Annotated in this window: 57 protein-coding genes (2 of these 57 only partly in view); 20 read left to right on the forward strand and 37 right to left on the reverse strand. The window is 49.3% G+C overall.

The features are described 5' to 3' along the window. Both glgB and malQ read right to left on the reverse strand, forming a co-directional pair. Positions 1-452: the start of a 1,4-alpha-glucan branching protein GlgB gene (glgB, locus tag EYB30_RS14445; protein ID WP_166839608.1), read on the reverse strand. 1741 nt of this gene lie to the left of the window's left edge; the window shows 452 of its 2193 coding nt (coding positions 1-452); it begins with the start codon at positions 450-452; the stop codon falls past the left edge of the window. A 117-nt stretch (positions 453-569) separates the two neighbouring features. Continuing rightward, complete coding sequence (gene malQ / locus EYB30_RS14450; RefSeq protein WP_166839609.1) at positions 570-2753, reverse strand: 4-alpha-glucanotransferase; 2184 nt, start codon at positions 2751-2753, stop codon at positions 570-572. Positions 2754-2950: 197 nt separating this feature from the next. Here malQ and gap point away from each other — a divergent pair, with 197 nt between their 5' ends. After that, positions 2951-3961 (forward strand): type I glyceraldehyde-3-phosphate dehydrogenase, encoded by a 1011-nt coding sequence (gap, locus tag EYB30_RS14455; RefSeq protein WP_166839610.1) that lies wholly within the window; start codon positions 2951-2953, stop codon positions 3959-3961. 212 nt (positions 3962-4173) lie between these two features. After that, positions 4174-5013 (forward strand): D-hexose-6-phosphate mutarotase, encoded by an 840-nt coding sequence (locus EYB30_RS14460; RefSeq protein WP_166839611.1) that lies wholly within the window; start codon positions 4174-4176, stop codon positions 5011-5013. Here EYB30_RS14460 and EYB30_RS14465 read toward each other — a convergent pair. Further along, positions 5010-5204: a hypothetical protein gene (locus EYB30_RS14465; RefSeq protein ID WP_166839612.1), complete on the reverse strand. Its 195-nt coding sequence runs from the start codon at positions 5202-5204 to the stop codon at positions 5010-5012. The two genes, EYB30_RS14460 and EYB30_RS14465, sit on opposite strands and share 4 nt — an antisense overlap. A gap of 74 nt (positions 5205-5278) precedes the next feature. Beyond that, positions 5279-5560: a hypothetical protein gene (locus tag EYB30_RS14470; protein ID WP_166839613.1), complete on the reverse strand. Its 282-nt coding sequence runs from the start codon at positions 5558-5560 to the stop codon at positions 5279-5281. A gap of 385 nt (positions 5561-5945) precedes the next feature. Here EYB30_RS14470 and ccoN point away from each other — a divergent pair, with 385 nt between their 5' ends. From ccoN to ttcA, 11 genes are all read left to right on the forward strand, one after another. Beyond that, complete coding sequence (ccoN, locus tag EYB30_RS14475; protein ID WP_166839614.1) at positions 5946-7373, forward strand: cytochrome-c oxidase, cbb3-type subunit I; 1428 nt, start codon at positions 5946-5948, stop codon at positions 7371-7373. Between the two features lie 10 nt (positions 7374-7383). Further along, complete coding sequence (gene ccoO / locus EYB30_RS14480) at positions 7384-7995, forward strand: cytochrome-c oxidase, cbb3-type subunit II (protein WP_166839615.1); 612 nt, start codon at positions 7384-7386, stop codon at positions 7993-7995. 5 nt (positions 7996-8000) lie between these two features. Beyond that, positions 8001-8180: a cbb3-type cytochrome oxidase subunit 3 gene (locus EYB30_RS14485; RefSeq protein ID WP_166839616.1), complete on the forward strand. Its 180-nt coding sequence runs from the start codon at positions 8001-8003 to the stop codon at positions 8178-8180. Beyond that, positions 8173-9150 carry a cytochrome-c oxidase, cbb3-type subunit III gene (ccoP, locus tag EYB30_RS14490; protein ID WP_166839617.1) on the forward strand — a complete coding sequence of 326 codons (978 nt, stop codon included), beginning with the start codon at positions 8173-8175 and terminating at the stop codon, positions 9148-9150. The genes EYB30_RS14485 and ccoP overlap by 8 nt, the downstream gene beginning before the upstream one ends. Before the next feature lie 87 nt (positions 9151-9237). Next, positions 9238-9723: a FixH family protein gene (locus EYB30_RS14495; protein ID WP_166839618.1), complete on the forward strand. Its 486-nt coding sequence runs from the start codon at positions 9238-9240 to the stop codon at positions 9721-9723. A gap of 11 nt (positions 9724-9734) precedes the next feature. Next, complete coding sequence (locus EYB30_RS14500) at positions 9735-12113, forward strand: heavy metal translocating P-type ATPase (RefSeq protein ID WP_166839619.1); 2379 nt, start codon at positions 9735-9737, stop codon at positions 12111-12113. After that, positions 12110-12301 carry a cbb3-type cytochrome oxidase assembly protein CcoS gene (ccoS, locus tag EYB30_RS14505; protein WP_166839620.1) on the forward strand — a complete coding sequence of 64 codons (192 nt, stop codon included), beginning with the start codon at positions 12110-12112 and terminating at the stop codon, positions 12299-12301. The genes EYB30_RS14500 and ccoS overlap by 4 nt, the downstream gene beginning before the upstream one ends. Further along, positions 12298-12981: a sulfite exporter TauE/SafE family protein gene (locus EYB30_RS14510; protein ID WP_166839621.1), complete on the forward strand. Its 684-nt coding sequence runs from the start codon at positions 12298-12300 to the stop codon at positions 12979-12981. The genes ccoS and EYB30_RS14510 overlap by 4 nt, the downstream gene beginning before the upstream one ends. 44 nt (positions 12982-13025) lie before the next feature. Further along, positions 13026-13739 carry a fumarate/nitrate reduction transcriptional regulator Fnr gene (gene fnr, locus EYB30_RS14515; RefSeq protein ID WP_166839622.1) on the forward strand — a complete coding sequence of 238 codons (714 nt, stop codon included), beginning with the start codon at positions 13026-13028 and terminating at the stop codon, positions 13737-13739. 110 nt (positions 13740-13849) lie between these two features. After that, the gene (gene uspE / locus EYB30_RS14520; RefSeq protein ID WP_166839623.1) at positions 13850-14782 is read left to right on the forward strand and encodes a universal stress protein UspE; all 933 of its coding nucleotides are present in this window, start codon (positions 13850-13852) and stop codon (positions 14780-14782) included. A 78-nt stretch (positions 14783-14860) separates the two neighbouring features. Further along, a complete protein-coding gene (gene ttcA, locus EYB30_RS14525; RefSeq protein ID WP_166839624.1) occupies positions 14861-15790 on the forward strand; it encodes a tRNA 2-thiocytidine(32) synthetase TtcA in 930 nt (309 codons plus the stop codon). 19 nt (positions 15791-15809) lie between these two features. On the opposite strand, the gene EYB30_RS14530 is transcribed toward ttcA, so the two are convergent. Both EYB30_RS14530 and EYB30_RS14535 read right to left on the reverse strand, forming a co-directional pair. After that, entirely contained in the window at positions 15810-16457 is a 648-nt protein-coding gene (locus EYB30_RS14530; protein WP_166839625.1) for a DUF2987 domain-containing protein, read from the reverse strand. Position 16458: 1 nt separating this feature from the next. Further along, positions 16459-17322: a glucosaminidase domain-containing protein gene (locus tag EYB30_RS14535; RefSeq protein ID WP_166839626.1), complete on the reverse strand. Its 864-nt coding sequence runs from the start codon at positions 17320-17322 to the stop codon at positions 16459-16461. Between the two features lie 245 nt (positions 17323-17567). Here EYB30_RS14535 and EYB30_RS14540 point away from each other — a divergent pair, with 245 nt between their 5' ends. After that, positions 17568-18782, forward strand: a complete 1215-nt coding sequence (locus EYB30_RS14540) for a pyridoxal phosphate-dependent aminotransferase (protein WP_166839627.1) — start codon at positions 17568-17570, stop codon at positions 18780-18782. 57 nt (positions 18783-18839) lie between these two features. On the opposite strand, the gene EYB30_RS14545 is transcribed toward EYB30_RS14540, so the two are convergent. Further along, the gene (locus EYB30_RS14545; RefSeq protein ID WP_166839628.1) at positions 18840-19412 is read right to left on the reverse strand and encodes a lipid-binding SYLF domain-containing protein; all 573 of its coding nucleotides are present in this window, start codon (positions 19410-19412) and stop codon (positions 18840-18842) included. Positions 19413-19497: 85 nt separating this feature from the next. Beyond that, entirely contained in the window at positions 19498-20433 is a 936-nt protein-coding gene (locus tag EYB30_RS14550) for a cation diffusion facilitator family transporter (protein WP_166839629.1), read from the reverse strand. Positions 20434-20586: 153 nt separating this feature from the next. Here EYB30_RS14550 and EYB30_RS14555 point away from each other — a divergent pair, with 153 nt between their 5' ends. After that, on the forward strand, positions 20587-21984 hold the full coding sequence (locus EYB30_RS14555) for an alanine/glycine:cation symporter family protein (RefSeq protein WP_166839630.1): 1398 nt from the start codon (positions 20587-20589) through the stop codon (positions 21982-21984). Here the strand turns inward: EYB30_RS14555 and EYB30_RS14560 are convergent. Next, positions 21981-22283, reverse strand: coding sequence for a YebG family protein (locus EYB30_RS14560; RefSeq protein WP_166839631.1), 303 nt, complete (start codon positions 22281-22283; stop codon positions 21981-21983). The two genes, EYB30_RS14555 and EYB30_RS14560, sit on opposite strands and share 4 nt — an antisense overlap. Before the next feature lie 173 nt (positions 22284-22456). On the opposite strand from EYB30_RS14560, the gene EYB30_RS14565 reads away from it, so the two are divergent. Together EYB30_RS14565 and EYB30_RS14570 are read left to right on the forward strand one after the other, a co-directional pair. Beyond that, positions 22457-23740, forward strand: coding sequence for an anti-phage deoxyguanosine triphosphatase (locus EYB30_RS14565; RefSeq protein ID WP_166839632.1), 1284 nt, complete (start codon positions 22457-22459; stop codon positions 23738-23740). 11 nt (positions 23741-23751) lie between these two features. Then, the gene (locus tag EYB30_RS14570) at positions 23752-24804 is read left to right on the forward strand and encodes a patatin-like phospholipase family protein (RefSeq protein WP_166839633.1); all 1053 of its coding nucleotides are present in this window, start codon (positions 23752-23754) and stop codon (positions 24802-24804) included. Positions 24805-24855: 51 nt separating this feature from the next. Here EYB30_RS14570 and EYB30_RS14575 read toward each other — a convergent pair whose 3' ends face one another. Beyond that, on the reverse strand, positions 24856-26142 hold the full coding sequence (locus tag EYB30_RS14575) for a cyanophycinase (protein ID WP_166839634.1): 1287 nt from the start codon (positions 26140-26142) through the stop codon (positions 24856-24858). A gap of 136 nt (positions 26143-26278) precedes the next feature. On the opposite strand from EYB30_RS14575, the gene EYB30_RS14580 reads away from it, so the two are divergent. Then, positions 26279-26671 (forward strand): MAPEG family protein, encoded by a 393-nt coding sequence (locus EYB30_RS14580; RefSeq protein ID WP_166839635.1) that lies wholly within the window; start codon positions 26279-26281, stop codon positions 26669-26671. A 19-nt stretch (positions 26672-26690) separates the two neighbouring features. On the opposite strand, the gene EYB30_RS14585 is transcribed toward EYB30_RS14580, so the two are convergent. The 3 genes from EYB30_RS14585 to prs form a co-directional block, all read right to left on the reverse strand. Next, positions 26691-26978: a hypothetical protein gene (locus EYB30_RS14585; RefSeq protein ID WP_166839636.1), complete on the reverse strand. Its 288-nt coding sequence runs from the start codon at positions 26976-26978 to the stop codon at positions 26691-26693. Between the two features lie 78 nt (positions 26979-27056). Further along, positions 27057-28529, reverse strand: a complete 1473-nt coding sequence (locus EYB30_RS14590) for a nicotinate phosphoribosyltransferase (protein ID WP_166839637.1) — start codon at positions 28527-28529, stop codon at positions 27057-27059. Next, the gene (gene prs, locus EYB30_RS14595; protein WP_166839638.1) at positions 28526-29380 is read right to left on the reverse strand and encodes a ribose-phosphate diphosphokinase; all 855 of its coding nucleotides are present in this window, start codon (positions 29378-29380) and stop codon (positions 28526-28528) included. The genes EYB30_RS14590 and prs overlap by 4 nt, the downstream gene beginning before the upstream one ends. A gap of 212 nt (positions 29381-29592) precedes the next feature. Between prs and EYB30_RS14600 the strand changes: the two genes are divergently transcribed. Continuing rightward, positions 29593-30279, forward strand: coding sequence for an NUDIX domain-containing protein (locus EYB30_RS14600; RefSeq protein WP_166839639.1), 687 nt, complete (start codon positions 29593-29595; stop codon positions 30277-30279). A gap of 7 nt (positions 30280-30286) precedes the next feature. Here EYB30_RS14600 and EYB30_RS14605 read toward each other — a convergent pair whose 3' ends face one another. Both EYB30_RS14605 and EYB30_RS14610 read right to left on the reverse strand, forming a co-directional pair. After that, positions 30287-30724, reverse strand: coding sequence for a hypothetical protein (locus EYB30_RS14605; RefSeq protein WP_166839640.1), 438 nt, complete (start codon positions 30722-30724; stop codon positions 30287-30289). A 66-nt stretch (positions 30725-30790) separates the two neighbouring features. Next, entirely contained in the window at positions 30791-31183 is a 393-nt protein-coding gene (locus EYB30_RS14610; protein WP_166839641.1) for a hypothetical protein, read from the reverse strand. 220 nt (positions 31184-31403) lie between these two features. Between EYB30_RS14610 and EYB30_RS14615 the strand changes: the two genes are divergently transcribed. Continuing rightward, entirely contained in the window at positions 31404-32705 is a 1302-nt protein-coding gene (locus EYB30_RS14615) for an MFS transporter (RefSeq protein ID WP_241698047.1), read from the forward strand. Here the strand turns inward: EYB30_RS14615 and EYB30_RS14620 are convergent. The 22 genes from EYB30_RS14620 to EYB30_RS14725 all read right to left on the reverse strand — a co-directional run. Next, positions 32698-33000 (reverse strand): SEL1-like repeat protein, encoded by a 303-nt coding sequence (locus EYB30_RS14620; RefSeq protein WP_166839642.1) that lies wholly within the window; start codon positions 32998-33000, stop codon positions 32698-32700. The genes EYB30_RS14615 and EYB30_RS14620 overlap by 8 nt on opposite strands. Positions 33001-33058: 58 nt before the next feature. Further along, positions 33059-33730, reverse strand: a complete 672-nt coding sequence (locus EYB30_RS14625) for a hypothetical protein (protein ID WP_166839643.1) — start codon at positions 33728-33730, stop codon at positions 33059-33061. Between the two features lie 206 nt (positions 33731-33936). After that, on the reverse strand, positions 33937-34257 hold the full coding sequence (locus tag EYB30_RS14630) for a hypothetical protein (protein WP_166839644.1): 321 nt from the start codon (positions 34255-34257) through the stop codon (positions 33937-33939). 5 nt (positions 34258-34262) lie between these two features. Beyond that, the gene (locus EYB30_RS14635; RefSeq protein WP_166839645.1) at positions 34263-34595 is read right to left on the reverse strand and encodes a hypothetical protein; all 333 of its coding nucleotides are present in this window, start codon (positions 34593-34595) and stop codon (positions 34263-34265) included. A gap of 318 nt (positions 34596-34913) precedes the next feature. Next, the gene (locus EYB30_RS14640; RefSeq protein ID WP_166839646.1) at positions 34914-36110 is read right to left on the reverse strand and encodes an ADP-ribosylglycohydrolase family protein; all 1197 of its coding nucleotides are present in this window, start codon (positions 36108-36110) and stop codon (positions 34914-34916) included. 258 nt (positions 36111-36368) lie between these two features. Next, entirely contained in the window at positions 36369-36773 is a 405-nt protein-coding gene (locus EYB30_RS14645; protein WP_166839647.1) for a hypothetical protein, read from the reverse strand. A 1-nt stretch (position 36774) separates the two neighbouring features. Continuing rightward, positions 36775-40713, reverse strand: coding sequence for an RHS repeat-associated core domain-containing protein (locus tag EYB30_RS14650; RefSeq protein ID WP_241698048.1), 3939 nt, complete (start codon positions 40711-40713; stop codon positions 36775-36777). A gap of 23 nt (positions 40714-40736) precedes the next feature. Further along, entirely contained in the window at positions 40737-41705 is a 969-nt protein-coding gene (locus EYB30_RS14655; RefSeq protein ID WP_166839649.1) for a hypothetical protein, read from the reverse strand. Further along, positions 41702-42769 (reverse strand): hypothetical protein, encoded by a 1068-nt coding sequence (locus tag EYB30_RS14660; protein ID WP_166839650.1) that lies wholly within the window; start codon positions 42767-42769, stop codon positions 41702-41704. The genes EYB30_RS14655 and EYB30_RS14660 overlap by 4 nt, the downstream gene beginning before the upstream one ends. A gap of 3 nt (positions 42770-42772) precedes the next feature. Further along, positions 42773-43063 (reverse strand): PAAR domain-containing protein, encoded by a 291-nt coding sequence (locus tag EYB30_RS14665; RefSeq protein ID WP_166839651.1) that lies wholly within the window; start codon positions 43061-43063, stop codon positions 42773-42775. A gap of 27 nt (positions 43064-43090) precedes the next feature. Next, positions 43091-44905 carry a type VI secretion system tip protein TssI/VgrG gene (gene tssI / locus EYB30_RS14670; RefSeq protein WP_166839652.1) on the reverse strand — a complete coding sequence of 605 codons (1815 nt, stop codon included), beginning with the start codon at positions 44903-44905 and terminating at the stop codon, positions 43091-43093. A gap of 87 nt (positions 44906-44992) precedes the next feature. Continuing rightward, positions 44993-45472: an Hcp family type VI secretion system effector gene (locus tag EYB30_RS14675; protein ID WP_008221300.1), complete on the reverse strand. Its 480-nt coding sequence runs from the start codon at positions 45470-45472 to the stop codon at positions 44993-44995. 296 nt (positions 45473-45768) lie between these two features. Beyond that, entirely contained in the window at positions 45769-48366 is a 2598-nt protein-coding gene (gene tssH / locus EYB30_RS14680; protein ID WP_166839653.1) for a type VI secretion system ATPase TssH, read from the reverse strand. 20 nt (positions 48367-48386) lie between these two features. After that, a complete protein-coding gene (gene tssG / locus EYB30_RS14685; protein WP_166839654.1) occupies positions 48387-49415 on the reverse strand; it encodes a type VI secretion system baseplate subunit TssG in 1029 nt (342 codons plus the stop codon). Further along, positions 49412-51244 carry a type VI secretion system baseplate subunit TssF gene (gene tssF, locus EYB30_RS14690; protein WP_166839655.1) on the reverse strand — a complete coding sequence of 611 codons (1833 nt, stop codon included), beginning with the start codon at positions 51242-51244 and terminating at the stop codon, positions 49412-49414. Before tssF ends, tssG begins: the two co-directional genes overlap by 4 nt. Further along, positions 51241-51732 (reverse strand): type VI secretion system baseplate subunit TssE, encoded by a 492-nt coding sequence (tssE, locus tag EYB30_RS14695; RefSeq protein ID WP_166839656.1) that lies wholly within the window; start codon positions 51730-51732, stop codon positions 51241-51243. The genes tssF and tssE overlap by 4 nt, the downstream gene beginning before the upstream one ends. Positions 51733-51752: 20 nt before the next feature. Then, on the reverse strand, positions 51753-52553 hold the full coding sequence (locus EYB30_RS14700) for a type VI secretion system accessory protein TagJ (protein ID WP_166839657.1): 801 nt from the start codon (positions 52551-52553) through the stop codon (positions 51753-51755). 8 nt (positions 52554-52561) lie between these two features. Continuing rightward, positions 52562-54115 carry a type VI secretion system contractile sheath large subunit gene (tssC, locus tag EYB30_RS14705; protein WP_166839658.1) on the reverse strand — a complete coding sequence of 518 codons (1554 nt, stop codon included), beginning with the start codon at positions 54113-54115 and terminating at the stop codon, positions 52562-52564. 85 nt (positions 54116-54200) lie between these two features. Next, on the reverse strand, positions 54201-55694 hold the full coding sequence (tssC, locus tag EYB30_RS14710; RefSeq protein WP_166839659.1) for a type VI secretion system contractile sheath large subunit: 1494 nt from the start codon (positions 55692-55694) through the stop codon (positions 54201-54203). 1 nt (position 55695) lies between these two features. After that, a complete protein-coding gene (gene tssB / locus EYB30_RS14715) occupies positions 55696-56196 on the reverse strand; it encodes a type VI secretion system contractile sheath small subunit (RefSeq protein ID WP_166839660.1) in 501 nt (166 codons plus the stop codon). Positions 56197-56248: 52 nt separating this feature from the next. Beyond that, on the reverse strand, positions 56249-57340 hold the full coding sequence (gene tssA, locus EYB30_RS14720; RefSeq protein ID WP_166839661.1) for a type VI secretion system protein TssA: 1092 nt from the start codon (positions 57338-57340) through the stop codon (positions 56249-56251). 82 nt (positions 57341-57422) lie between these two features. Continuing rightward, a protein-coding gene (locus EYB30_RS14725; RefSeq protein WP_166839693.1) for a PP2C family protein-serine/threonine phosphatase crosses the window boundary here: on the reverse strand, positions 57423-57671 show its 3' portion. 522 nt of this gene lie beyond the right edge of the window; 249 of the gene's 771 nt are visible here — the last part of the coding sequence; its start codon lies off the right edge, out of view; it ends in the stop codon at positions 57423-57425.

Consider the following 57671-nt stretch of genomic DNA (forward strand, 5'->3'; position numbering starts at 1 on the left):
CTGACGCTGCTGGCATTGGGTGCATAAACCGCAAACCGGGTAGCATTTATCGTGTTGCCGCCATGCTCAACGGCGATTAACTGCGCCCCCAGCTGCCGATACAGGTTTTCTGGCTGATTGGCCACATAGTGCACCGCATAATAGGCTTCATCCGTAAACTGATAAGGGTCCAGCAACGGGTACTGATAACTGCCCGCCGTGACGTTAAGGATATAGGCTTCTGCTTTGCGTTTTTTCGGTAATACCAGCTCAAATACGCCGGGGAAATCCGTATTGGCGTTAAGCTCGCCGAGCGTTTTGCCGGTTTTCGCGGCTACCGCGCTTACTGCAGTGGCATGGGGCAAATACACCCGCAGCACTAACCCCACTGTGCTGTCTGGCTTTAATGGTTGCCAGCCTAATACTGAAAATGGTTCGGCACACTGTACCTGTTGCAATAGCGCTAAACTCATTATGTGTCCCTTTAGGTTATGTACTACTGTGTCATCGTTGTACGTTATCTCAGACGTCAAGCCTTGGCGTCAGTCTGTATCAGCATCAGCCTGTTTGGCGATGGCGTATTGCGCCAATCATCCGGCCGCCTTGCTGCGCTGCTGACTAATATCAGTAAATAGCTGCTTTATCACCGGATCCTGACTCCACTGCTCCAGCGGCTGGCTAAGCTTGCGCCGCCAGTTAGGGTACTCGTCGCTGGTGCCGGGAATATTCACCGGCTGACTCATTTCCAACGCATCTTCCAGTTGTAAACACAGTAACTGGCTCTGCCCAGCAGCCAGATGACGTTGCATGGCAAAATTCAGTGTGCGGTCCATGCCAAGATGCTCTGCACTTCGGCTATACTCGCCCGGCAGCACCTGGTGGCCGTGCAACGAATCCAGAATACGTTGTTTGTTGCGATGACGCTGCTGATACAGCTGCTGCAACTGGGCATCGTCTTTATATAAACCAAGCGTTTGGCCCAGACGTAAATCTTCGCAATGCCAAAAACCGATTAACGTAGGCAAATCGTGTGTTGTCAGCGTTGCCATTGCCTGCATTGGGTAATGTGCAGGTGAGATATAACCACCATCAGCCGCGGTTTCAAAAAAGAACACCCGGTACGAATACACTCCGTAGTCGCTTAACAGCTCGCGAATGCCATCGGGCACGGTGCCTAAATCTTCACCGATAATCACCGCCTGCTGGCGTTGGCTTTCTAGTGCTAAAATACCGAGTAAATCCAAAATCGGGTAATACACATAGCCGCCACCCGCAGCATTTTCAGCCGTTTTCGGCACCCACCACAGCCGCAATAACGCCATTACATGGTCAATCCGCAGCGCGCCGGCATCTTGCATATTGGCGCGCAACAGCTCAATAAACGGCTGATAAGCTTGTTTGTACAGTTGATACGGATACATAGGTGGCAAGCCCCAATTCTGACCGGCCGGGCCCAGTGGGTCCGGCGGCGCACCTATGCTGGCATCGCGGCAGTATAAGTCGGGGTTAGCCCAAATTTCCGTTGACGCTTCACTTACGCCAACCGCCAGATCGCGATACAAGCCAAGTAACATTCCCTCATCCTTTGCCACCTGCTGTGCACTGGCTAACTGTTGCTGGGCAATAAACTGCAGATAACAGTAAAAATCCAGCTCTGCTTTATGCTGCTTCGCAAACTGCTTTACTGCTGTCGATGCCGGATCACGGTACTCGTCTGGCCACACCGGCCAGCCCCAATGCCTTTGGTCCTGCTGAGACAAATGCATATGCAAGGCGTCATACAGCGCCAGCTGTTGCAGACTGTCACCACCTTGCTGCTTAAATTCCTTAAACGCTTTATTTAGCGCCCCACCGCTGCGTTGTTCAGTAAACCATTGGTACAGGCTTCTCATTACCGGCAGCTTTAACTGCATCACACCGCTGTAATCAACATAGTCTTTCGAGCGCTGCGCTGCCAGTTGCTGCATAAAAGCCGGCGCGTTCACCAAACTTTGTGTGCGGCTGCAATCGTTAAACCCTGGCATGGCGGTTACATCAATATAACTGATATTCAGCCAGCGTCTGGAGGACGGACTGTAGGGGCTGGCACTGTCTGGCATCGCCGGATAAAGCGCATGAATAGGGTTTAAGCCGACAAAATCGGCGCCCACTGCCGCTAAATAACGCAGTGTATGGCTAAGATCAGTAAAATCGCCAATGCCCCAATTGCGTGCTGAACGCAGAGCATAAAGCTGTAGCGCTACCCCCCACTGCTTTTTTTGACTAAAAGCGTCAGGCTGATAACAGCGACCCGGTGTAATAATAAGCCGCTGACTACAACTGCCATCGGCCAGTTGCAGCTGATGATAACCGGCGGCTAAATGCACCGGCAGCGGATGCTGATACTGATGATATTCAACCTCATCAAGCTGTACCACCTGCACCAGCTCGCCGTCTACCGGGGTCAGATTAAACTGCTGCGCTGTGCCATCTTCGCTGATAAGTGTCAGTGCCAGCGTAGTATTCGCCTGCGCCAGAGGCACCTGTAACAGCAAATGTTGCGGTTGGGCCGCATCTTGTACCGACACCGTCGGCAACAGCTGTTGCCAGTACTCCAGTTGCCGTTGCAGTAACTGCCGCCTGGCGCTTTCATCATCGTTAATATCGAACCCCTGTGCTGCCAGCAACTGCAATTGATGTTGTTCACTGACATGGCCGGGCTTGCCCCAGGCATCATTAAATTCAGTTTCTATGCCACAAAATGCGATCAATTCGGCCCTTAAGCTGGCGTCCATCGGAAATCCTTAGTCTTGTCAGTTGGCTAACGCCCATTCTAGGCGGCATTGGCGCTAATGTCATTGTTCATTTATGTCATTTAATTACATTAAAAGTGGTTTTATGCCGTTTTTGACTTGAAAAAGCCGGCGAATAATGTAATTTTACTACATATATCTTGGTGCAGCTTCAATACAACAATTTTAACGGGGTAACTATGACAATTCGCGTTGCAATTAACGGTTTTGGCCGTATCGGCCGTAATGTGTTGCGGGCTTTATATGAAAGCAGTAAAAACTACGATATTCAGGTCGTTGCTATTAACGATTTGGGCGATGCTGCCATTAACGCCCACCTGTTAAAGTACGATACGGCGCATGGTATCTTTGCGGCGAATGTTGAACACAGTGACAAAGCCATTTTTGTTAACCAGGATGAAATTATCACCCTGAGCGAGCGTAATCCGGCAAACTTGCCCTGGCAGCAGCTGAAAATTGATGTGGTATTGGAATGTACCGGCCTGTTTACCGACCGCAAATCGGCTGGCGCGCATTTGGACGCCGGCGCGAAAAAAGTGATTATTTCGGCACCGGCTAAAGATGTTGATGCGACTATTGTTTACGGCGTAAACCATCAGATCTTAACCGGACAGATGAACATTATTTCTAACGCGTCTTGCACCACTAACTGCCTGGCACCAATTGCCAAACCGCTTAATGATGTGTTGGGTATTGAGTCTGGCCTGATGACCACTATTCATGCTTATACCAATGACCAGCGTTTAAGTGATGTATATCACACCGACGTGCGCCGCGCCCGTGCCGCTGCAATGTCGATGATCCCGACCAAAACCGGCGCAGCTGCCGCGGTTGGTCTAGTGGTACCTGAGCTGATGGGTAAATTTGATGGCCTGGCAGTACGCGTACCTACGCTGAACGTATCTCTGGTCGATTTAACCTTTATTGCTGGCCGTAACACTTCTATTGATGAAATAAACGACATTATCCGCAAAGCCGCCGGCTCGGATGTCATGGCAGATGTGTTGGCAGTAAACGATTTGCCACTGGTATCCGTCGACTTTAACCACAACCCGAAATCGTCTATTTTTGATGCCACCGAGACCCGCGTTAATGGGCGTTTGGTAAAAGTGATGAGCTGGTACGACAACGAATGGGGCTTTAGTAACCGCATGCTGGACAACACTGTCGAGCTTATGAAGCACGTTTAAGCCATTGCAACCTGAAACAGCCAGCTTTATGCTGGCTGTTTTGTTTTAGCATACTTTGGCTGTAACACTGCAGAGCAGGAAATTCTTTCTTCACCGCCTTCAACAGCACATCCCTGTGCTGTCTCAGCCTGCGCGGCATCCATGCCGCTGTTACGAAAGAACACCTGCTCCACAGTTATCGAGATCAGAGTTATCGCCCGGAGCACAACACATTGAAAACGGCAATTAATCAACTCACCGGCTTTGCCCATTTAACCGACCTGCCCTGTATTAGCCTGCAATATGGTGCGGCCACTGCAGTTATCTCATTGTACGGCGCTCAGCTGTTATCTTATAAGCCCAGCGCTGAGCGTGAGGTGCTGTGGTTATCCCCCAAAGCCGGCTGGCATAATGGCCAGGCTATTCGGGGCGGCATACCAATTTGCTGGCCCTGGTTTGGCCCTGCATCTACGCCGTTTAACCCGGATAATAAGGCTTTACCTAATCACGGACTGGTGCGAAATCGTTTATGGCAACTGGCCCAGCAACATAGCAGCCCGAACGGCGTCAGTGTCTGCCTGCAGTTGGAACTTAATGATGTGCCGCACTACCGTGGCACTGTGCTGGTAAAACTGGCGGTTAATTTAAGCGATAGCCTGAGTGTACAGCTAAGTTGCAACAGCCCGATGCCTCAGCAGGGCGCATTACACAGCTATTTTAACATTGGTGACATAGGCTCGGTATTGATCCGCCCGCTGCCGGCGCAATATCAGGATAAAGTGTCAGCTAAAACGGCGGTTGAACCACAGCTAAGTACAGGCGTTTGCACTGAGGTAGATCGCATCTACTCTAATAGTGCCGCCCAGTTACGACTGGATGCGCAAACCGGTGCTGTAGCGATACACCAGGCCGGGCATGATGCAACAATAGTATGGAACCCCTGGCAAGAAAAAAGCAGCCGCACGGCAGATCTGACGCCAGACGGCTACCAGCGTTTTGTCTGTGTTGAAAGCGCCAGACTGCATACCGACAGTGCTACGTTATCGTTGCAACAACAGCTTAAGGCAGTTTAAAACTCGTTACCTTTTAAAAACTGCTTTAAATCCTGCTGCGGGTAGCCGAGCTGCCCCAGCAGTTGTGGCACTTCATCCATTGGCATGAACACATTCTCAAAGTGTTCAACTATGCCATAGAGATCAACACCCTGCTCTTTCATGCGTTGCGCTGTCGCCAGATGAATATTACGTACAAACTCACTGGTCATCTGCTTTGCTCCACCTTAATTTCACCGCCCGATAGTGGCTACTTTTTAAGCAAACCTCAAGCAAAAAATAAGCTTTAACGCCAGCTCGAATAAAACTGTTGTTTTACCGTGCGTTTTTCTCCGTCAACAAACTCCAGTTCAAGCTGCAGTTGCCATTGCATTTTCGGATCGCTACACGCACCGAGCAAAAACTCAGCCTGCCATACTTCACCCTGCTGTGTGAACCGTAGCGGCACCCGGCCCATATACATTGATACGCCTGTCAGCTCGGCGCTGACTTTCGCTAAGCCAATTGCGCTTAGCTGTAACTGCAGCGGGGTTTCAACCGGGGCCGACGCCGGGCTCAGTTGTAACATAATGTTGTTATCCTTCAGCAGCGTAAGGCTGGCAGGCGGTGCGACCGCTGCTGGCTGACACCCTCCAAGGCTGAATAACACAACGAACAACAGATAAAAAAGTGGCATACGTAGCGGCTTAAAACAGAAAAGAGCCTTATTGTACTTGGTTTTTATGAAAAGCTTCAAACAACGGCTACACTTGGTTATTTAGTGAGCAATGACTTTGTTCTAAATCATAAAACGGGCTGTTTTACCTATCTTTTCAGGGGTAAAACCCTTAAGATGCAGCCCCAAATTGGTAGACAAAATATTGCTTACATCGGGTGTTTTATCTACCTATAACAAGAATGGCTGCGCAAACAGCCAGTGTCAGTAACCAGCAAAAACTGCAGCGGAACTCAACATGAGCCAGACCAATTCGTTAAATGTTGACTACAACTATAGCGTTGTCCGCCTCTTTGCCTTAACCACCGTTTTCTGGGGGATTATAGGCATGGCGGTGGGCGTGTTAATTGCGGCCCAGTTATACTGGCCAGCGTTAAACTTTGAAACGCCATGGTTGACCTATAGTCGCCTTCGTCCTTTACATACCAATGCGGTAATTTTCGCTTTTGGTACCAGTGCCTTATTTGCCACCAGCTACTACATCGTCCAGCGTACCTGTCAGGTGCGTTTGTTCGCTGAAAAACTGGCAATGTTTACCTTCTGGGGTTGGCAAGCCGTTATCGTTGCTGCGGTAATTACGCTGCCAATGGGTTTAACCAGCAGTAAAGAATATGCCGAGCTGGAATGGCCAATTGATATTTTAATTACCCTGGTCTGGGTTTCTTATGCCATTGTCTTCTTTGGTACTTTAGTCAAACGTAAAACCAGCCATATTTATGTTGCCAACTGGTTTTTAGGTGGCTTTATCCTGACCGTGGCCGCGTTGCACATTGTTAACAGCATGGCTGTACCGGTAAGTGCGTTTAAATCTTACTCGATTTACGCCGGTGCCGTAGATGCCATGGTGCAATGGTGGTACGGCCATAATGCGGTAGGCTTTCTGTTAACGGCTGGCTTCCTGGGTATGATGTACTACTTTGTACCTAAACAAGCGGGTCGTCCGGTGTATTCATACCGCTTATCTATCGTACATTTTTGGGCGCTGATTGCGCTGTATATCTGGGCTGGCCCACACCATTTACACTACACTGCCCTGCCTGACTGGACTCAGTCTTTAGGTATGGTGATGTCAGTGGTGCTGTTTGTGCCAAGCTGGGGCGGCATGATCAACGGTATTATGACGCTGTCTGGTGCCTGGCATAAACTTAAAACCGACCCTATCTTGCGCTTCCTGATTGTATCGCTGTCGTTCTACGGTATGTCGACCTTTGAAGGCCCGATGATGGCAATCAAATCAGTGAATGCGCTGTCGCACTACACTGACTGGACCATCGGTCACGTTCACTCTGGCGCTTTAGGCTGGGTAGCGATGATTTCTATCGGTGCCATTTACCACCTGATCCCGGTGTTATACAACCAGGGCCGGATGTACAGCATTTCGCTGATTAACACCCACTTCTGGCTGCACACTATCGGTGTGGTGCTGTATATCGTTGCGATGTGGATCTCGGGTATTACTCAGGGTATGATGTGGCGCGCGGTTAACACCGACGGCACGCTGACCTATAGCTTTGTGCAAAGCTTAGAGGCGTCAATGCCGTTCTATCTGATGCGCTTTATCGGTGGTGTGTTCGTCGTAGCCGGTATGTTGCTGATGGCGTACAACGTGTACAAAACGGTACGTGCAAAAGATGAATCATTACAACCCGTGCCAGCAGCTGCGTAAGAGGTAAGTTATGTCGAACAAGAATCATCATGACAAAATTGAAAGAAGCGTTGGCCTGCTGGGTATTTTAACGATTGTTGCCATTAGCTTTGGTACCCTGGTGCAAATTACACCATTGATGTTTATGGATGAAACCACGCAACCGGTAGATGGCATGAAACCTTACACTGCACTGCAGCTGGAAGGCCGTGATATCTATATTCGCGAAGGCTGCGTTGGCTGTCACAGCCAGATGGTGCGTCCGTTCCGCGCTGAAGTAGAACGCTATGGCCACTACTCAGTAGCCGGTGAAAGCGTATGGGATCACCCTTTCCTGTGGGGCTCTAAACGCACCGGACCAGATTTAGCCCGGGTTGGCGAGCGCTACAGCGATGACTGGCATTATGCGCACCTGATGGACCCTCGCTCAGTGGTGCCGCAGTCTAATATGCCAGCCTATCCGTGGTTGGACAAAAATGTGCTGGACGGTAAACACACGGCGAAGAAAATGACGGTATTGCAAGGCTATGGTGTGCCTTATACCGAAGACGATATCGCCGGTGCAGCGGAAGCTGTACAGGGCAAAACTGAAATGCAGGCCTTGATTGCTTACTTGCAATCACTTGGCACTCATCTGAAGTAATGCCGATGGAATACGCAACGATACACAGTATTTTTACCGTGATTTTGTTTGTCGCCTTTGTCGCTTTTGTTATCTGGGCTTATAGCAAGAAACGTAAAGCCGACTTTGACAACGCAGCAAACCTGGTGTTTGACGACGAACAAAAAGCACAACAAAAAACCAAACAGGAGTCCGATCATGAGTAGCTTTTGGAGTGCTTGGATCATAGTGTTAACCCTGCCGGTACTTATCGGCTGTGCTGTACTGCTGAAATGGAACCTGACTAACCATGTTGGTGTTCCGGAAGACTCAACCACTGGCCACGAAGTGGACGGTATTGAAGAAATTAACAACCCACTTCCGCGCTGGTGGACCTATATGTTCGTACTGACGCTGGTATGGTCAGTATATTATCTGGCAGCCTACCCTGGTTTAGGGAACTGGCAGGGCTTTTTAGGCTGGACCAGTTCTAACCAGGGCGTTAAGTCACTGGAAGAATCACGTCTGGCTGTCGAAAAAGCCAAGGCAGAGGGGCTGAACGTGCAGCTGGACCGGGAGGTATTTAAAGCCGATGAAGTGTACGGCCCCGTGTTTCAGCAGTTTGCCAAGCGCGACGTGTTAGATCTGGCTTATGATGATGACGCCATTAAAATTGGTCAGCGCTTATTTTTACAAAACTGCGCGTTGTGCCATGGCTCTGACGCCCGCGGCCAGCAAGGCTTCCCTAACCTGACTGACAACGACTGGTTGTACGGCGGTACGCCGGATAAAATCAAAGAAACCCTGCTATATGGCCGTAAAGCCGCTATGCCAGGTTGGTTTGACGCGTTGGGCGAGCAAGGCATTAAAGAAATGACGGCCTATGTGCTGAGTTTATCTGGTCGCACGGTAAATGACCGCGAAGCCGAAGCCGGTAAAGCAAAATTTGCCTTGTGTGCCGCATGCCACGGCGCAGACGGTAAAGGCAGCCTGGCGCATAACCTGCCATTTGGCGCACCCAACCTGACCGATAACATCTGGTTATACGGCGGCTCTGCCGCTGCAGTGGAAGAAACCCTGACTAAAGGCCGTTATGGCCAGATGCCAGCGTTTAAACAAACACTGGGCGAAGATAAGGTGCATATCCTGACTGCCTATGTTTACCGCTTAGCGCATCCGGAGCCGGCAGCACAATAAGCTGATGTTTAAGCGAAAGAATAAGCCCCGTTTCGGGGCTTATTTATATACAATAGCGGTTAATGCGTTTTCGTGTTTGAGGTAGTGATGCAGCAAGATACAAAACCCTGGTATAAACAGCTTTGGCCATGGATCTTAATTGCTATTCCGGTGGTCACAGCAATTAAAGCGGTGCATACCATAGTGGTTATGCAGCAGCACTCACCCGATCTGGTGGTCGATGACTACTACAAAGCCGGCCGGGCCATTAATATGCAGTTAGCTAAATATCGTGAAGCGGCGCTGCGTAATTTAGACGCCCATGTGCTGGTTGCAGGCAATCGCGCCGTCGTGCGCTTTGCCGAAAATACCGTATTAGACGGCACTGTACATCTGGATTTTTATCATCCCACGCTGGCAGAACGTGACTTTGCGCTGGATGCCGAGCGCAGCGGCGAATTGCTCTATGTCGCTACCTTACCTGTAACCCCAAGCGGCAAATGGCAACTGGTGGTATCGGATGCCTCCAAAGACTGGAAGCTGCGGGCCACGTTGGAGCTGCCGGCCAGCAATGAAATTAAGCTGGGTTACTGATAAGGTTAACCGTGAGCACTGAACGCTGTTTTCATTGCAATGAACCGGTTCCTGCCGGCCTTAATTTCACCCTGTCTTTTGATGGCCAAAGCAGAGCTTTTTGCTGTGTCGGCTGTCAGGCGGTGGCAGATACCATTATCAGCAGCGCTCTGGCTGACTATTACCGTTTTCGAACTGAACCGGCCAGCAAAGCTGATGCCCTGCCAGAGCACTTACTTAGCGAACTCAGTAGCTTTGATGCTGCAGAGGTTTTAGCCGATGTCAGCCAACAACAGGGAGAGCTGACTGAAATCGAGCTATCCGTTAGCGGCATCAGCTGTGCAGCCTGCGCCTGGTTAATCGAAAAACAACTGCGCCAGTTAACGGCCGTGCAGCAGGTAAACGTCAATTCTGCGACGGCACGCTGTCATCTGAGCTGGAATGCAGAGCAAACGCCGCTGAGCACAATTTTACAAAGCCTGGCCAAAATTGGTTACCAGGCCAGCCCTTTTGTTGCCGATCAGGAAGAACAACAGTTTAAAACAGAGTTGAACCGTTTCTTAAAGCGGTTGGCCGTCGCCGGCATTATGACGATGCAAGTGATGATGCTGGCAGTGGCATTGTACTTCGGTGACTATACCGGTATCGAGGCATCACATCAGGGTTACCTGCGCTGGATAAGTTTAATATTAACCTTACCCGTTGTCCTTTACGCCGCCCTGCCCTTTGTCAAAAGCGCCTGGCGTGGCATTAAAGCCCGTCAGATGAACATGGATGTACCGGTTAGTCTGGCAATTTACTACACCTTTTTTGCCTCAGCGTATGCCACTGTTTTTAATACCGGCGAAGTGTATTTTGAATCAGTGTGTATGTTTACGTTTTTACTGCAGCTGGGCAAATTCTTTGAATATCGCGCCAGGGCACGAGCACGCGATGCCACCAGTAATCTGCTGAAAATCATGCCGGTTAGCGCCACGTTGCTTAACGACACTGAGCAACAGATTGTATCGGCTCGCCGGCTTAACGGCGGTGATGTTATTCTGATTAAACCCGGTGAAACCATTGCTGCTGACGGTGAGGTCACGCTCGGTTCCAGCTCTGCGGATGAGTCTATGCTGACCGGTGAGTACGCGCCGGTAGCTAAACGTATTGGCGACACCGTTTTGGCCGGCAGTGTCAATCATGATGGTTTGTTGCAGGTAAAGGTAACTCAGCCTTTAGCGGCGTCGCGCTTAGGCCAGATCATTCAGTTGCAGCAACGCACTTTAAGTCAAAAACCCGCTGTGCTGGAAAAAACTGACCGCTTAGCACGTTATTTTGTCGAGCGCTTACTGCTTATTGCCGCTGCAACCTTTGTGCTTTGGTATGTCTGGCTTGATACTGACCGCGCATTCTGGGTGACCTTATCGGTGCTGGTTGCGACCTGTCCTTGTGCCTTAAGTTTAGCGGCGCCAACGGCGGTAACCTGTGCGCTGGCCAATTTAAACCGGCGCGGTATTTTAATTAAAAACGCAGGTGTATTAGATGTATTACCACAGCTGAGTTATATCGTGTTTGATAAAACCGGCACCCTCACCGAGGGGCGTTTTTCGGTTAAAGCGGTGCAGCTGTTTAGCCCGGAACTTAGCCAAGCCGATGCGCTTAACCTGATTGCTAACCTGGAAGTATACTCAGAGCATCCAATCAGCAAAGCCTTTGCCCCTTACCTGACTCAAAAATTACCGTTAACTGACGTCGATATCCAAGTCGGTGCCGGTATCAGAGCACAGTATAACGCCCAGCAGATTAGCGTTGGCAGCGCGGCTTTTTGCCATGTCAATGATACCGGCGCGATGGTGTATCTGAGCATCGACAAGCAAGCAGTTGCAGCCGTTGAACTGCAGGATGCACTGCGCAGGGAGGTTCCGGAATTACTGCAACAGCTTAGGCAAGGCGGCTATAAATTAATGATGCTAACGGGTGACAGCTCATCCCAGGCTGACCAGCTACAGCAACAATTACAGTTTGATACCATGGTAAAAGGTTGTAGCCCGGAACAAAAAGTTGACGAAATCAACCAGCTGGTGCGTGCCGGCCATAAAGTGATGATGCTGGGCGATGGTATTAACGACAGCCCTGGTTTTCATGCTGCCCATGTCTCTGTCACGCTGGAAACCGGCAGCGACCTGTCAAAAAATCAAGCCGACGTGGTATTGTTACAACCCAGCATCCAATTGTTAAGCGCGCTGCTTGAAGGCAGTAATAAGGCGCAGGGCATAATTAAACAAAACCTGCGCTGGGCAGTGGGTTATAATTTACTGATTATACCGCTGGCCGTCGCCGGTTTTGTCTCGCCTTATATCGCGGTGCTGGGTATGTCGTTCAGTTCATTGCTGGTGGTATCAAATTCGTTAAGGCTGCTGAAAAAATGAGTATTATCTACGTACTGATCCCCATCGCTATTTTGTTTGTCATTATTGGCCTGAGCGTATTTTTCTGGGCCGTCAGAGCGCGCCAGTTTGATGATCTGGATAAAGAAGGTTTTAGCATTTTGTTCGATGAAGAACGTAAAGCAAGTAGCAAAACTGCCGAAAAACCTGAGGATAAACCCGGGCAATGAATAGCCTCGCCGCTGATGTCATTGCCGCTTTTGTCATTGGCCTGATTGGCAGCAGCCATTGTCTGGTGATGTGTGGCGGCATTGCCAGCGCACTACAGTTAGCCATGCCGGCGCAAGGTATTGGCCGCAAGTTACAGCTGCAAGTGTTGTTAAGCCTCGGCAGGCTGAGTAGCTATGCGCTGTTTGGTGCTGTGGTGGGTTACTTTGGTGCCAGCGCCATGCAGCTGGCTGGCAGCTCGTTATTATGGCTGCGTTTACTCGCTGGCGTGCTGCTGCTGATGATGGCGCTATATATCAGCAGGCTTTGGTTTGGTTTAGTTAAGCTGGAACGGATCGGGCAACTGCTGTGGCGCAAGGTTCAACCCATTGCCCGCAGGCTGTTACCGCTGGACTCCTCGGTTAAAGCTTATGCTTATGGCCTGTGTTGGGGCACCCTGCCCTGTGGTTTGGTATACAGCACCTTAGGCTGGAGCCTGGCCAGCGGGAGTGCTGTGCATGGTGCTGTGCTGATGCTGGCATTCGGCTTTGGTACCACGCCCGCTATTGTGGCGACCGGTAGCGCTGCTAATACACTGACAAAGTTGAAAAACATGTTGCTGTTTCGTTATAGCGCCGCGGCTTTACTGGCAATTTATGCCTGTTATACGATTTGGCTTGCTATCCGGCGACTGGTTTTTTAAGCTAGGCGGTGTTGGCATTTTAGAGAAAGGTAAAGGACGCGATTATGCAACGCTCTGCAATAAACTGTCAGGATTGTGGCTTCAGCCAGTTGTGTCTGCCGTTTTCACTCAATGATGCAGAAATGAATAAACTGGACGATATCATTCAGCGTAAAAAGCCTATGCACAAAGGGGATATGCTGTTTGAATCTGGCAGTTCGCAAAAATCCCTGTACGCTATTCGTACCGGCTCGTTTAAAACCTTTACGTTAACGGATCAGGGTGAGCAACAAATCACCGGTTTTCATTTGCCTGGTGATATCGTCGGTTTTGATGGCTTAAGTAACCAGCTGCACCCAAGTTATGCCGAAGCACTGGAAACCGCGATGGTATGCGAAATCCCGTTACCTAATCTGGAGCAGCTGCTAGATCAGCTACCACGCTTGCGCCAACAAATGATGCGGCTGATGAGCCAGGATATTCAGGCAGATCAGCAAATGATGTTATTGCTTAATCGCAAAACAGCAGAGCAAAAACTGGCCACCTTCTTATCACAACTGGGTCAACGTTATGCCAGCAGAGGCTTCTCTGGCAGTGAGTTTCGCCTGACGATGACCCGAAGTGACATTGGCAATTACTTAGGCCTGACCGTAGAAACCATCAGCCGTTTATTAAGTAAGCTTGATAAAGAACAGTTAATTCAGGTAGATGGCAAACTTATTAGCATCAAAGATACGCAGGCGCTGACACGCTTAGCCGCCCTGACAGCGCACTGTTAAGTACCGCGCGCAAATATAACGGGATCAACCTTGCGCTGGCGCAAAGCCGCTGCCAGCATTCCGCGCTATTTTGACTACACTTAGCTTATGTTCTTAATGTGGAGTCAGTTATGTCAACCTACAATAATATCCTGGTGGTGCTCGACCCTACCACTGAGCAGCAAAAAGCCCTGAACCGTGCCATTGAGTTAGTGCGCTTGCAAGGTGGCAAACTTACTGCTTTCCTATCGGTGTACGACTTTTCCTATGAAATGACCACTATGCTCTCAGGCGAAGAGCGCGAGTCGATGCGCCAGGCGGTAATTAAAGATCGGGAGTTGTGGATCAGCGATTACCTGGCCGCCCCCCGCGCCGGTGGTATTAATATCGATATTAAAGTGGTGTGGCACAACCGGCCCTTTGAAGCCATAGTGCTTGCCGTGCTTGAAGATAACTACGATTTGGTTATTAAAGGCACGCACGACCATGATGTGCTCAAGTCAATGATCTTCACCCCAACCGACTGGCACATCCTGCGTAAATGCCCTTGCCCGGTATTACTGGTCAAAGACCACGACTGGCCCAAGGCTGGCAATATTATTGCTGCCGTTAATGCGGGCAGCGAACAAGAGCATCATTTATCGCTGAATCAGCGCGTTATTACCAAAGCCAGGCAAATGGCGGCGATGCTTAGCGCCGAAACCCATCTGGTGAATGCCTATCCGGGTACACCGGTTAATATCGCCATCGAAATACCGGAGTTTAACCCGCAGGAATACAACAGCACCATGAAGCATCACCATCTTGATGCGGTAGCCAAGCTGGCAAGGCAGTTTGACATAGCGCCAACGCATTACCATGTACAGGAAGGTATGCCTGAAGATGTGTTGCCTGCTATCGCCAAGCAACTGGATGCTGAAATGGTGGTCATTGGCACTATTGGCCGCACCGGCTTATCTGCTGCCATCATAGGTAACACCGCTGAACATGTGATAGACCGGCTGGATTGCGATGTATTGGCCGTGAAACCGGCTAATTTTGTTTGTCCGTTGCAAAAAGACTGAGATTTGCACCGCCTCCACTTTGGTATTGGCGCACTGTTGGCTATAATGTGCGCCTTTTTCATTCTGGTAGTAGTGGTTATGACACACGCAGCGCACGCTAAAGCACAATATAATCTGAATAAATTGCACAAACGTTTGCGCCGTGGCGTAGGTCAGGCCATTGCCGATTTCAATATGATTGAAGAAGGCGACAAGATTATGGTGTGTCTGTCCGGCGGTAAAGACTCCTACACCCTGCTGGACATACTGCTTAACCTGCAGCAATCGGCCCCCATTAGTTTTTCCATCGTCGCGGTAAATCTGGATCAGAAGCAACCCGGCTTTCCGGCCGAGGTATTACCCGGCTATCTGGATAGCATTGGCGTTGATTATAAGATAGTGACCGAAGATACCTATTCAATTGTCAAAGAAAAAATACCTGAAGGTAAAACTACCTGTTCGCTGTGCTCGCGGCTGCGCCGCGGTATTTTATATCGCACAGCAAAGGAGCTGGGTGCCACCAAAATAGCCTTAGGCCATCATCGCGATGATATGCTTGAAACGCTGTTTTTAAACATGTTTTATGGCGGCAAGATGAAGTCAATGCCGCCTAAGCTGGTCAGCGACAATGGTGAACACATCGTGATCCGGCCGCTGGCGTATTGCAAAGAAAAAGATATCGAAAAATACTCAAATGCGCGGCAGTTTCCGATTATTCCGTGTAATCTTTGCGGTTCACAGGACGGCTTACAACGTCAGGTCGTCAAAGAAATGCTGCAAGATTGGGATAAACGCTTTCCGGGCCGGATTGAAACTATGTTTCAGGCCATGCAGAACATAGTGCCATCACATATGGCCGACAACAGCCTGTTTGATTTTGCCAGCCTGACTAAAGACACCCCGCTAAATGAACGCGACACCGCCTTTGACAAGGACGCAGTACCGGCAATACCAGTGGGCTTGGTTAATGACGAAGACAGCTCAGCGCCTGATGCCTTGCAGGCAATCCCGATAGTGGCGCTTAGCTAACAGGGCTTTCAGTGCTGAGTTAATCAGCACTGGCGTCAATCAGTGGCAGTAAGTACGCCGGGCGCTGCTGAAACAACCAGCGGCTGTTGTCCGGCAATGGCTGGTTCAGCCTGATATAACAACGCTTATCCACACACTGCGTGTGTGCAGCATTGTCAGGCTGCACTGCGGGTGGCTGCACCGTTTCGGCAAACTCAACTATCACACCACTGACCTCGGGTAGCCAATATTTACCCAGCCCGGCCATATCGTCCAGCAGTAAGTCGAACTGGCTGCGATAATGCGCTAACTGCGTTACGCTAAGCTCTGTTGGCAATCGCATGCGTGAGCGCAGCCTGAACTGTACCTGGCAGGCTTCGGTATTGTCAGCTTGCAATACTTGCAGCACGGCGTTGCTGTCTTTTAGCGCCTGATCATAAGGCAGGCTTATCTCACCATTGCCTGCCATATCCAGTGTTATATCGTGAATATCACTGATCAGCTTGATACTGTAAAAGCGGCAAGGTGCGCCGGTTTTTTCGCCGGTTAAAGCAAATGCCAGTGTTATATCGCTGTACTCTGGCTGTTGCAGTTTTTTCATCCGGCCGTAAAAGCCATTGTAATTCAGCAATAAATCAGCAGATACCGGCGTTACCACCAACAATAACAAAGGCAATATACAACGCATTTTATTCTTCCAGTAACTTGCGGTTAAAGCGGATCATGCCGCTGATCTCTGCAATATAGTCATCACCACGCTCTGAATAGGCACCCAACCCCGCCGCCAGCGCCTCGCCGCGTACCGGCTTGCCTTCGCGGCGTAACCGCGCTCTGATATCCCGCAGCGACGCGTAGGTATGAAAAGTATTCAAATTATAAAAATAACTTTTAATACTGGCCGCCGGAGTAGCAAATTTCGCCACTTCATGACTTTGCCCTTCCAGCCGTGAGTTGGGGATCAGGCCGCAGCCTTCACGAAAACACCACTGGCCGAAAAAGTTATAACCTTCAACCGCAAAGCGGCTGGTGCCCCAGGCAGATTCATTTGCCGCCTGCATCAGTACCAGGGTTTCAGGTATGACGTCTACCCGTTTTAACAGTTCGTCCAGCATGCTTTCATCTGTTTCGGCCACGTCCATCCGAAACTCATCATACAAGCTGTATAAAAAGGCATACTCCTCCAGCGATATTTTCAACCGCTTTTGCTTCTTTTGTTGTATATCAAGCAGCTGCTGGCGCAGTGAGCGCAACCTGGCATTTTCCCGTTTTACATAAGGGCGCAGGTAACTGAAAAAAGCCCGCTTCTTTTCAGTGGTATCCGTATAGCGGTTAAAGTCAGGTAAATGGGTAAAAACGGGCGCGCTCTGGGTATACGCCAGGCGCTGCAATACCTTTTTTTTATCGGCTTCATTTAATGCCGTAATACGGCTGGGTTTTTGCCACTCTTCGAGGGAATCCAGCTGTTTTACCGGTTCCAGTTCCGTAAAAGGGCTTAGCGCCGCAATACAAACCAACAGCCAAAAAGCAAAAATAACAATTTTTTTCAATAACATCTATCACCTATCGGTTGCTCTTCCTGTACAGCGCCATCGCTGTAGCAGCAACCTGTTTGTTACAACAAGACGCAGACATTTTACCCGCACAGGCCACTTTATACGACGAAAAACTGCATTGGCTGAGTTTTTTTGCATAAAACCCCAGCTTAGCCATTGCAAAGCAGCAGCAGTTATGTGAAAACAGAGCTTTACAGCAATATAGCTGTCTGGACGGTTAAAACGGAGTAATGAAGGTTGTTGTTATGAAACCCATAGAGCGCTCAACAAAATTAGACGGAGTCTGTTACGACATTCGTGGCCCTGTTGCCCAGGAAGCCAAACGTATGGAAGAAGAAGGCCATCGTATTCTGAAATTGAATATTGGCAACCCAGCGCCCTTTGGTTTTGAAGCACCGGATGAAATTCTCAAACATGTTATTCATAACCTGCCTACCGCGCAGGGGTACTCCGACTCGCAAGGCATTTATCCGGCCCGGGTTGCAGTGGCACAATATTATCAGCAGCGCGGTATTCTGGGTGCGGATGCTGATGATGTCTACATTGGTAATGGCGTGTCTGAGCTGATTTTAATGTCACTACAGGCACTGATAAACAATGGCGATGAGGTATTAGTGCCCTCGCCTGACTATCCGCTTTGGACGGCCGCGGTAAACCTTGCCGGCGGTAAGGCCGTGCATTACCGCTGTGATGAGCAACAGGATTGGTATCCGGATTTAGAGGATATTAAACAAAAAATCAGCAAGAAAACCAAAGCGATAGTGCTGATTAACCCAAACAACCCAACCGGTGCCGTCTACGACAAAGCCTTTTTACTGGAACTGTTAAAAATTGCCCGAGAACACCGTTTAGTGGTGTTAAGCGACGAAATTTACGACAAAGTGTTGTATGACGGCACCGAGCACGTTAGCACCGCATCGCTGGCTGATGATTTAATTATGCTGACCTTCGGAGGCTTGTCGAAAAACTACCGAATTGCCGGTTTTCGCGTTGGCTGGTTATTTATCTCCGGAGCCAAACAACTAGCAAGACAGTATATCGAAGGCCTGAACATACTAGCGTCAATGCGCCTGTGCGCCAATGTACCTTGTCAGCATGCCGTGCAAACCGCTCTGGGGGGATATCAGAGCATCAACGAGCTGGTAATACCCGGCGGCCGTTTGTATGAACAAATGGATCTGGCGCATAAACTGGTAACCCAAATTGATGGTATCAGCTGTATGCGACCGAAAGGCGCTATGTATTTGTTCCCGAAAATTGATCGTAAAAAAATTCGCATAAAAGATGATGAATTGTTTGTACTGGACTTTTTACGCCAGCATAAGGTGTTATTGGTGCATGGCCGCGCCTTTAACTGGCCGGAGCCGGATCACTTTCGCATAGTGTTCTTGCCACACAAAGAGCAGCTATCTGCAGCACTGGGTAAACTGGCACAGTTTTTACCAGGTTACAGTCAATAAGCCGGCAATCGTCAGCTGAAACAGGCCGCAGCGCGGCCTGAGCGCGGCCTGTTTTTATTAATTTAACTTAGCGTCACGCCAAAACTTAGTGCCTTTAATGGTCGCTTGCAGTGCCAGACCCGTTTCAGTAAATTGATAAATAGTGACATCATCCACGCTGGCTTCAGCGCCGACAGCACCGCCTTTGTCACCTGCTTTAGCGGCTGCATCTGCCTGAGCACCAAAAGCCCAGCCCTGCTCGATAAAACGCTGCATTGCATCGGCGCTGTGAAATACCATTACCAGACGAAAATCTTTTACGCCAGCCCCCAGACCAACCCCCACTTCGCCCATTTTCATATAGGTGTCAAGACCACTGCGGTTATCCCGCACCACACCATAACCGCCACCAAAGCTGGCCAGGATCAGATTAACGTTAGCATTGCTGAATACTGCGTATCCCGGCGCTTTTTGCACTTCAGCCCGGGCGCTGGATTTTTGCTGATACAACTCGGTTAACACCGCCGTACGCATCTGTGTTATCGCGCTGCGCTGTTCATCCACAGTGGCATTTAAGCCACCGGCACAGCCTGATAGCAGCGCAAAAGACAGTAAGAGCAGGTAAGTTAGCTTGTATGGGCGCTTTAACATAACAATCTCCTGTAGAGGGTTTATTATCGGCCAAACATGGCAATAATAAGGTAGACTAAAAAGTGTAATCTGCTTTACTGAAGCCTTACTTAACCGGCGCGGGCTGATCGCGGCATGGCTCATCGTCCATTTCAAACTCAACCGTGGTATGGCTGAGCTTATACGGTGCCAGCAGTGCAGCAATTTGCTGTTTATAGTTAAGTTGCTCCGCCAGACTTGCCGGCGTGACGACCTCAAGATGTAGCGTAAGTACATGTTGCTCACCATCGAGCGACCACAGATGTAGGTGATGCACCGCTTTAACAAACTCCAGCTGCTTAAGTGCCGTTTCAATTTCCTGTTGCAGCGCCGGGCTTGGCGACACCTGTAAAAACAAGGCCAGGGTTTGGCGCAGGCTTCTGGTTACGTTGAGCAAAATAAACAGCGTAAATCCAATACAAAGCAGCGGGTCCAACCAGGCCCAACCGGTAAAATACATCAGCACGGCACCAACGAGTACCGCAATCCAGCCCAGCACATCTTCGAGTAAATGCCAGCTCAGCACTTTTTCATTTTGAGTTTTTCCGCGGCGTAAACGCAGTACCGCTACGCCATTTACGGCTATCCCTACCAGCGCCAGCACAAACATACCACTGGTGTGCGGCAGCTGCGGTTGCCATAAACGCGGTATTGCTTCAGCTAATACCCACACTGAACCGGCAATCAGGATCAATCCGCTTAGCAAAGCGCTAAGTAAAGACCAGCGCCGGTAACCGTAACTATAACGGGCATCGGGTGCTTTGGCCGCAACCTTACTGGCAATCCAGGCAAAGCCTATCGCCATGCTGTCACCTAAATCGTGGATGGCATCGGCAATAATCGCCACACTATTGGTGAATATGCCTCCGACGATTTCAACTAACGCGAAGCTAAAATTAAGCCAGAACGCCAGCGCAATATTGCTGCTCTCGCTACTGTGGTGGTGGCCATGGTGATGATGCTGCCCGGTATTCAGGCCTGGGTGTTCATGCTGTGTTGTCATTCGCAGTTTACCAGCCGGTTCGTTTTGTTAGCAGCTTAAAAGTAAATGCCATCAGATACAACGACAGCCGGTTAACTGTGCTCACCCTTGTATCTGCGGGTAGAACACAGTAGTCTTGCAACATTCTACAGCCGTCCATACTGCTAATAATAAATGACTACTGCGTTTTCTTTTGGTGAAGCCTTTGCAAACCTTACGTCACAGCTATCTGCTGTGGTGTTTTATGCCTTTGATATTAATGGTGTAGCTATACCTCTGGTGCTTATCTGGTTAATCAGTGGCGCTTTAGTATTTACCGCTTATCTCGGCTTTATCAATGTACGCGGCTTTGGTCATGCGATAAGTTTGTTACGCAGCAACAAACGCAGCGGCGCTAAAGGCGAAATCACGCCCTTTCAGGCACTCAGTACCGCCTTATCCGGCACTGTTGGCACCGGCAATATTGCTGGTGTCGCCATCGCCATCAGTTTAGGCGGCCCGGGAGCAACCTTTTGGATGATCGTCGCCGGTTTGCTGGGCATGTCGACCAAGTTTGTTGAATGTACGCTGGCGGTAAAATACCGCCAGCTCAATAGCGACGGTACGGTATCCGGCGGCCCGATGTACTACATTAAAGCGGCACTGGACAAATTTAACTTACCGCTGTTAGGCAGCACACTGGCCATGGCGTTCTCAGTGTTTGTCATTTTTGGCTCAGCCGGCTTTGTTCATGTGAATCAGGGCTTTGTGCAGATGAAAAGCGTGACCGGTTTTGACAATGCCTGGCTGTTTGGCGCCCTGTATGCATTGCTGGTAGGGGCAGTGATTATTGGCGGTTTAAAAAGTATTGCCCGGGTGACCAGTGCTTTAGTGCCGCTGATGTGTGGTATTTATCTTGCTGCTTCACTGCTGGTGATGTTTAGCCATTACAGCGCTATTCCTGCAGCCTTGTGGCTTATTGTACAAAGTGCTTTTACACCGGAAGCCAGCTATGGCGGCTTTATTGGTGTGCTGATCCAGGGCTTTCGCCGCGCCGCCTATTCTAACGAAGCCGGTATTGGCTCCTCGCCTATTGCCCACGCCGCAGCGCAGGTGAAAGATCCGGTAAGCCAGGGGTTTGTTGGGTTATTGGAACCCTTTATTGACACCGTCGTTATTTGCACTATTACCGCGCTGGTGATTATTTTAACCGGTGCCTATCAAACACCGGGGCTGGATGGTGTGCAAATTACCTCTGGTGCTTTCGCGTCGGTATTTAGCTGGTTTCCCTGGGTGTTAATGGTGGCGTTGCTATTGTTTGGCTTTTCTACCGTAATCAGCTGGTCATACTACGGTTTAACCGGCTGGCGCTATTTGGTGGGCCATAACCCTAAACTTACTCAGCTGTACAAGGTGCTATTTTGCTTTATTGTGTCTATTGGCGCCGTGCCTAATGTGATGGCGGTATTTGATTTTATCGACTCAATGATTTTCTTGATGGCGGTACCCAATATATTGGCGCTGTATCTGCTGTTACCTGAGGTAAAAGCCGATCTTAGCGCCTACTGGAAAAAACAGCAGCAGCTACGTTAAGCGGCCTGCTCTACCGCGGCTATTTTGGCCTTAGTGGTTTTTTCAGCCGGGGTTTTCTCTTTCGCTGCTGGCTTTTTGGCGCCCAGCGCCACGAGCAACTCGTCTTTGTGCTGCGCTAAATACAGCGCCAGTGCTTCAGTCTGGTTATCGTCGCTTAGCAGCTTAGTTTGACTGAGTACCGTTGTCAGTGCATCAGCCGTGTCGAGCATTTTGTCATAAGCATCGGCTTGCGCTTTAGAAGTAAAAGTCATTTTTTCAGCTCCGTTACGTTCAACCACATATTTGATGATCACAGCCATGATGTTTTCCCCTGATTTAAATTACTGTTATTTTATACAGTATAAATGCAGTACTGTCTAACCTTTTCTTGCCACCTTTGTCTACTCGAAGTTTGTCAGGATTTCACGTAGTATAAGCAGCTAACATACAAGCGCATTACTGTCTGTAGTGGTTTGAATTAACAAGGAATGCTATGTCATTTTCAGTTTGGTCGGAACGTCGCTCCGGTGCAGAGAATATCCGCCCCGGTGATCAGCGTAGCCCCTGGCAACGCGACCGGGCGCGAGTGCTGCACTCAGCGGCCTTTCGCCGCTTGCAGGCGAAAACGCAAATTCTGGGTATTGGCCAGAATGATTTTTACCGTACCCGGTTAACGCATTCATTAGAAGCGGCGCAAATTGGCACCGGTTTAGTTAACCAGCTGCGCAGCAAAACCACACCATCGCTTGCCGCTATTTTGCCAGCTGATGCGCTAATGGAAGCGCTTTGCCTGGCGCACGATATTGGCCACCCGCCTTTTGGCCATGGTGGCGAAACGGCGCTTAATTACAAGATGCTTAACCACGGCGGCTTTGAGGGCAATGGCCAGACGCTGCGTATCGTCGCCAAACTTGAGCCCTACACGCAGCAGCATGGTATGGATTTATCGCGCCGCACTTTGCTGGGTTTATTAAAGTATCCGGTATTGCAGCCTGAGTTTGATACAACGGCGCCTGGCGCGCACAACCCGCTTAACTTAACGCCGTGGAAGCCGGCCAAAGCCATTTTTGCCGCCGATGAAGACATCCTAAACTGGATTTTGGCGCCGCTGTCAGCTACAGACCGCGCCTTGTTTCAGCAAGTTGAGCAACTACCGCACTCCCCCTTTATAAAATCACGCTATAAGTCACTTGATGCCTCTATTATGGAGCTGGCTGATGACATTGCTTACGGCGTGCATGATTTAGAAGATGCCATAGTGCTGGGTAATATCACTGAAGCGCAGTGGCTGGCCAATAGTGAATGGAATAATCTGCCCGATGCCTTTGCGCAGCAAATGCAGCACATTGGTAAGGCGCTGTTTAGCCATCAGCACCATCTGCGTAAAGATGCCATAGGCTCTTTGGTAAACTTACTGATAAGCTCAGTGACCCTGGCGCAAGTACTACCGCAGGCTCAGGAGCCGCTTATTCGCTATAATGCTGTGCTGGATGATGCGCCACAACGCATTTTGCATTGTTTAAAGCAATTGGTGTATCGCTGTGTGATCTCAAGGCCAGACATTCAGCAATCCCGTTTTCGTTGCCAAAACATGTTGATGGCGCTGTTTGATGCCTTTTGCTCCGATCCATCACGTCTGCTGCCGGCCAACACTCAGTTGCGCTGGCAACAAGCAGAGCCGGAGCTGAAAACCCGGGTTATTTGTGATTACATCTCCGGCATGACCGATGATTACGCCGAACATATGTACCGCCGGCTATATGCCAGCGGCAGCTGAAATAACAGGGAATGACGGTTGTGAGTAGTTCCGCACTGCGGGTATTGGCCGGTCCGACGGCACTAAAACATATTAAACAATACGGCCTGCGCCAGGCTGATATTAGTGTGATGGTAGGCGCCAGCGGTGGGCCGAAGTGGTTTTGCCTGTATGGTCTGGATCAATATTTATTCGGTAACTTTTTTGCCGGGCGCAGCACACCTTTGCATCTTCTTGGCAGCTCTGCCGGTGCCTGGCGTTTTGCCTGTTTTGCTCAGGCCGATCCGGTTGCCGCCTCGCGGCGTTTTTGTCAGGCGTATAGCCATATATGCTACCCGAAAGGGGCTGATGCAGCACTTATCAGTGATATTTCGGCCAGCATTATTAACGATGTGTTTCCAGACGATGCCACGCTTCAACAAGTATTGGACAACCCGGTAATTAAGCTAAACCTGGTGGTCGCCAAAGCACGGCGTATTTCTGCAGCCCGGCATAAAGTGTTACAAGCCGCGGCCTTAAGCCTTGCCGCCAGCGCAAATTTGCTCCACCGTAAACATCTGCAGTACTTTTTTCAGCGCGTATTGTTTCATCTGCCCGGTGCGCCGTCACCCTTTCATCATGCCGGCATTTTACCGACGCAGCATGTTGTGCTGACAAGTGCTAACCTGCGCCAGGCTGTGTTAGCCAGTGGTTCTATCCCTATGGTTTTGAACCCGGTAGAAAACATCGCCGGTGCCGGCGCTGGTTTGTATTACGATGGCGGCATTACCGATTACCACTTTGACCTGCCCTTTAGCAGTGAGGGTCTGGTGTTGTATCCGCATTTTTATCCGAGGCTGACGCCCGGCTGGTTTGATAAATCCTTGCCGTGGCGGCGCGCAAAACAGGCGCACTTGCACAATGTCGTGCTGCTTTGTCCCAGCGACCAGTGGGTTAGATCACTGCCCTTTGGCAAAATACCCGATCGCAATGATTTTAAGCTGCCGGACAAGCGACGTATTGCCTATTGGCAGGAAGTGATTGCACGCTCGGAGCAATTGGCCGAGGCCTTGAAGCAGGGGAATTTTGCCATTGAGCCGCTGTAATCTGTTTAGAAAAAAGGCCCGAAGCTTATCAGCCGGGCCTTTTTTATCGATTTATGGCACTAACTGAGTAACATTAAAACGGCTGGGAATAATATCCAGCTTTACGTTATAGGCACTGCCGTTATCTTTTAACCCATCCAGATATTGCCAGTAACCCTGTGTTTGCTCATCCTGAGAAAAACGCAGCGTAAAGCCCGCGCCATCGCCTTGCATCAGGTAACTGACTACTTCTGAGGCGGCCTTATTATCTACCAAATCAAAGGTCAGCATATCTTTTAGCCGGGTGTTTCTGCTAAACACGCCGGACACCACCGGCGCGCTGATATTCAGGTATTCGTTCCCCACTGTGGCGTGTTTAAGCGGATTAGGTATGAAACGTTGCTGTGCCAGATCATACTGATCTTCACCCTGCAAAACGCTGATACGCACATTTTCAATATGGTAGCCATTGGGGTTTTCGATACGCCTGGCGTCACTGACATCAATCAGGGTTACCGCACCATTACCAATCGCCTGCACCAGACCGGTTTTCGCCTCATACACTAAGGCGGCATCTTCATCGATGCCAAAGCCACGCGGAAATTGCTGCTTGTTCAGCTCAGCAGCCACCACTAAACGGCCAAAGCGGGCTTTGCGGTCAAAATGCTGATCAATAATGCCATGCCGGAAAAAGCCCAGCCCCTGGCTTAGCATTAACGGGCCATTTTCCTGATCCTGAATACCGTTATAGCTGTCGGTTAGCCCCCTGGTAAGTGCGCCCCAGGAATCACCCGCCGCTATCATCACCTGGCTCATTATCGCTGCCCCGGCACTGGTACCACCAATCACACCGCCACGCTGATACAGCTTATACACGGCGTCTAATAACGGCGTTATGCTATTGTCTTTACGTAAAGTACCAGTGATGTTGAGCTGATCGCCACCTAAAAACCACACTGCGGTGTAGTCGTGCAAACTGGCCGCCAGCTCGGCGTCACTGGCATTGTATTGCCATTGGCTTTCGTCCTTATCCGCTGTCGATTTATCATCTTTCACCGCCAGTGGAATAAGCGTGACTTGTGAGGCCGCAACGCCATAACGCTGCATGTCCGCAACAAACTGGCTAAAGTACTTTACCGGCTGACTACTGGCGGCGGGAATAACGGCAATTTTAGCCTGTTTTTTACCGCCGGCCAGGCTGATAAAACGCTGATAGACTGCGGTATTTGAACTACTAAGCGCGCCCCCTACCATAACCAGCGCACCGCTGGCACTGGCAAGGTTTGATGACTCAGGCGGACTTTCTGAGCACGCTGCCATAGTAGCAACGGCGATAAACGGAATAACATAGTGCTTCAATTTTTTTGCTCCATTTTTGTGATAACTACACGGGCTCTTGTTATTATTAGTCCCGCGGCTGCAGGTTAGCAGATTTTGCCAGCCAAAGTCAGCACGCCAGGCTACCCACTATCACCCTACTTTGACCGGAGCGTTTATGGTTTCCAGCTTATTAATTACCCTGTTTATTGCCATGCTGCTGCCGTTTTTAGCTAAGGCCCCACTGGCCGCGGCGATGCAAAAAGCCGGTGGCTATGACAACAACAACCCACGCGCGCAACAAGCTGCCCTCACTGGCTTTGGCCAGCGCGCTAATGCCGCGCACTACAATAGTTTTGAAGCATTATTAATTTATGCCTGTGCTGTATTTAGCGCTGTAGGGTTAAATGCAGTAGACGAAACAGCGATAACCTTAGCTTGGCTATTTATCGCCAGCCGAATAGCCTACTTACTGTGTTATTGGCTGGATTACGCCAGCGCCCGCTCTGCGGTATGGCTTATAGGTATGGTGGCGGCTTTTGCCATAATGGCAAGGGCAGTGTTGATGTAATTGCTAAAGCAGACTGGGGCTACCTGGAAAAAACGTATTTGATCACTGAGTAGTCAACTTTGCTTAGTCTACACTCCACATCTCCGCCGCCCAAAATTCTTTGAGTGCGTGGTTGTGTGATGAAAATGACAAACTCATCGTCTGTTTCAGTAAAAGTAACCAGCCGGTGTTCAAGCCAGTTTTCCTTATTAACTATCGGTAAATGTTGGCTAAGTGCAAGCCAGGCCTTTAGGTACACACCTGGAACCGTGTTTTCAACTCTTAAGCTTGTCAGTTTGTCAAAATCAGTAAGGTGCTCAAAACTCATTAGTTGTCCGACAATATCTCTGTTTTATCAGGCCCGGAAACAGGCAAACTGCCGGTTTCCGGGTTTCCGGGTTTACGCTTAGCCGATATAACTTGCCAGGCGCTGACGTATTTCAGTCAGGCTCTGACTTATCAGCAATTCGCCGTTTTCAAACACCGTGTTAAATTCACAGTTTTCAACATCCTGCCAACTGGCCTGATCTTTTAAGCAGTACTCGCCATTACTGTCTTTGAATACCGCAACCAAACCTTTGGCTGAACGTTTAGTGCCATCATCTGTTTTGGGCGCTTTAAATATTTCTCTGTCTACCCCAGCCACTTTGGCAAAGGTCGCTTTAACGGCAAAACCGTCGGTATCGCGCGTTACATATTGATAGGTATAACTGCCAATACCAAACACCACATTGGTTGACGCAAAACCTTTGGCTTTTAAACCAGCGCATATGGCTTCAGCACGCTCTATGGTAATGGAGTCGCCGTAAATAAGACCAACATGCGGGTCCAGTATTTTGTAGCCTTTGCTGGTGGTGGTGCCGCCAAATACCTGCCACAGGCACTCTATAGCGCCCTTATATTCCGGGCTACCGGGTTCTGCTTGCGGATCGCCACAAATTACTTTCACCGGACAGCCGGTATCAGGGCGAAACACAACTTTACCGTCTCTGGCCAAAATTTTGTCTTTAAGTTTAACGGTAAAGTCGGTCATCACCTGCCAGAAATCCCATGAGTCTGACACTATGCTGACGATACCTTGCGGATAGACATCTTCAATTAAACGGCGGAAGGTTTCCAACTCGTTTTCCATGCCACCGGCACACATAACAGAATGTTCGGTTGCCGCCACACTACCACCAACCAGTTCTTTATCGCTGTCAGCGTTGTAGTATTGCTCAAGAAAATCAATGGCCGGAATCGTATCGGTGCCGGTAAAGCTGAGTAAATGCGCAGCACCACTCATCGTCGCGGCCTGCACGCCAAACATGCCGCGAAAGCTAAAATCATGCCCCTGCCAGTTTACAAACTCTGTGCTGCCGTCTGTTTCACTGGCAAAATGCGTCAAAATTTTCTTGTACTGATGCGCCGTTGTTGCGCTGGTGCACATACCCCAGACATTGGCAGATAAAATGGTTTCCAGATAGTTGGTTAACCAGAAAAAGCGCTCATCGGTATTATGAATGACCAGACAAGGTACTTTTAACGGGTAAACACTCCCCTCTGGTAGTGCCATGATTTTTATCGGTAAGTAACCCAGATCATGTAAATCGGCAATATGTGCTGTGCCAACATTATTTGGCCCGAGATAATTGTTAATGCGTCGTGCAAAAGCGGCAATAACCTGCTCTTTCGGTTGTTGAAAAAAGTCCCGGTTCCAGCTGTCTATCAGAAAATCTTTTATAAAATACTGTAGGCCAAAAAACACCATTTTGTCGGTATAAGTACGCCGGGTGCCCCGGGCTGTTAGATTACTGAAGATCAGCTGGGTACCGTCAGGGTATTGCCGGCGGTGATCAACTTTATAACCGTCAATCGCAATAACAGGATTTAATTTCATTTTACCTCTCCTTGTGAAACCAGAAACGGCGTAACGGCAGCTACGCTAATAAAATCTGAACCAGTAACATGCAAGCTATCGGTGCAATACACCTTATCTATACCGCTTTGGCGCAATGCATCTTCATTCGCACTGCCTTCATAATGCGATACCAGCAGCACAATTTTTTCAGCACCTTTTTGCTTTAACTTTTTTGCCAGCTCTATAAAGGTACGCCCACCGGCACAGATATCATCAACAATGACACAGGTCGCACCGTGCAAATTGTCTGCAAATACTTCTGTCGCGATAATTTTTCCATCGCGGACATCGCGGATCTTATCGGCCCTCACCACCGGCACCCCGCCTAAAAATGCCGATAATTCAAAGATTTTTTTATTGGCCCCGGCATCAGGTGAGATAAGGGTAATATCACTGCCGAGGTTGCTAACCACATCTTTGACAAAAGCGTGGTTTTTAATCACGTTAACGTTATCGAGCAACGCCGGGCTGACATCGCTATGCGGATCAAATAGCGTTACACGACTAAATTGCTGGGCATTAATCAGGCTGGCATAGACTTTCACTGACAATGGCTCTCCAGGGTTACATACCCTGTCTTGCCGTGCCCCCGGGAAGTAAGGCATTAACAGATCGATATTGACCGCACCCGCGCGCTTTAAGGCATCGGTCAGTAGCAGTAACTGAACAACAGAAGCATCGCCCTGGTAACGGAACAAGAGTTTGACGTCACGTGCTGGCGTACCGGTTAACCGGATATGGTTTTCACCAGCACCAAAACAGAATTGCATATAACCACAGTTACCTGACGCTGGTAACGCGTAAAAATCCTTGTTACGACAGTTTTCCATAGCTGCTCCCAAAAACGGCGAATATTAACACCTAAATACACATTTAAGTAACACTAAACACAATAAAGATTTAGTGTCCCAACGACACTTATAGTATGTCCTTAGGACACATATAGCCAGACATTTACTTAGACATTTTTTTTATAACAAGCTGGATAAATAACGTCATCGGGCATATAGTGTCCTAACGACATTATTTGGGCTGGATTTGCATGACTGAACAACACTTTACTCTACCGCTGTTTACTGTCGACAATGTGATGTTTGCTATAGATAACGCCAAGCTTAATGTGTTACTGGTAAAGCGTGCCGCTGAACCCTACAACAATTATTGGAGCTTACCCGGCGGTGTTGTCGACGTGACATTAGATAAAGACGTAGAAGCCTGCGCTATGCGCAAGTTACAGCAGAAAACCGGACTAACACCGGCTTATCTTGAACAGTTAGAGGTATTCTCCGGCCCGGATCGCGATCCGCGCGGTTACAGTATCAGCCTGGCCTTTTTTGCGCTGCTGCCCTACACACCCGTTAGCAGTAACATTAACAGCGTGTCACATGTCAGCTGGTGGCCGCTTGACCAGCTACATCAGTTAACCCTGGCGTTTGACCATCAGCATATTATCCATCACGCACACCAGCGCTTACAGCAAAAAGCACTTTACAGTATGTTGCCGGTATTCTGCCTGCCCAGCACTTTTACCGTGGGCCAGCTAAAAACGGTTATTGAAACTATTTTGGGTAAAGAAATACAGCGTAAAAGCCTGATGCGCAGAATAGAAGCCAGTAACATGTTTACCCTGACCGAGCAAAAACAGCACTCTGGCGGCAGACAGGCTCAGTTGTATCAGCTAAAACCCGGGGTGAACATTACTCACTTTAATCGCAATATGGGTGCTTAAAGCGCAGTCATAACAGGCTTTCTCTCTCCTGGCTGCGCGCATCTATTTCGTAGGGTGCGTCCAAATAACCAAACTGCATAACCTCGGTGATATACCGGCTTAAAAATGCTTGCGCTGAACCTGCTTGTTCGTACTGATGCACGTGACGCAGCTCATGTGATAATAGCCGGGACGTCAGATAACCCTGCTTAATATAAATACCGTAACCCAGTGTTAGGCCAATAGTGTCTTCAGTTAAAAAACCAAATTGATCACATATTGCCGCTAATTCTGCGTTATCCGGCCGCGTAATAACCGGAACTTCAAGCACATAGACGTTCTGTGGCTGTGCTACGCCAACGGCTTCAGCTAAAGCCTGCTCTGCATGGCTCAAGCGCCTTCCCTGTGCTGAAATAACAGTTTGCTGTTGTTCTACCCAAGCGGTAGCGGCGGCTAAAAAGTGCATAATCATCCCTGACATAAATAACAAGTAAGCGGGCTTATAAAGCAGCCCGCGGCAGCTAAGTTAGCGTTATTTATCCTCAGCACATGATTCCATGCCGGTACGGTGCGTTGACAACATACCTGAACCGCTATGCTTCTGTAATGCCGTAAGCGCTTTGTAACTCGGCTTATAGGCTATCTGGTAACTCATATGTACTTGCAAACCAAAATTACCGCAGCAATTTGCACTTACCGACGCATCCTGGCTAAGTATTTTAAAGTCTTCTAAATTGTGCTGTTTAGCAAAAGCACTAAGGCTTTCAGTTTTTGCCTGATAAATAGCGCCGACATCAGCTGTGGCGACATCCTGTACGTTCTCAACATAAGACAGCGTGGTAATATCCATCACTTTGCACGCATCTTGCTCTGCATTTACCAATACAGGGGCAACAAACAGGGTAAAAGACAATAAGTATTTCATGGTAAATTCCTGAGCAGTAATTAATAAAACGGGTTCCATGCCAAAAGCGGCGTAGCATCCTAACTCAGCCCCTCATCATTGTAAACATATTGGCAACATCATTAACGTTATTGGTTGTTTGATTTTATTGCAGTAGACACCAGTGCCCACCTCGCCTGTACTGCAGCAATTTGCCTGACATGCGATGAAGAACTAAGCTTAAACTATTGATTTATCTAATGTGAGCACAACTGTGTTTTTCAGGCAGGCGCTGTTACCCATTTCATCTTTATTTATTTCAATTGCCTTTCTGGCCACCGGCTATGGCATGCTGATGACCTATATCGGGCTGTACTTAACCCAGGCAGGCCTGTCGGAAATGGCTATTGGTATGATTAACGCCGCGTTTTTTCTCGGTGCCTTGCTGGCCGCGGTTTTTAGTCAAAAGTTGATAGTGAATGTCGGGCATGCCCGCAGTTTCTCTGCGTTTTCAGCACTGATGGTAATGGCCTTTTTGGGCCACACCTTACATTATGCGCCCTGGCTTTGGGCCCTGTTGCGCCTGGCTTCTGGTTTTGCTTTTTACGCCTTGTTAATCGTACTGGAAAGCTGGCTGAATGAAAAAAGCAGCTCGGATGACCGAGGCCGAATTCTAGCGGTGTATACAGTGATATTTTTTATGGCGACCGCTATCGGGCAACTGCTATTAACCATCAATATCGCCCCACACCTGGTGTTTGTGCTGGGTTCAGTGCTGGTGCTGGCATCATTGTTTTTAGTTGCTATTACCCGTATCAGCCAACCGGTGCTGCAACCCTTTGAACGCTATAGTCTACCCAAAGTGTTACATATCGCCCCGCTTGCACTAATAGGCAGCCTGGTTGGCGGCTTTTTTGTCGGCGGTTTTTACACCATGATGCCGGTATTGGTACTGAAGATGTACCAGCAACAATCGGTTGTAGCCGCATTTATGGCCATTTCGATACTCGGAGGCTTGTTGGCACAATGGCCGGTTGGCACCTTGTCTGATCGCTACGGCCGGCGTAAATTGCTGGCCTGGGCCGGTTTATTCAGTGCTGCAGTGTGTCTGTTACTCGCGTTGTTTACCACTAACGTTTGGCTATTTTATTTACTCGGCTTTTTGCTTGGCACCAGTTTGTTCTGCATTTACCCGCTAAGTGTCGCCCGGGCCAATGACAGGCTAGACCATGGTAAAGATCTGGTGGAAGTTAGCCGCAGCTTGCTGTTTACCTACGGCATTGGCGCTTTTCTGGCACCATTGCTGTTAGGTGCGGTGTTAGGCATATCTCACGGCTTGTTTTTCACGGTATTAGCTGTTGCCGCTTTGCTATTAGGTGGCTATGCCTTAACCGCAGAGCGGATAGCCAATGAACAATTAAGTGTGTTTGTCGCGGTGCCCGCAGCCTCAGGTGCGTCACTGGCGCAAATGGACCCTCGGCAGGATGAACAATGGGTAGAGCAGCATAAACCCGACTATCCGGAAAAAACACCAAGTGCAGCCGATATGACTAATCCTAATTAAGTAATTCAACAGCGCCAGAAATACCATTATTAAGCGCTATCAATGCCCACTTTCTAGCCATATCGATTTCTTTATTTTGATAATGGTAATAGGCAAGGTTGTACTGACTTATACCATCACCAAGCTCTGCTGCTTTTTGCAGCCAAGGCAAAGCTTGCTCCATACTTAATTTAGAAAATCGGTAAAATCTATATAGTGCTATTACTGAACTAACATCCTCATTGTTTGCTGCCTGAACAAACTTTGACTCTTCATCATTACTAATAAAATAGGTACTACCAGTTGAAATTGGCAATTTAGATTCCTGATATTGAAGATCACTCGCTGATGTATTTGCCAACTAGATCTTATTTTCAAACATTTTTCAGCTGTTTGCTGATTTCGGAATTAAGACAACTTTTAAGCGATTTAATAAAGGCCTCTGCACGTTCAGGATGCTCATAATCCTTCAGGGCGATTGCATAATCCAGCGCGTCAAAATGGCCAATCGATTCCAGAGAAGCCGCAATCTCAACAGCTCTATCTTTAACACGATCTGCAAACGGTGGCTCCACCTGAGCTAATGAAAATTTTGTTGTTATATTTTTTGCGTAGCAGCTATATAAGTACCTGACAATCGACATATCAGGGGGATAATCAACATAAAATCTTAATACCTCTTCCTTTCTGATATCCTCAGATAACAGACCGGTATCAAACTCCACACCACATAGTTCAAATATGCCTTCATGCAAATAAATTACGGCCGAGCTCATCGCGAAATTCAAAACATTTTCATTACTATACCCTTTAGCAACCGCATCACTATAGTCTGCATCTGCGTTTTTAAGCACCCAAATAATAGCTTCACAATCACGCGTTAATGTTCCAACATCCTGCTTCGATGCTGCTAAGCTCTTAGGAGTAATAAACGTGACATATTTGCACCATACGCCTCCCCACATTAAATACAAAAACGCAAAAACTTTTCGGGGAACGCCACCAATTATGACAACGTCCTCTGCGCCAGAATCATTTAATGTCATGCAATATGCCCCTTGCAACGTTAGCCACTAAAAGCTGAACTTGTATTGAAAGCCTTACTATCGTGGTATTTCTAGTAAAAATTGGATTGTAAAAAGCCATTAGCAAATGGTCCGCACTGGTCAGCCTTAATTTGTACTTGTTCAGGCCTTACCTTAGCCGTTGAAAGCCGCAAAAATGACATATTTCATTGTATGAACTACCCAAACTAGCGATACAACTCCATTTCCATCAGATACTTAGCATACTGCTCCATGGTCATAAAACGCGTACCAGATAAGTAGTAATCTCTTTCAATGTCTTGCATGGCCCTGTCTACTTGAGTAGAAGTAAGGGTGTTTTGATAACGAAAACTCCAATACCTTTGTAACGCTTTTAAATTGAATGATTCTTTTCCGATTAGACGAGCTTCATCCATTGCTTTGTTTAACATTTTCTTACTTTCAGCTTCGTTTTTTGCTCTAATTTCTTGCAGTTTCCCGTCATGCTCATTCATAGAATCATTACTACGTTTTTCCTTATTATCCAAGCAGATCAATCACGTTCAGAAGAACTTAGTCTTTCTTTGTCTCTTCCCCAATCATCTATGCCCATACCATCAATAATCACATCAAATAAATAAGAAAAAATATACCCACGTTCAACGCTCTTATGTAGGACATAATTAAGGTAAGCTTTTGCTCTCAACTCATCAATTTGAGAACAAATATTTCTTACTCTAGAGGTAGTTATCTCATCGATATCTCGAAAACTTGCAAACTTCCCTTCATCATTTGGATCTAGCGTTGAACCAATTACTTGCTCAATTTTATTTAAGTACATTTCAGGAATTCTTATTTCTTTTTTGCTGTTCTTATTATCGCCCACCTTTATGTGCCTTTTTATGTTTTGCTAATGCTTGATCAAGACTATTTATATTTATACATTTGGTGTTTTCTTTGTCACTCATTATCGTCGCATTACCAAACGCACAGTAATACGCTTGTCAGATAATATTATTGTCGTGACCGTTTAGGCTAAGGATTTTTAGGGTGTATTACCATACCAGAGATACTCGCCCTCGCTGTATTCGCCAACCATGGAATTTAGCTCCACAAATACGTTAAGTGAGGAGCTGGAGGTGAATGGGTATTCAGTACTATTAACAGTAAACGCTAGCACTGTTACGCCACCAGAAAATGCCTGTCAGTCGTTATCCCACTCAAATTTGCGCTCGCCCAAGATGTCACATACGCCAAACCGTAACAGCTTGTCGGCATATAGATAAAAAATGTGAAACTTAGCCAACTCTCTTATCCATTCCGGATTAATTTGCATTTCACCGTAGTAGGCACCCGCTAGCTGACCGTACACTGCGCCAACAGTATCGGCGTCTCCTGCCAGGTTCACCGCCAAAACAGCGCCATCTTCAAAGGTATCCGTATGATGAAATGCCCATATTGCCGCTTCCAGCGTATCAATCACGTAACCACTTGATTTTATTTGATCACGTGTCTTTTTGTGCGCATTTAATGCGGCCTCAACAACCTTAGGTGCCAGCGCTGCTCTGCCGTCCCACATGCCTTTAGTTGGTGTATAAAGCTCTGTTGTCAGCTTGTGCTTCGGTACGCCTCTTATTGCGCCATGAATTAACACACCAAAATAACGGCATGCATCCACCGCTTCAACAGCACCATGGGTAGTGCGTGATGATTCACCGCAAATGCGCGCAACTTCTTTAGGTGAACTAAAAGCAAATAGCGCTGCAGGCGCAACGCGCATTAATGAGCCGTTGCCTGCTGTATCGGGCGACGTGGAACCGGCATACACGGTTTTTTCAGTTTCGTACTTATACAACGCCGACATCACGGTATTGCCAATATCAAAGCATTCGCCGTTTACACTAAAAGCCCCTTCCCGCCACCAATACCAATAAAGCTTGATCTGATCCGCTAATACCGACTCCTCACAACGGATAAGGCTGTGTGCCAAGCATAGCGCCATACTAGTATCATCTGTCCACTGACCTGATTTAAGGTTAAAAGGCCCACCACCGGTCAGTTTAGTAACTTTAGGTTTGCTGTCTCTGGCACTGAACTCCAACGTTGTACCTAATGCATCGCCAAGTGCTAAACCGAGCAAAGCTCCGCGAAATTTAGAAGCCAGTAACGACGAATTTTGGCCAACAGTGTCGAGATAAGCCTTACACTTGTTTTGGTCAGCACCGCTAATACGAAGTGTTATATACCCTGTTAACCAGTACATAATTCGACGCGAGCCTTCATCCATTCTGCCATGTAATGAAGGAAAAGTGAGATCATCACGAAACAACCGTAGTTCACGGATCAATTCAGAATTCTGTGCCCTTAATTGACCTCGCTCATCCTGAGTTAAACTTTTCACGATATCTCCTTTAATACAACTTGCAGAATTGATACATCAACTTCAGTGATAGTTTTACTTTTACTAACTACATCAAATTCAAAACTAGTTCTAAAGAGCATTTCAGCCTCGACACCCTCCACAACCTATCCCCTACAGGCTTGACCTACGCAGAATATTAAAGCTCTAAGTCACATAAAAACTTTGTAGTCTTCTGACAAAGAATATTAATCTCAAAATACGCAGGAGTAAGTTTTACCAAGTTAACCCTTTATTTTTTCATTTAGAAAACATATCAAGCCAGCTTTGCTGATAAGTTTTCTGCTCCTCAATTGACCCTATATCCGTCTCAAGAGCGGGTTCAAAAATGTCAACTAAGTTTGCTTCTTTTGCCGGCTCACCCATTTGAGTTAAATAGGCAAGCCTGCCTCCGGACATTTGTTTAGTCATTCTAGATGATATGACGTTTGACCTGGCACCTTGACATAATATATTGAACCCCCTTTTCTCCAATATCCTTCTCAATGATATTAAACATTCAAATAAGTCAACTCCACCACATTGTATAGTCCCGAAAGCCTCACTGTTAAAAACCAAAACCCATGGAGGACTCTCAGAAATTTCAACTGTGCAAGCTTCCTTATTCCCGCCCACTGAAATTATTGATAAATTTTTAATGCGCATATCAACCCTTTTTATAATTAGGATTAAGGACTGTATAACCCTCTTCAGGCAAGGTTACACCTTTGATTTTGCTTACAGGTATACCATTCTCAACTACTACCTCCAGCTCGTCAGGGTAAGGACTAGTTCCCCCTAAATTCTTGTTCACATCAATTCCATCCGTCACATCCAATATATATACATGTTTAGGGCAGAATTTTTCAGCAACAGCAGGTGACTTAGATGTAGAAATAAAGGCACTAGGTGGCATTTTGTTATCTTTTGCATGTAATAGTAAATCTCGACTGTCGCCTAGAGGTTGAAAGCCTTCTGAAAATATTAACTCAGGTGGTCGCCAATCCCCTCGATATGTCGTACCAACAAATCCTAAGCCTAGAATATCCCCCATGATGTCATAGTCATCAGGTATAAGTTGATTTAACTCATTACTACCACCTGTATTCTCCTTCGCACACAACCCCAGCGGATCTATCCAGTTGATATGATTTGGTGCGTATTGGTAGTGGTTAATACCACCTAACAGGCCTATTGGGTCCTGGCTGATAAATCGACCGGTTTGTGGGTCGTAGTACCTAAAGTGGTTGTAGTGTAAGCCACTCTCGCTGTCATAGTACTGGCCCTGAAAGCGGATTGGGTTGTCGATTTTGTTCACCGTCAGCGTGGCTTTACCAAACACAGTGTAGTGTGCTTGCCAAACGATATTGTTTTCGCTGTCGGTTAAACTAAGCGGTGTGCCTAACTGGTCTAACTGGTAAAAATACAGCTGACCGCCGCTCAGTAGCGCCAGTGGTTTGTTGCTACCCGGCTCATAAATGTACCAGCGATACTCGCCCTGGCTGTATTCACCAATCAGCGTATTGCCTTCCCACAGATAATCGGTGCGGCCACTGGCAGTAATTTTAGCGCTGCGCCGGCCAAAGGCGTCATATTCGTAACGCGTTACGCCACTGGCATCCTGTAAGCCGGTTAACTGGTTAAAACCATTGAACTGGCGCTGTTGACGTTTACCGGCAGCGAGCGCGGTTAACTGATTGCCGTTATCGTCATATTGGTACTGGTTATCGTGATAGCGCAGTAAGCGATCTTGCTGTACCTCTATGCCCTCACCTGTGGGGTTGCCAAAGCTGTCCCACTGGTGTTGCTCGTTCTGGCTCGCATCTTTGCTGTGCTGTTTACTAACTAACTGATCCAGCGTGTTATATTGATACTCAATATCACCAGACTGGTTATCCGTAACCGCCAGTAACTGGTGCAAAGTGCTATAGCGATACTGCCGCTGCCGGCTTTTCTCACCTAATTGCCACAGCTGCGCCGTTAGACGGTTAAAGGCATCAAACTGCTGGTTTAGCTGCAGGCCGCTTTGGTATTCACGCGCGGTTTCCCGGCCGGCGTTATCAAAGCTGCGCCACATTACCGGTTGCTGGTTTACCGCCAGCTGCGATAACAAGCCTTGCTCGTTGTAACGATAATCCAGTGCAGTACCATCGGGCAGTATTGTGCTTAAACGGCGGCCAGCGTTGTCGTACTGGTGCACCGTACGCCAGTCATCCTGCCAATGTTCACTTAACTGGCCGTTGGCATGATAACTAAACCGCAGTTTGCGCTGGGCATTACTGGCGCGTAGCGGGCGGCCCAACTTATCGTAGTGAAAATGATTGCTGGCCAGTTGCTGGCCAAATAACGCGGTTTGCTCAGTGATGCGCCCCAGGCTGTCACGTTTTAGCTTAACCTGTCGCTTGCTGCCGTCGGCAACATTGCTAACATGGCCGGCGATATCATATTGATAATGCTGTACCCGGCCGTCGAAGCCCTGTAACTTTACCGGCCGCTCCAGGCCGTCGTAATCAAGCTGATAACGGGCGCCGTCGCTGCGCATAATCGCCGTAAGGTTACGCTCTTTATCATATTCATAGCTAAAGCGACTGCCATCGGCCTGGATCAGTGCTGTTGGCTGTGCCAGGCCCTCGTACTGCCACTGGCTTTGCTCACCCTGGGCATTTGTTTTGCTGATCAGCCGCCCCGCTGCATCATAACTTAACTGCTCAACACTGACTTGCTCAGGTGCGTCAGCCGGGTACTGCCTGATTTCAGTAACATTACCGGCAATATTGCGCTGATATTCGGTAACCAGACCCGCCGCATCGGCGATGCCATTCAGCCGTCCCAGTTTGTCATAGCTGTAACGGCTAACGGCGTCACCCTGTTTGCGCGCCAACAGCTGGCCTTCTTCATTCCATAAATATTGTTCAATCCGGCCATCGGCGTGGTGCAACTGCGTTAACTGGCCTTCGGTGTTGTACTGATAACGGCTGCAACTTCCGTCCGGCTGATACTGCGCTTTTAACAAACCACCGGCGCTGTACTCGCGCCGCCAGTGCTGGCCTTCAGCGTCAGTAAAGCCTGTACGTTGGCCCAGCTCATTGTATTGAAAATGGCTAATAGCACCATCGGCTTGCTCAACGGTAACCAACTGGCCTACGTCGTTATAGTAGTAGCGCGTGGCGGCACCATTAGGTGCTGTCTCGGCAATTTTCTTGCCCAGATTATTCCAGGTGTAACGCCAGATCGCGCCATCAGGCGCCACCTTTTTTATCAGTTGATTACGTTCGTTATGAAAGTATTGCCAGCGCTGGCCGCGGCTATCCGTGCTGATGGCTAAGCGCTGGTTATCGTCATACTGAAACTGATAGTCGTAATAACCATCATCGCCCCAGTTGCGGCTGCAACGGGCTGCCGGCCCTTCACCCAGCCAGCTGAAATAGTGTTTAAACCCGCTGGCTCGTTGGCGTACGGCCAGTAAATGGCCCTGGTAACCATAATGCTCGGTCTGGCCAGCCTGATTGGTCGCAGCAATAAGATCGCGCTCAGCATCAAAATGATACTGCGCCAGCACCACATCCAACGCTTTTAAACCTTCAGGGGTGTTTTCAACTGCCTCAATCCGGCTAATTAAGCCCTGTTTATCATAATGCAGTTCAATACCGCGCTTACGGGTGTAGTCAATCCGGCTTAAGCGCTGATAACGGTCATAATACAGCTGTAAAACATTACCCAGACTGTCAAAAATCTGGTGTAAAACCCAACGTTTAGGCTGTTTTATGTCAGTATTTGCCGGCACAAATACCCAATGGGTATTATCCGGTCGCAGTAACACCTGGCTGCCATTGTCTTCATGGCGCAGTGCCAGGCCTTCTGCTAACTGATGACTGGTTTGCCCGGGCGCTACCGGGGTGAAGAATAAACGCCGGCCTTCATCGTCATGCAGCACCAGCCTTGGCTCATCGGCAGCATTTTTTGTTGCCTCGATATGCAGATGAAAGTTACTGCGCCAGCCATAGCCCAACCCCAGCTGTTCATGACACTGACTGGAGCGGTAAGTGCGCTTAAACTGCAAGGGTAAAGGCCCTGACAGGTCAAAATCGATCAGCTCGAGAATTTCTTCACCGGTACACATTGATACCGGATCACCTGCACACTCAACCTCGCTGCGCTTAGGCGTTTTAGTACCGCTGCCATTGGTGCCGGTTTCATCATTAACTGCCGGGCCAGCACCTGTATTGCTGCTCTGTGCTGCGCCGCCGGGTTTATTCGCCTTAGGTGTGGCAGCTTTACTGGCTGGCACTGCCGCAGCGCTGTCCTGCTGCCGCTCGGCTGCCGGCAGTTCACGAACAAATAACTTAGCCTGCTGTATGGCCTGCCCCAACTGTAAAAACAGCTGTTTTTTGGCTTCATGCACCTGCAAATTAACGTCAGCGATATCCATCCAGCTTGCTACCGCTAACAACCCTCTGGCATAGCTATAGTCCGTAAAGTGCTTCGTCAAAAAAGCCGCGGCTTCATCCGCTGATGAAAACTGCAGCGCAGCAGCACCGGCTGCTGCCGCACTAGTACTAAACTGCATTACACTGCCATAGCGGCTTTTAAGGTCTATTTTATGCATCGCCATGCTGCTAACTGTCCCTGTTAATCATGAGTTGTTACTACCGGGTTATACAGTGCCACACTGCGATAGCCCTTTGCTGATTGCTCATATTGCAATGTCAGGCCGTGCAAGCGGCCTTTTTGTGCACCTTGCAGCAGACACAGCAAGCGATATAAGCCACCACAGGCGCCCAGCTCGCCGGTTTGGTATGACGGCAGGCTATAGGCTGTTTCAGCGTTGATGGTACCGTGCAACCGCTGCATGTGTTCCAGCCAGTGCGCACTGCTATTGTCGTTACCGCAGTCAGGCAAACAGATGTGTTTAAGCTGCTCGGCTGAGCCCGCTAACCGCTGTGTCACCTGACAAAACAGACCGGCTGTTGCCAGGTCCTGGTTGTTTTCAGCAGTACGACTTAGCACATCTGTAGCTGAAAACGTCAGTGCTAAACCAGAATCAGCAGCCGTTAAACACAATGCCAGTGCGCCCTCAGACAACAAATAGGCCGCTTGCTGCGCCTGATATGCTGCAAAAACATCAGCATGACACTGTGAGTCTACGGAAATAAGCCAGACCTGCGCCTGACGCTTCTGCGCCAGTAACCCCGCAGCTGCGTTGAGTGCCATCAGGCAGCCTGCTGCACCATAGGGAAAAATGCGACACAGTTCAGACTGCAACAAACGTGGATAACGCCGCATAAGCTGCTGTAATAAGGCATTTAATTGCGGGTTGTCAGGGCCGCTGAATTCCGGCAATACCAGGTACACTATTTGTTCTTGCGGGCTGGCCGGCATTTTTGCCAGTAAACCATCGAGCAACGCCAGCAAACGCTGATTAAAGCTTTCAGCCGCGCAGTAAGGGGTTATAAAAGCACATTGCAGCACAGTGCCCTGCCAGTGCATGTGCTGAGCCTCGGTGGTTTGCAGTTGCAGCGCCTCAGTCATCGTTGCCTCTGGCATGGCGCCCAGGTGCATAGCATACTGTGTCAACGCTATGGCCATGCTGTCACTCATAGCGCGGCCCCAGCAGTTAACACATCACTAAATTTCAGCGCAGTACCGGGAGCCTGGTAAAATTGGTAGCACGCCGCCAGTTGGCGCTGCTGCTGATTGCCCTGGCGCCAGACAATCGCCAGTTGCTCAGGGGCAATATCAAAGCCGGCTAGCGTTCTGCGGCCTTTACTGTTAGCCAATACCGCCATCTCTTTGGTTGCCATAACATCATCAGCGTCAAGCACACCGAGCATCATTGTTAACGCATCTGCCGCCGCTTGTGCCGTGTCGCCCTGTTGTGCCAATTCATGCAACAAGGGCACAAACTTTAGCTGCCCGCTGTATGCCATAGCGGCAATAGCCTGTTTAATATGCGCTGCGGCTAAATAATTAATCAGCTGCGCCTGTCGACTGTCTGCCGCTATCGTCAGCAGCATCAACGCAACCGCCGTTAATTGCCCGGATTGCTGCAACACAATAACCAGCTCGACCTCATCGACGTGCTGCCCCAGCAAATATGCCGCCCATTGCGCCACAGCATACTGCGCCGTTGTTGTATCAAGCTCTTTGATATACTTCTGCAGCACAGGTAACAGCTGGCGCTGCCCGCTTAACCCAAGATAAAACAACGCATCGACACCTGCGTCTCCCGCTTGTAACTGCGTCTGTAATACCTTTATACAGGGCAGCGGTTGCCTGGCGGCAAATTGCCACGCCAAAGCAGTGTCAGCTTGTTTCGCAGCCAGGCTTTGTAACAATGACGCAGACAGTCGCTGTGGCTGTTGCCGAAACTTTAACTGATGCAGCAATAGCCATACCTGTTGCGGATTAGCCAACGGTGGCAATTGCTCAGCGGCGAGTAAGTTATCTGCGCTTGCAGTGACTAACCAGGCCAACCAGGGCGCCAGCCGGCTCTCAGCCATTGCATCAGACTGTAGCGTGTGTTGCAGCAGCTGTAAGGCATCGAGCAAACGATAATCATGTTGTCTCAGCTGCACCACAGCGGTATATCGGTCACCGCTTAACTGCAAACGCTGCCGTAGCAATAACTCAAGCTGCCCGGCAATCTGGCCCGTTGCAACCATTAGCTAGCCACCAATAAGTACTGTGGGCATGCCCAGCACGATCTTACCGCCGTGTGCGGTGTCATCGCCCAGCCGGGCTGCATTTTTACCATTAATAAACACTGTCGCCGAGCCACCACTTATGCTGTCTGGTGGCCCGATACAAACCAGTTTGTCGCCCTTACGTGCCGCCGGAATACCGCAAATACTCACATTGGGCGAGCCCTGTGCCACCGGGCCACCAACATGCGGAACCTTCGCCGTAACCTTGGGGCAAACGTGCATACAACCTATTACCGCCGCGGGTTTGGCCATTTAGCTGTGTCCTGTATTTTTTGCCAATCAGTTAATGCTGACTTTGCTGCCTTTAATCGTAATGTTGACACCTTTGATATCAATAGAGCCGTCACTTTTCATCGAAATAGACGCCGCGCCGGTTTTAATCGTTATGCTATCGCCGGCATCAATCAGCAGTTTTTTACCCACTTTTAAGCTGTCACTGCCGTCAATGGTGTTTTTCCGGTCTTTATTAACCGTTTCGGTATCATTGCCTTTTACTGTGGTGGTGCGATCGTTGCCGACCATGTCAGTCTGGTTGTTTTCTACCTGCAGCTCAAAATCCTTCTCAGCATGCAGGTATAACAGTTCTTCACCTTTTTTATCTTCAAAGCGCAATTCATTGAAATTGGCCGCACCGCCGCCTTTGCTGGAGCGGGTTTTAATACCACTTTGCGTTTTATCATCAGGCAAGGTGTAAGGTGGCATATGATCTGAGTTGTAGACGGCGCCAATCACCACGGGTTGATCAGGATCGCCATTTAAAAACTCAACTAACACCTCCTGATCGCGCCGTGGAAAGAAAAACGCGCCCCAGTTTTTGCCTGCCCAATTCTGGCTAACCCGGATCGGACAGGAGCTTTCATGGTCTTTTACCTCAGAGCGGTCCCAGTGAAACTTCACTGTTACCCGTCCCAGTTCGTCTACCGAAATTTCTTCGCCGCCTTTACAGGTTACTGTGGCCGTTTGCACCCCGCTGATCACCGGTTTGGCGCTTGTCAGCTGCGGCCGGTAACACACCTCTTTCGGCACACAGTAAAAAGTATTGCTGATCTCCTGCTTGCTGGTTTTATTCGCGCCCGTCTGGCTGGCAATAGCTGCGGTCAGTACCACTTCAGTTAACACGTACTGCTTACCCGCTTCTGCTTTATCTTCATGCTCGGTCAGAGTAAAGGTTTTACCTATACTGAAGCTGCGGCAATTACTGCCACCTTTGCGCCGGGCAATATCACGCTGTAGCGCCTCCAGCCGGATAGCGGCAATCGCTTTAGCCCGCGGGTGAAACTCCGACTCCGCATCATAACTAAACACTTCGTAATCAGCGTGCCCGCTGACCAGGCTACCTTTGTTCACTTCGCCGGTGGGCAAGGCTGTCGGTTTTTTCAAATCAAAGCCACGCTGCACATACTTACCCGGCGCCATCACCAGCGCCTTTTGCCAATGATGAATATGTGGCTCGGATAAACTGCCGGCAAAGTATTTTACTTTGGCCTCAGCACAAGGCTCATAGGCTGCAGCCTTATCAGCCAGGATCAGTTTGTGGCTACTTTGGGTGTGTTCGAAATAATAAAAAATGCCTTCTTGCTGCAATAAACGCTGCACAAAAGCCAGATCGCTCTCTTCATACTGTACTTTAAAGTCGTAATCCGGATAACTGCCCTGAATTTTCGCAGCCACATCCACTTTCACACTGTGCTCTGCCGCTATCTGCTCGACGATTTTCAACACATTTTTAGCACGAAAAATACGGCTGTTGACTCTGTGCTGCATATACCAGGCGCTGGCGACCAGATGCAAACTGTAATCCCGGTACTCCGCTTCAGCGGCATCTTTATTAACCCGCGCGCCCAGCGCCTTAATATCCGCGACAACCGCATGGATATAACGCTGTTTGTTGCCGCCCAACTCCAGCGTAATAGTGACTTCTTTACCGATCAGCTCATCGGGCTTAATTTCCCGGCCATTGCCATACACGTCAGCGTCAACGCTGAATAACTGTGACAGCGCTTCGCGAAATACAAACCGGGTTAAAATCAATGCATCTTTGCCAAGCGGCGTATCAATTTTGATGCTGTTCTCGTCCTGGGTTGCCTGTTGCATCCATTCGCCTCAATTGGTTACTTATAAGATGATCGGTAAAAAAACAGAAAGGGAGCTGGTGTGGCGCACCACACCAGCCGGCTAAGCTTACAGCTTAGAACCTTTAACGCCGCTGTAGCCGTATACCAACGGCGCAGTAACGTTGTTTTTGTCGTCTGTCGGTGTAACCGTCATCATCAACTCGGTGTAGCTGATCACGATAGTTTCAATTGGACGGTCGCCAGATACTGACATCTGGTAGCTGCTGATCATGGCATCAGTCAGTTCTATCTTCATGATCTCTTCCACTTTGTCGCCTTGTTTGGTGATGTGGAATACCGCTTTTTGGCCTTTGCCGATAGTTGCTTCTTTAAACAGGTCTGGTGATGCCTTGTCCTGCAGTTTAGTGATAACGATATCGTTTAAACGGGTAGCGCTGGCTTCACGGTCCATTGCGGTACCAGTGTAAGAGCTCAGTTCGCGCTGAGTGCCCCAGTCCATAGATAATACAGTGATCATATCTTTGAACTCTTCAGCGGTCGTTTCGCCTTTGATCGCGCCGTATTTCAGGTAGGTATTTGCTTGCATGCTATGCTCCTTTTGCATATTTAAACAGGTGCCCGATATTGGACATCAAGGTTAGCCTGGGTAACTTATCAACCCGGACAAAACGTTAAAAACCACCAGCGAACTCTCACAATAAACACTTAATATTAAATAAGTGATATCACTTAAATTACATATGCCGATTTCCAGTTTTTAAACTTCACAAATTATATCGTTAAAACCATCATTGACAACACTAAATTAACTATTTAATTAGCCTATTTTTAACTTTTGTTTGTTGCCAGCAACTTATCTACGCGTTGCTGGCCGGCTGCGTGTTAGTTCACACTGTAACTGAACTGTTCTGCCTCAACCCGCAGCTGTATCGACTGCACACTCTGTTGCTGCGCGACGCGTTGTAATATGCGTACCGACAGTTCAGGCAATAATTGGTTTTGCAGAATATTATGAATGGTACGGGCACCCGAACCGGCATCCTGACACTGGCTGACGATTAAGCCGATCACCTCATCACTGTATGTGAATTCAGCGCGGTAATGTTGCTGTAGCCGCTGCTGGATGCGGGCCAACTGCAGCCTGGTAATCAGCGCCAGCTTGTCATCGTCAAGCGGCAGATAGGGGATCAGGTTTAGCCTGCCAAGAAAGGCCGGTTTAAACACCTTCAGCAAGTCATCCTTTAATGCCTTAGCCAGACCGTCAATCGAAGGTGCGGTATCCGGGTCTTCAAATAAGCGCATTGTTGTGTCGGTGCCAACATTAGACGTCATAATGATAATGGTATTTTTAAAATCAATATCGCGGCCTTCACCGTCTTTTATGGTGCCTTTATCAAACACCTGATAAAAAATATCCTGCACGCCCGGATGCGCCTTTTCCATTTCATCAAGCAGGATCACACTGTAGGGTTTGCGCCGCACAGCCTCGGTCAGTACACCGCCCTCGCCGTAGCCGACATAGCCCGGCGGCGAGCCTAATAACAGCGAAACCTTATGCTCCTCTTTAAACTCAGACATATTGATCACAGTAAGTTGCTCTTCACTGCCATACACTTGCTCGGCCAGCGCTAATGCCGTTTCTGTTTTACCCACACCACTGGGTCCGGTTAACAAAAAGATACCATTAGGTTTATTTTCATCCGCCAGCTGGGCGCGCGACGTTTGTACTGTGCGCGCGATCAGTGCCAAAGCATGGTCTTGCCCTACCACCCGCTGCTGCAAAAACGTATTGAGCGCCAATACAGTGTTAATCTCGTCGGCCTGCATTTTACCCAGCGGAATACCTGTCCAGTCAGACACCACTTCAGCGACCAGTTCCTCCGTCACTTGCCAGTGCACCATCGGCTCAGCTATAGCGGCAAATTGTGCTTTGATTGCAAGCAAGCGCTGCAACAGTGGCGAATCTTCACCTTGTGGCTCGGCGGTTAACTGCTGTGCCAGTTCACGCGCTTCTAATACCAGTGCTTTTTGCTGCTGCCAGTCTTGTTGTAAATGGGTCAGGCTAAGCGTTGCCTGCTCTGTCTGTTGCGTCAGCGCCTGCAAGGCTTCGCTATGGTTCACGCCTAAACATTGCTCACGCTGCAGCACCTCTATTTGCTGTTGCAACTGCGCCACCTTACGCTGCATATCTTCAACCGGACCAGGGATAGCATCCTGGCTCATCGCTACCCGGGCACAAGCGGTATCCAATAAGCCAACCGCTTTATCGGGTAACTGACGGCCGTTAATATAACGGTGCGACAGCTTCACTGCGGCCTGCAGTGCCTCATCGGTAATTGACACCCGATGATGTTGCTCCATCACCGGCAGCAAGCCACGCATCATAATCGCCGCTAACTCAGGTGTCGGCTCTTCCACTTTCACCACTTGAAACCGCCTGGCCAGGGCGGCATCTTTTTCAAAATACTTTTTATACTCTGCCCAGGTCGTCGCCGCTATAGTACGCAGCTCGCCGCGTGCCAATGCCGGCTTTAACAGGTTTGCCGCGTCGTTTTGACCGGCCTGACCACCGCTACCAATCATGGTGTGGGCTTCATCTATAAACAGGATCACCGGGGTTGCTGAGCGGTTTACTTCGTTAATGACATTTTTCAGCCGGTTTTCAAACTCGCCCTTCATACCGGCACCGGCTTGCAGCAATGCTAAATCCAGCACCCGCAAACTAATCTGCTTGAGTTTATCCGGCACTTCGCCGGCCGCTATTTTCAGTGCTAAGCCTTCAACAACGGCGGTTTTCCCCACCCCGGCCTCACCGGTAAGTATCGGGTTGTTTTGCCGGCGGCGGGTCAGGATGTCAATCATCTGCCGAATTTCATAATCACGGCCAACGATAGGGTCAATTTTTCCGGCACGCGCCTGCGCGGTCAGATCGGTTGTAAACTGGTCAAGTGCCGGCGTCTTGCCACCTGCTGATCCAGTGCCTCCCACCTTGCTACCTTGTTGTTCGCCGCTTTGCTTAGCCAACTGCGGCCAAACCCGCAGCAATTCGCCGGCGTCAAGCTTATCGAGCGCCGGCACACGGCGCAGCAGCAATGCGGCCAGGCTGTCATCTTTTAACAAGGTGTAGACAATGTAGGCTGAGCGGATCTGTTGATCCGCAAACTCAATGGTGGTATTGAGCCAACTGGCACGCAACAAATTGATCAGCTGCACCGAAATGGTCGGTAACGCATTATTGCCGGTTTTCATTTGCTCCAGCGCCTGCTGCAGCTGTTGCGTTACGGTATCCATATTGATATCAAAGCTGCGCAGTAATAATGGCAAATCCCCGTCGCCTTGTTGCAACATAGCGTCAAGCCAGTGCTCAATTTCAACGCTGTAGTGAGATCGGGACTGGCAGCGCCCTGTTGCCGCTTCCAGCGACTGACGACTGGCCGGATTCAGTTTTTCAACCAGACTTTTTAATGTGGTAGTAGACATATTTGCTTCCTGTGCATTAACTAAGCCCGGTTTAGCTGATAACTAAGCCGGGTACCTTGATATTCAATATCGGAACGGACAGCTAGGCTGCCGCGCTGGCCAAGACACAGCCGGTTTTTCGCCAGCTGAGCGGTAGGAAAATCACAAAACCGCCCCAGCAGTGTCACCCGTACCTGGTGCTCTGCCGGTAAAAAATCGGCCAGCACCTGGCTTATCAGTTGATGTTGATAACTGCCTGGTAACAGAGCATCAGCTTTGCCAGCGGTTACTGTCACGGCTAACTCGATGGCTGAACTGACATCCCACACCCGGCTGCCGAGCATGGCTGAGCGGCCTAAAGCAGCGTGCTGGCCCTGTGGCATAAATTGCATCACCAAGCGGCTTTGCTCTGCTGTATCCAGCATCAGCCATCGGCCCTGTAGCGGATTAAGCTCAACCTTAGTGCCTAACAACTCAGACAAGATCTGCGTTAACTGCTGCGCACTGCGATTGTGCTGGGCAAAGGCCCCGGCGTAGTAAAGGCCGAGGGAACTTTGGGCGCCAGACAAGTTTTTTAGCACCGCACTAAAGCTGTCGGCATCGGTGTCTGCCATTTCATACTGACAGGCAAAACGGTATTTCTCCCAGGCGCGGTAATACAACGAAATTAACCGGTGATTAAACAGATCAAAGAAATCACGCATGGTTTTATCACGCTGCTTCAGACGTTGCAGTACCATCTCGGTGTAGTGTTGTGGCAATACGCCACTGGGGCCGGTCAGACCCAAAAAGCTAACATGCATGGTCACCGCATCAGCAGCGGCATCTTGCTGTTCAGATTGCTCCAGCGCGCTCTGAGCTTGTGGGCGCGGTTCAATTTTGCTGATCGGCTGACCAGGAAAGCCAAGATGCTGCACACTTTTAAAGCGCAGCAATTCCTGCTGTGGAAAGCCATCCCGTCCCACACCCTGCCAGCGTTTTTGTTGCCGGCTAAACTGGCGCTCCAGCGAATATACCGCCTGATAGAAATCAAAGCTGCTGGGGTCCTGCACTAACTGTTTTAGTGTCATAGCAGCACCTTAGTACCGCAGCGGGCCGGCCAGCGGTGATACAGCTGTTCATGCTCTTTTAGCTTAACGCTAAGGCGGGTATAGCTGTTTACTGTGGCATATTGCGAGAAAAACACGTCCAGGATATTGGCAAAAAAGTAGATGCCACTGCCGGCGTAAGATGACTGGGTAAATTCCAGCAAAATTTCGCTACCGCTGCAGACTGCCGTGCGACCCTGTTGGCTAACGCGGGCACTGCCAGAGCTGATACGCAGCGCGCAGATCCCATCGATTAAGGCTTTTGATTCCGGCGTACAGCGAAAATCATACAGCTGTAATGTTTCTTTCAGCCGTTTTAGCGCGTCATCTCCGGTGAAGTGGTTCAGCGTTAAATGGTTAACTAACTGCCAGCGGCTGGCTTCCTGCAACGCCGGGCGCACGCTGGCACTGGGGGCAGACAAGCAGCGTATCTGTTTAATTACATCGGCGTGTTTTTGGATCAAAAACTGCGGCTCACCACCACCAAAAGGCAGATAAGCCGGCAAATTGCGGTTACTGCACAGCGCCTGTACCTGTACTACCCAGTCTTTTGGCGTTTGCACGGCATTAACACCCTGAAACTTACGATCGACCACCGACAAGTACATCTCGGTACCGGTTTCGGAATAACCACCGGCCCAGTCAGCAAACTCGCGCCGGCTGTGCCAGAACATATCCTGCTGTTGCAGATAGTCCGGATGCCCCTGGCTGTAATACGGATTTAACGTTACCTCATTGCCAAAGGGGTCAAACGCCTGCACCTGCTCAATCTGTATCACTTCGCACACGTCAGCGTCCATATAACGCGGCACCAGCCGGTATTCGTACTGAGAGGCATCCAGATTGACCGGCTCCAGCTTCTGGCTAAATAAATTGATCACCGGCGTGCAGCCGAGCAATAAGCTGTCGGCGGTAATATGCCGCTCCAGCTCGTCAGCGCCCTCTGACAGATAAAAATACAGCTCCACCTGATCCTTAATCCCGTGCCAGGCCGGGTCGAGCCCGTTAAGCTCGACAAATAAGAATTTCTCCGGACACAAGAACTGCTCTATCAACAAACGGTAGCCGGCAAAACTGCGCTGGCTGTAAGGCACCACCTGATGTTCATCAGCAAAACCCACCGCCTGTAACTGCGACGGTGCAATGAAGCGGATGGCCTCCGGCTGGCCTGGCGGTGCTATGCCTATCAGCAATAACTTGCTTAATACCAGCTCGTACAAGCGGTAAACATGATGGCGCTGACCATTGAGATAAAACCGCAGCTTGCTGATCTCAAGCTCATGCAGCGCGGTTTTTTCAAACTCGCAGCTTAAGCAAAGCTTCAGCAAGGCTTTGGCACTTTGCTGCACCGGCGGTTTAGGGGCATGAAAAGGCGCATTTTTAAATTCCGCCCGGCTTACCGCCAATGGATACAAATCAGTGTCGTAGCAGGCTTGAAAGGTACAGGGTTTCAAACCCTCAGTGCGGGTTTCAAACTCAGTACCGCGCTTTATCACTATGCCAGAGTTAGACAGGTTCTGACTGGTCAGCTGCAGTACTGACGTTGACGGTATAGGCGCCTGATAATCCGGATACAGCTGGCCGAGCAATGCATCGGTCAGCTCCGGAAAGCTATCGTCCAGCTTTTGTCGGATCTGGGCGGTTAACAGGGCAAAGCCTTCAATCAGCCGGGATACGTGCGGGTCTTCAACATTTTCTTCGCTAATACGCAAGCGACCGGCAATTTTCGGGTATTGCTCTGCAAACTCAGCCCCCATACGGCGGATATACGTCAGCTCACGATTGTAATACTTTAATAACTCGTCATTCATGCCTGATAATCCCTGATGGTTAACCCCAGATGTACCGGTTCTACTTCTGAATCAAACATAATGTGCTCTGGCTCCGGGTCGGCATACAACAACGCCTGAATACGCAGTTTCAATACCCGCTCCATGCCATGTTCCTGCTCCGGCACTGTCACTTCGACATCGACAAAACGCGGTTCAAAGCGGCGGATGCTTTGCTCTACTGCCCGGCATAACTGCAACCGACCTTCGTCTGAGTCGACAACCATCACAGAAAAATCCGGCAAGCCGTAGTTCAGTAAGCTTTGTTCAAGCTCGGCGTAACTGTCAGGCCAGGTGTGCCATTGCACCCGGCTGTTAAGCAGGTTTTCCAGATCACGCCGTACACTTTGTCGCAAGGCTTTTAAATCAAAACCACGCCGGCTACGGCCGCTGTCTTTTTGTCCCGGCGCATCATCAATCAGCCGGTCCAGCAGCGATTGCTGCAAAGCTTGCTTGTTCTGCAGTTTCACCCCAACGACTCCGGTGCAGCTCAGGCTGTTTCTGCGATATCAGCCAGCGACAGGTGCTGAATGTCTGACAGTGCCACAGCCTGCTCACCGACCAGCAGCATCTTCTGGCCAATGCCGGTGACCAGCTGCTCGTGCAATTGCTGCCAGGTGGTATCTTTGCCCAAACGTTCAGACACCTTTACGCTATCCACATAGGTTATCGGTACAAATACCTCACCTTGCGGACCGTCTTTAATCACGATTTCAGCGCGGCGCCACACCAGGTCCAGTAATGACTCCGGTTTTTTCAGCTGTAAGCTGTCTAACTCAGTAAATTTGGCCAGATAAAACTTACCGTCCGTGCCAAACAGCTCCAGATAACCGCCGAGGCTATCATCCAGATCGCGCAGCTCTGCCACCGTTTCGCCATTTAGCTCAAACTGCGCTTTTTGCCGCAGCGTTTCCAACCGCCCTGCCGCTGTCACTGCGGCATTCATATCCTGCTCCTTTAACGCCAGACGCAGCGCCAGCAAGGCTTCAAACATGGCGTCAGGCTCGCTGAACAAGGTGGCCGTCAGCCCGCCCTGATAAAAGTCTTGCCGGGCTGACGCAGCGCGAATAAGCTGGCGCAGATTGACAGCACCGACTAAAAAATCCGGATGCTGGCGCACCATCATATCCAGCTGCTGATCGGCTTTTTCCAGCGCCCCCTGAATACACAGTAATTCGATATAAGCCGCCCGTACGTCAGCATTGGCCGGATCGTCACGTAAAATGGCAATAGCACGTTCTGTCGCGCTGATCAGTTCGCCCTGTTTAATTAACGCCTGTAATTGTTTCACTGTTAACCTCACGCTGTCGCAGCTTGTTTAGGTGATAACTCTGCAACCAGTTTCACTGTTGTAATCATCTGATCTAACTGAAAATGCGGTTGCAGGTGAATAATGGAGTAATAGCGTCCGGGCTCGCCGCGTTTTTCCCGCACCTGGATGCGGGCTTCCCGCAGTGGGTGGCGGGCCCGGACGTCGTTCGATGCATCGGTGGAGGCGGTAGTATAGTTATGCAGCCAGCGCTGTAATTCCTGCTCACATTGCTGTGCTGAGTGATAACCGCCAACCTTATCGCGGCCTATTACTTTGATGTAGTGGGCAAAGCGTGCCACACATAAAATGTATTGCAGCATCGCCGACAACCGGGCATTGACCGTCGACAACTTATCGTCGTACACCTTAGCCTGCTGAACCGACGCATTGTTATAAAATGCAAAGTAGTCGCTGTATGGCACAACCGACAAGGGTACAAAACCATTGTCCGACAATTCGGCCTCAAAACGATGGCCAACCAGTAAATTTACTGACGGCTTGTTACTGTGCTGATACTTATCGGTTTCATAGCGGCTTACCGGCAAATCGCTGACCAGGCCAAAATTATGCTGACCGGCCTTCATGCCACGAATTTGCGCAAACCAGCCGGACTCGCTGTACGCCCTTACCAGCACAGCGGCAAAAGCGAACGCCGCATTACCCCACAAATAATCACGTTCCGGCTGTGCCAGCACCTCTTTAAACACAAAGCTTTCACTGCGCGACCCATCGTCTTTGTAGGGGCTGCGCATTAATACCTGTGGCAGCACTACACCCAGAAAACGCGCATCTTCCATCGCCCGCAGCGCACGCCATTTTACATATTCCGGTTGCTTAAACTGGCTGCTGATATCGGCCACCAGGCCAAGCTCTGAGAAATGATCTACGCCAAACAGCGATGGATGTGCCGCACAAATAAAGGGCGCAAAAGCGGCTGCCGCTGTACGGGCAACTTCTTTTAACGTGTCCAGATCATTGCTTAACTGACCAGGGCGGATTTTATGACTAATCTGATAATCGCCAATCAACACACCAAACGGCTCGCCGCCGGGCATATCAAACTCGTTGTCGTAGATCAGCTTAAAAAATTCACTCTGATCAAAATCAATAGCGCGATTAATGTCTTTACTCAGCTCACCCCAGGACAACGGCAGCAGCTTGACTTTAATTTTTTGCTCACGATCATGCCGCTCAGTTTGCTCGGTTAAATACAATAAACCGCGCCAGCTGGCTTCCAGCTGTTGTAACTGCGGGTAATGAATAATGTCATTCAGCTGCAGATTTATTAACCGGTCAATATCGGCAATGGCCCGGCACAGCATGGCACTGACCAGCTTAGGGCTTTTAACATTGACCAGCGCAACATGCTCCAGCCAATACAAAATAGCCGCCAGCGGATCACTTTCGCGCAAAAACCGCGCCAGCACACCGCTACGCTCCAGCCTGGTATAGACCGGCTGGCTAAATTCTGTCTGTGTTGCATCGGTAAAGGATGGCTGTGTAAACACATCCTGTGACACAAACTTTACCGCGTCGGCCATGACATCCTCGTTTGCATACCTGTTATGAATAACACCGGCAACAGCACAGCCGCGCGGGGATAAGCACGGCTGCACTGTTACGGTATTAACCGCCCATTTCAGGAATTTTCGCTACCAAACGTAATGAGGTAGACAGCTCTTCCAGTTGTAACCAGGGACGTAACCAGGCAACGGCATTGTAAGAGCCTGGACGACCAGGAATTTCGCGTACCTGCACCTTGGCATCTGCCAACGGATAACGGGCGCGAACTTCCTGACCACTGCCCTCAGAGGCGTTCACATAGTTTAGGATCCAGCGGTTTAACCAGACTTCGACATCTTCGGCTTCCATAAAGCTGCCAATCTTGTCCCTTGCTAACACCTTTAAATAATGGGCAAAACGCGACGTCGCCATTAAGTATGGCAAGCGGGCCGAAATGGCCGCATTCGCAGTGGCTTCCGGAGTGTCATACTTTTTCGGCTTCTGCGCCGTTTGCGCGCCGAAGAACACCGCATAGTCAGTATTTTTATAGTGACAAAGCGGCAAAAAGCCCATTTTACCCAGCTCAGCTTCACGCCGGTCAGTAATGCCAATTTCAGTCGGGCATTTCAGATCCGGGTCACCATCGTCACTCATAAAGATATGACTGGGTAAACCTTCCACCTTACCGCCGCCTTCCGCACCGCGGATCGCCGTACAGAAACCATATTGTGCAAATGCATTGGTCAGCTTAGTACCCATCACATAAGCCGCATTCATCCAGCAATAGTCAGCATGGTTAGTGGTTTTCGCCACGCCTTTTTGTGCGTCCAGTTCAAACTCTTCAAAACCAAACTCTTCAATAGGTGCTGTCGCGGCGCCATAAGGCAAGCGAGCCAGTACCCGTGGCATGGTCAGGGTGACAAAACGTGAATCATCGCTGTCACGGAACGAACGCCACTTGGTGTATTCCAGCGATTCAAAGATTTTTTCCAGATCGCGCGGCTTAGACAATTCAGTCCAGTCATCAAAACCAAATAACGCCGGCGCAGACGCCGAGATAAACGGGCAAAAACCTGCCGCAGCCACATTCGACATGTAAGTCAGGGTTTCGATATCTTCCGGGTGATTAGTAAACTCATAGTCACCAATAATGGCACCATAAGGCTCACCACCCGGGGTACCAAACTCAGATTCATACACCTTTTTAAAGGTCTGGCTCTGGTCAAACTCCACGGCTTTACTTAAATCTTTGTACAGCTCTTTCTTGCTCATGCTAATCATGCGGATCTTAAGCGAAGCGCTGGTTTCTGAGTTCATCACCAGATGATTTAAACCACGCCAGCTGCCTTCCAATTTCTGAAATTCAGCGGTGTGCATAATGGCCGCTAACTGATCGGAAATCAGCTTATCCAAGCGGTTAATCGCCTCGTTAAAGGTCACTGTCAGGTTTTTATTCCAGCTGACAGTCCCGCTTAACGCTTCTTCGGTCAGGGTACGCAGTAATTCTTCTGCCCGTGACGCGTCAGTTTGTTTAGTGGCACCTATTGCCTGCTCCAACAATGAGCTGGCAGAGCCCTGAGCATTATCGTGCTGCTCCAGCAACGCTTCCGTACTCATATTATTTGTCCTCTACGCTTAAGTCCTGCGCCAGCTGCTGCAGGTCTTCATTATTGTTCAGCACCCGTTCCAGAATATTTTCCAGCTCTTCAGAGCGGTCAATTTTGGTCATCAGATCACGCAGCTTATTGCGGGTCGCCATCAGCTTGTCCAACGGTTCTACCTGCTTGACGATAGCGGCCGGTTCAAAGTCCTGCATTGACTTAAACTGCAAGTCGACACTGAATTCACTGCCATCAGCGGCCAGTTTGTTCTCAACCTTGAAGCTCAGCTTTGGATTCATCCGCTTCAACACTTCGTCAAAATTGTCCCGGTCAATCTGTACAAAACGGCGGTCTTTCAGCGGCTTTAGCGCTTCGGTATTCTGACCAGCGAAATCCCCCATTACCCCGACAACAAAAGGCAGTTCTTTTTTTACCGCAGCTCCCTCTGTTTCGACGTCATAAGTAATATGCACACGGGGCTTGCGCACCCGGGATAACTTGCTATGAATACTTTCCATTGACTTTCTCCTGTTACTCAGCTGTTAGTTGTGTCAGTTAGTACCCCAGGTACTACTTTTGTTGCGGGATCCCCGCCAGCCGGAAGTAATGGTTGCGGCTGTTGTTATCATCGATTAATTCCTGCAGCAGCTCTGGTAAACTCAGGCCGCTCCAATGCACGACCTGTTCAAGCGCATAAGAAATGGGTGAATGTGGTTCGGTTTTTCGAAAAAACTCAGCGGCCTGCTTCAGGCTGTGTAGCACCTGTTCACGCGTTTGCACCTGGTGCGCGACCGGGTCGGTTGCAGCGGTTAACCCCTCTGCGGCAACGTCTGTCAATTGCTCGCTGACAAGCTGCTGCGCCAGCTTATCGGCTGCCAGGTAGTTCACTGCATCCAGGCATTTTTGCAGTGTTTTGCTAATCGCACTGGTGGGCTGCGGCTCGCCATTCATCGCGGCATCCATGGCTTGCGACAGCAAAGCAAATTCAGCGATAGCGGTTTCAATTTGCTGTTTTAAGTTTTGGTAGAAACCGACTGAGGTTTCAGCTACGGCATCTTTAATTTGCTCCAGACTGGCTATGCCGGCATCTGCCTTTTGCTTCTGGCGCTTTTCATCTTTGCGTGAGATATCCGCCGCCCGCTCATACTGCCAACAGGCAAACTGGCCGTGCACAGTAACGTCAGTTAGCGGGATGCTCAGAATGGGGGTAATCAGGGCGCCGTCACCTTCATAACCATTCAGGCCGATCAGCGGCGCTATACGCACCTCCATGCCATCTTCATCCGGCAATGGATAGAGGCTGGGCCAAAAGTGCTCAATCAGCAGACGGGTCGTTTTAAAACCGGCGCTAAGCCCCGCAAAACCGTGCGTACGACACCAGGCTTCTATCAGCCAGGCGCAATACTCTAAATCTTTAACCTGCTGGCATAAAACGGTTGGAATTGTCTCACTCAACGGCCGCCAGTCTGATGCCAGAGCCTGAAAATCTTCATCTTCAGACAATAAGGCGCGCTCGTTAGCCCGCGCCTGACCGCGGATATCTTTTAACTGATAGTATTGTGACGTAGGTGAAATATCAGTGCGCGGATCGATGCCTGCGGGTGCCGCTGCATCGATCGCATTAATTAACATTTCAAAATCAATTAATTCACTGTAATCCATCACAACAACCAAATAGGGACCGTTAATCAGCGAATAATGTTACTTTATTGTTTTATTGATGACAACAATTAAGTTATTTTTTCTAAACCTTAAGGTAAACCGGTATTGTTTTATCTTTTTCATTAACAATTTCCGGGCTACTATCTACTTTAACCAAAATACAGGTAACATTGTCACGCGCTCCGGCTACCAATGTTGAATGCAATAAAGCCCGGTTGGCTTCAGCAATATTGCTGTGCGCCAGATACTGATAAATCTCATCGTCGCTCAGCTCTTTATTTAAACCATCACTGCATAGCAGAAACAAATCGCCGGGCTGCCACACACCACT

The organism is Rheinheimera pleomorphica (assembly GCF_011634895.1).
GTDB classification, from domain to species: domain Bacteria; phylum Pseudomonadota; class Gammaproteobacteria; order Enterobacterales; family Alteromonadaceae; genus Alishewanella; species Alishewanella pleomorphica.

Coding starts and splice junctions, on each gene's coding strand:
- EYB30_RS14565 (WP_166839632.1), top strand. CDS start 22,457: ATGTCATTTTCAGTTTGGTCGGAACGTCGCTCCGGTGCAGAGAATATC.
- EYB30_RS14485 (WP_166839616.1), top strand. CDS start 8,001: ATGGAATACGCAACGATACACAGTATTTTTACCGTGATTTTGTTTGTC.
- EYB30_RS14540 (WP_166839627.1), top strand. CDS start 17,568: ATGAAACCCATAGAGCGCTCAACAAAATTAGACGGAGTCTGTTACGAC.
- EYB30_RS14550 (WP_166839629.1), bottom strand. CDS start 20,433: ATGACAACACAGCATGAACACCCAGGCCTGAATACCGGGCAGCATCAT.
- tssI (WP_166839652.1), bottom strand. CDS start 44,905: ATGCAACAGGCAACCCAGGACGAGAACAGCATCAAAATTGATACGCCG.
- tssA (WP_166839661.1), bottom strand. CDS start 57,340: ATGGATTACAGTGAATTAATTGATTTTGAAATGTTAATTAATGCGATC.
- EYB30_RS14510 (WP_166839621.1), top strand. CDS start 12,298: ATGAATAGCCTCGCCGCTGATGTCATTGCCGCTTTTGTCATTGGCCTG.
- EYB30_RS14625 (WP_166839643.1), bottom strand. CDS start 33,730: ATGACATTAAATGATTCTGGCGCAGAGGACGTTGTCATAATTGGTGGC.
- EYB30_RS14570 (WP_166839633.1), top strand. CDS start 23,752: ATGACGGTTGTGAGTAGTTCCGCACTGCGGGTATTGGCCGGTCCGACG.
- uspE (WP_166839623.1), top strand. CDS start 13,850: ATGTCAACCTACAATAATATCCTGGTGGTGCTCGACCCTACCACTGAG.
- EYB30_RS14675 (WP_008221300.1), bottom strand. CDS start 45,472: ATGCAAGCAAATACCTACCTGAAATACGGCGCGATCAAAGGCGAAACG.
- ccoO (WP_166839615.1), top strand. CDS start 7,384: ATGTCGAACAAGAATCATCATGACAAAATTGAAAGAAGCGTTGGCCTG.
- EYB30_RS14555 (WP_166839630.1), top strand. CDS start 20,587: ATGACTACTGCGTTTTCTTTTGGTGAAGCCTTTGCAAACCTTACGTCA.
- ccoP (WP_166839617.1), top strand. CDS start 8,173: ATGAGTAGCTTTTGGAGTGCTTGGATCATAGTGTTAACCCTGCCGGTA.
- gap (WP_166839610.1), top strand. CDS start 2,951: ATGACAATTCGCGTTGCAATTAACGGTTTTGGCCGTATCGGCCGTAAT.
- EYB30_RS14610 (WP_166839641.1), bottom strand. CDS start 31,183: ATGAAATACTTATTGTCTTTTACCCTGTTTGTTGCCCCTGTATTGGTA.
- EYB30_RS14465 (WP_166839612.1), bottom strand. CDS start 5,204: ATGACCAGTGAGTTTGTACGTAATATTCATCTGGCGACAGCGCAACGC.
- tssB (WP_166839660.1), bottom strand. CDS start 56,196: ATGGAAAGTATTCATAGCAAGTTATCCCGGGTGCGCAAGCCCCGTGTG.
- EYB30_RS14535 (WP_166839626.1), bottom strand. CDS start 17,322: ATGTTATTGAAAAAAATTGTTATTTTTGCTTTTTGGCTGTTGGTTTGT.
- malQ (WP_166839609.1), bottom strand. CDS start 2,753: ATGGACGCCAGCTTAAGGGCCGAATTGATCGCATTTTGTGGCATAGAA.
- ttcA (WP_166839624.1), top strand. CDS start 14,861: ATGACACACGCAGCGCACGCTAAAGCACAATATAATCTGAATAAATTG.
- EYB30_RS14560 (WP_166839631.1), bottom strand. CDS start 22,283: ATGGCTGTGATCATCAAATATGTGGTTGAACGTAACGGAGCTGAAAAA.
- EYB30_RS14530 (WP_166839625.1), bottom strand. CDS start 16,457: ATGCGTTGTATATTGCCTTTGTTATTGTTGGTGGTAACGCCGGTATCT.
- prs (WP_166839638.1), bottom strand. CDS start 29,380: ATGGAAAACTGTCGTAACAAGGATTTTTACGCGTTACCAGCGTCAGGT.
- EYB30_RS14585 (WP_166839636.1), bottom strand. CDS start 26,978: ATGAGTTTTGAGCACCTTACTGATTTTGACAAACTGACAAGCTTAAGA.
- EYB30_RS14655 (WP_166839649.1), bottom strand. CDS start 41,705: ATGAGTGACAGCATGGCCATAGCGTTGACACAGTATGCTATGCACCTG.
- EYB30_RS14580 (WP_166839635.1), top strand. CDS start 26,279: ATGGTTTCCAGCTTATTAATTACCCTGTTTATTGCCATGCTGCTGCCG.
- ccoS (WP_166839620.1), top strand. CDS start 12,110: ATGAGTATTATCTACGTACTGATCCCCATCGCTATTTTGTTTGTCATT.
- EYB30_RS14645 (WP_166839647.1), bottom strand. CDS start 36,773: ATGCGCATTAAAAATTTATCAATAATTTCAGTGGGCGGGAATAAGGAA.
- tssG (WP_166839654.1), bottom strand. CDS start 49,415: ATGACACTAAAACAGTTAGTGCAGGACCCCAGCAGCTTTGATTTCTAT.
- EYB30_RS14600 (WP_166839639.1), top strand. CDS start 29,593: ATGACTGAACAACACTTTACTCTACCGCTGTTTACTGTCGACAATGTG.
- tssC (WP_166839659.1), bottom strand. CDS start 55,694: ATGAGTACGGAAGCGTTGCTGGAGCAGCACGATAATGCTCAGGGCTCT.
- fnr (WP_166839622.1), top strand. CDS start 13,026: ATGCAACGCTCTGCAATAAACTGTCAGGATTGTGGCTTCAGCCAGTTG.
- tssF (WP_166839655.1), bottom strand. CDS start 51,244: ATGAATGACGAGTTATTAAAGTATTACAATCGTGAGCTGACGTATATC.
- EYB30_RS14470 (WP_166839613.1), bottom strand. CDS start 5,560: ATGTTACAACTGAGCCCGGCGTCGGCCCCGGTTGAAACCCCGCTGCAG.
- EYB30_RS14650 (WP_241698048.1), bottom strand. CDS start 40,713: ATGCATAAAATAGACCTTAAAAGCCGCTATGGCAGTGTAATGCAGTTT.
- tssC (WP_166839658.1), bottom strand. CDS start 54,115: ATGGCCGACGCGGTAAAGTTTGTGTCACAGGATGTGTTTACACAGCCA.
- EYB30_RS14545 (WP_166839628.1), bottom strand. CDS start 19,412: ATGTTAAAGCGCCCATACAAGCTAACTTACCTGCTCTTACTGTCTTTT.
- EYB30_RS14590 (WP_166839637.1), bottom strand. CDS start 28,529: ATGAAATTAAATCCTGTTATTGCGATTGACGGTTATAAAGTTGATCAC.
- EYB30_RS14665 (WP_166839651.1), bottom strand. CDS start 43,063: ATGGCCAAACCCGCGGCGGTAATAGGTTGTATGCACGTTTGCCCCAAG.
- EYB30_RS14660 (WP_166839650.1), bottom strand. CDS start 42,769: ATGGTTGCAACGGGCCAGATTGCCGGGCAGCTTGAGTTATTGCTACGG.
- EYB30_RS14605 (WP_166839640.1), bottom strand. CDS start 30,724: ATGCACTTTTTAGCCGCCGCTACCGCTTGGGTAGAACAACAGCAAACT.
- EYB30_RS14495 (WP_166839618.1), top strand. CDS start 9,238: ATGCAGCAAGATACAAAACCCTGGTATAAACAGCTTTGGCCATGGATC.
- tssH (WP_166839653.1), bottom strand. CDS start 48,366: ATGTCTACTACCACATTAAAAAGTCTGGTTGAAAAACTGAATCCGGCC.
- ccoN (WP_166839614.1), top strand. CDS start 5,946: ATGAGCCAGACCAATTCGTTAAATGTTGACTACAACTATAGCGTTGTC.